This window comes from Alloalcanivorax xenomutans (genome assembly GCF_900217905.1).
GTDB lineage: Bacteria > Pseudomonadota > Gammaproteobacteria > Pseudomonadales > Alcanivoracaceae > Alloalcanivorax > Alloalcanivorax xenomutans.
In genome coordinates, this window is sequence record NZ_OBMO01000009.1 from 57051 (window position 1) to 113945 (window position 56895).

Genomic DNA, 56895 nt, shown 5'->3' on the forward strand with positions numbered 1-56895 from the left:
TTCAAGGCGATCAGGATGAGACGGTGGACTGGCGCTACAACCTGGATATTATCCGCCGCAAGTTCCAGGAGCCCCGCATTCATATCCTGGAGGGTGCCCGCCATCAGTTGGCCAATGAGCAGGCGGATTATCGGGAGCGCATCTTTCGTATCATTGACGATTGTCTGAACGTGCCGGAGCACACTGCCCGGCCGTAAGCCTGAAGGCCTGGGATTTTACCTTGTGTTACTTGCTTGTCTCGGTGGGAAATCTGGGACAATGGTGCTAACCGGATACAAGTACTGTCCGGATACAAGTACTGTCCGGATACAAGTACTGTCCGGATACAAGTGCCGCCCGGACACGGTGCCCGGGCGCGAGCAGGAGGTAACGCCATGAAGTTCAAACCAGTATGGATGGCCATGGGCGTGATGCTGGTGACGATGGCAGCGCCGGCGCTGGCTCAGTTGGATAACCGGGCTATGCCATCCGCGGACCCCGCCACCCAGGCGGAACAGCGGCGGCAGGATTTGCAGAACCGCCTGGACAGTCAGCGCCGCGCCGCGGAAGAGCGGCGGAAAACCCAGCAGCAGCGAGCGGATGAACGGATGGAGGCCGCCGAGCAGCGCCGTAAGGAAATGGAACAGGAAGCGTTGCGTCGTCGCGAGGCGTTGACGCGATAGCGCAAAAGCCCCGGGGTGACCGGGGCTTTTCGTTTCGGGAAACGGTTTACTCTTTCGGTTTGATCGCGCCTTCCTTCATTTCCTGCAGACGCTCCTTGATCTGGTCCGGGTTATCCAGGTTTTCCCGATCCTTGGCGTAGTCCGGGCTTTGCATGTCCTTACCCATTTCCTTGGCTTCCTGGCGGGCCTTGTCCCGGGCTGCCCGGCCTTCCTCAAGCCGCTCCTCGATATTCTTGTCGATCTTGCTGCGGTCCTCACCGTAGTTTCTGGCCTTGTCCGAAACGCCTTCGGCGGCACGCCGCTTGGACTCGGTTTCGGCTTCGATTGCCTTTTTGTATTCCTTGGAGATGTGTTCCGGGCTGTCCAGATTGCGGCGTTCGGTGGAGTAATCCCGCCCGGACGTGTCGTCAGCCATCGCGAGCGGCGCCGCCACGACACCGAGAGTAGCGAAGAGAAGGGGAATGAATGCTGACCGTTGCATGAGTCGTCTCCTTGTAGATCAATGGTTACTCCCTGAACATTCCGTGGAGTAGCGCTTTTTTGGATTCATTGTTTTAGTTCACCGCGGAGGCCGGCATGGGGCGGTCCGTACCGGCGACACGGTGATATGTTCAAGATGCGCGAACTGTACAAAAATTCAAGTCATACATTAGTAAAAAAGAATATCGAGGCTGGTGGAGCGCTGCCGTGGGCGGCTTGCCGTGGCAGTGAATCAGCGTGCCAGCATCGCCGGCCTTCAGCACGTGTACCGCGGGGTGGTGACACTCACGGGGGGCGTATTGGCGCAATATTCAGGTTAAACTGGGCGATCGTCGTGGAATTAATCGGTTTGAGGTAGGAAATGGATCAGAATGCGTTGAAGCGGAGGGTGGCGGAAGCCGCCTTGCGTCATGTGCCTGAAGGCGAGGTCATCGGTGTGGGTACCGGCTCCACGGCAAACTGTTTTATCGATGCCCTGGCGACCATGAAGGATCGCCTGGCCGGCGCCGTGGCCAGTTCCGAAGCCACCGCCGAGCGGTTGCGTGGACACGGTATCGAGGTGTTGGAGCTGAATCAGGTGGACAGTCTGCCGCTGTACGTGGACGGTGCCGACGAAGTCAACGATCACCGGGAGATGATCAAGGGTGGTGGCGGCGCCCTGACCCGCGAGAAAATCGTGGCGGCGGTGGCCGAGCGGTTTATCTGTATTGTCGACGGTTCCAAGCAGGTCAAACGCCTGGGCGGCTTCCCGTTGCCGGTGGAGGTGATCCCCATGGCCCGTTCCTACGTAGCGCGCCGGCTCGCCGCGCTCGGCGGGCAGCCCCAGTACCGGGAGGGTTTTGTCACCGATAACGGCAATCTGATTCTCGATGTGCGCAATCTGGATATCCTCAACCCCATCGAGCTCGAAGAGAAAATCAATAATATTACCGGGGTCGTCACCAATGGCCTGTTCGCCCGCCGTCCCGCCGACCTGGTGCTGGTTGGCCGTGGCGACGAGGTGATCTCGATTTGAGTTGAAAACGGAGCATCGCGGTTCATGGCCGCGATGCCCGTAATCGTTTTAATCCCACCCTCACCATTGCGCCTGAAAACGGCAATCAGGCTGCCTCAATTCTTTCTTCCGACCCCCGTCACAGAGCGACACGGTCTGTTACAGCTGCTAACCATCCGCCATCCCTGAGTACGGTTTTCCACCTTTTTTCATACGCCAATGTCTGTGCACATTTGTTTTACTGAGATTGCATAGAAAGGAAGTTCTGAATATCGCCTTGTCCCCATTATTCGGAGCTTTCTAAAAAAGGGGGCCGGTAATCGCTCCGCGCCCGACCTGGATTACACAACAACAATGATCCGTACCGGAGGCAGTGTATGTTCGGACTTTCCCCCCTGCGTCGCGGTGGCATCGCGGCCCTGTCCCTTTCGGTCGCCGCTTCGATTGCTGCCCCGGCCTTCGCCGCCATGGGTAACACCGCCAGCAGCTATGGCCTTTTTCCTGGTGATGTGGCATCCGCTCAGGCCCTTTCCATGTTCAATCCGCAGGCGTCGTCGCTGTACTACAACCCGTCCTATCTGATCAAGGATCCCCGTGGTGAGCTGACCATCGGCTTCCTGCACGCCGAGCAGGAACTCGATGGCAAGAGTTTGGGGGGCGCCGCTCCGGCCACACGCGACGGCAACCTGCTCGATGACAGCCGCAGCCAGCAGCAATTGATCGCGCTGAAAACCGATCTGTCCAGCATCACCAAATTCGAGCATCCGATTTACTTCGCCATCATCGCCGGCGTGGAAAAATACGGGAAAGAAATGCTTTCCTTCAATTCCAGCACGTCCATGGGCGGGCAATACATGGAGTACGGTCGTCAACCGTTATTCCTGAATATCGGCGGTGGTACCGAGTTGCTGCACGGGATCGCCGTCGGCGCCTCCGCGCACGTCTCCCTGCGTTCCGACGCGAAGCTGGTGGCCAGCTCCAATCTGGCCGGTGAAACCCAGTACGAAACGCTCGAGGTCAACGCCAAACCGGTGATCCGGCCGGTGCTCGGCGTCACCCTGGACTGGGGCAAGCTGATCTGCGGCAAGGGCGACTGCATCACCAATGGCCTGGAAACCGCGTTTGCTTTTCGTGGCCATACCGAGGCACGCACTTCGGTGGACTCGCGCATCACCATTCCCGGCACCGTGCCGTCTCCGGGTATCGCGTTGCTGATCGATACCGTGGATTCCTACCAACCGGATATTTACAGCGCCGGGGTGCAGTACCGTTTCAATGACCGGCTGCGTGCCGGGGTGACGGTGGAACGGCAGAACTGGTCGGACCTGATGGAAGTGCTGGAGGACGACACCGTCAAGGATCAGGCGGACATTCACTTCAAGGACATCACCGTGCCCCGGGTGGGGGTTGAGTGGAGCGCGCTCAAGAACGTGAGCCTGACCGCCGGCGTGGCGTTCCGGGAATCACCGATGGAAAGCGACCGCAGCCTGGACGTCAATTATCTGGACGCGGACAAGACCATCTATGGCGTCGGCGGTTCCTGGACCATCGAGCAGCCCCCGGTTCTCGCGTACCCCATGCGGGTGGATTTCGGTTACCAGTTCCACGATATCGACCAGCGCAAGTTTGATCTGACCAGCGACCGGGCTCCGGTGAATCCCTACGAAACCATCGAAACCGGCGGCGAAGTCCATGTATTCAGCGGTTCCGTCACCCTGAAGTTCTGAGGAGTGGTGTCATGCGAAGTAAACTGATCATTGCCGCCTGCGCCGGTATCCTGGCCGGCTGCGGGGGCGGCGGTAGCAGCAATCCGAGTTTTGACGGGCCCCAGTACAATCCCAAGGCGTTGTATTTCAACTATCCTTTCGACGGGCAGGCCTATGTGGCGCCGTCCGCTCCGGTGGTGCTGGAATTCAGCGATCCCCTGGAGGTCACCGAGGACAACTTCCGCTTTACCGGGCCTGATGGCGAGGCGGTGCCTTTTGCAATGAAGGTCATGAACGGCGGCCGCAACGTGGTGTTGCAGCCGACCGCGCCGCTGGCGCCGATCAGTGATTACAAGGTCGCCATCATCGACCTGGCCCCGGATGGCCGGGTGGTTAATTTCCGCGACGGCGAATTGAACTTCTCCACCCGTCCCGCCCTGGAAGGGCCGCTGTCGCAACAACGTGCTTCGGACACCTTCGAGATCAGCGAAATTTTCCCGGACGATGATCAGTTTCCCACCGTGGATTTCTCCACCTTCCGGCTGCGTACCTCCCAGCCGCTGGATCCGTCTTCCGTGGCGTATGGGGACACCGTCAGCCTGACGCGGAGTGGTGAACTGGTGCCGGCCCTGGTCCTGAGCGGCCGCGATACGCTTACCGTGGATCCGCTGGAGGACATGACCCCGGGGCAGGAATACGTGTTGACGGTGAGCGGGCTCACCAGCGCCTCAGGGGAAACCCTGGCGCCATTCGAGCGCACCGTGACACCGTTGAATACCAAGTCCAGCACCGGTGAACGGGAAGTGCTGGTGACCGAGGCGCCGGCCACTCACGACACCCTTGGCTGTCTTGAGGAGGGCGATCTGCGAACCTCCGAACTGACCGGCGATCCGATCAACTGTGTGCCGTTGATCAGCACCCTGCTGGCCAATGGCACCGCGTCCAAGCAATCCGGTGATATCTACGCCGAACTGGCGTTCCCGCCCAGCTTTCCGGACGTGACGCCGCTGCGCATCAAACGGGGCGGCATCCTGGTGGGTGAACCGCTGGATGTGTTGATCGGCGGGGAAGTGCCGGTGGGCTTCGACTCCGGCGCGGTGACCATCCAGGTGATGTCGGACGCCACCGGTTACCTGTTTCCCAATCCCAACTCCGATTCCCCCGACGCCGCCAAGAACGTGCGTCTGTTCATGGATCTCGCCGCCAACACCAAGGATGCCCGTGCCAACGGCGCCTTCACGCAGAACCTGATGCACGTGGAGTTGGTGGGCAAGGCGATCGTCGAGGACGGCAAACTGGTCACCGACGCGCTCACCGTGGTGGAGCCAAGGGTGTTGGGCGTGGAAAACAGTCACGGCGTGCTGAGCTTCCATATGGAGTCCTATCGCGACCAGGAAAACGCGCCGCCGCAGCCAGCGGATACGGTGCCGCCCACCTTGCTGGTGATGGACGACAATGGTGAGCAGCGGCTGTCCTGGACGCCGGGAGACGTGGCCGACCGTGCCGTGCCCGGTGAACCGATCACCCTGCTGTTTAGCGAGGCGCTGGACCCGCTCAGCGTTCGACCCGGCGAGACCGTCCGGTTGACCAAGGGCGGTGCGGCGGAGTCGTTCTCCTGGAGCCTGGACGGCAACGCCCTGGTGATCCAGCCGGCATCGCCGCTGGCTTTCGGCGTTCCCTATGAAATCAGTGTCACCAACGGCCTGACCGATTTGGCCGGCAATGGGCTGCAGGTGCTGGATCCGCTGACCGGCCTCAACACCATTGGATTCACCATGCCGGAATACGTGGTGGAGCAGGACGGCGAGGATGTGCGCCGCGCTCCGTTCGCCATGGTGGTCTATCCGGGCTTCCCCTGCGCCAGCAGCCCCGCCACGGCATCCGATATCGCCGCCGGTGTGCAGGGCGTGTGCCTGTCATCGAGTTCCGAAGCCGAGCAGGTGGAAGTGGACGAGCTGCCGATCGTCGGCATGCCGTCGAACCGGCCGATCCGGGTACGGTTTTCCCAGAACATGGACGCCGACAGCCTGACTTTGGGCACCGCCTGCGGTCAGGGCGCTTTCCGTGTCGAGCGGCTCGGCGAGGATGGCACCTGCCAGAGCGTGGTGGACGGCGAACTGCGGGTGGAGACTCGCGCTCTGACCTTCGTACCGGAATTGCCCTGGGAAGAGGGCGCCTTGTACCGCTATACCCTGGCTTCGCAAAGCGCCGGCTGTAGCGGTGAGGTGATCTGTTCCAGCGACGGGCTGCCTCTGCAGACCGCCCTGCTGGAAGGCAGTGATGCCAAGGCCGGCGGTCCCAACATGGACATTCTGTTCCGCGGCGCCGGCGCCGTGACCACGGTGTTCCAGGAATTGAGCAACCTGCCGAGTGTCGACGCCAACAGTAACTTTGCCGTTGACGAAGGCGAACCGAGGGTGCCGGCGGGTACTCCGAATCCGGCGACGCCGGCCAACGCCACGCTGATCCGCCCCAACGGCGATGGCGGCGGCGGCTTGGTCAGCACCGCCAACACCGGTTGCGGATTCGAGGGCACGCCGCCCTATACCGAGGAAAATCAGATCGATTGCGACAGCGAGCGGATTCTGTACCTCACCGGTGACCTGAACACGGAGATCCTCAATTACGATGCCGAGGCGGGCGGTGTCCCGGTGGTGATTTATCCGACCACCGTGGCGCTGAGCAACCTGGATGCCACCGCGGTGATCGGGTTGGATCTGGACACCTCCGACGGTGACAACTCGCTGACGGACCTGCCGATTATCGGCGGCCTGCTTGGCGGGCTGGTGCAAACGCTCGGGGATGTCCTCGATATCCTGGGGCTGGAAGAGGCCGTGCTCGGTCAGGTGGGTAACCTGGGGCTGGTGCCGATCGAGACCCACACCGGCCCGAACATCATGCGGGTGCGCTACAATGAGGATGCCGACGGCAATCGCACCACGCCGCCAGTGGGGCACATCATCGCTACCCCGGACGGGCCGGTGTTCCGGATCACCTTTGATCTGCTGTTCGACGCGCCGGAGCTGAGTCTGCCGCTGGGTCTGCAGCACAACGTGAAAAGCCTGCCGATCGATAACGTGCAATTGGAGGGGCCACTGGACTTCCTGCCCGATGGCCGGCTGTTCATCGGACTGGAAAATCTGGAACCGCTGAACGTGGACCTGGAAATCACCCTGGCCGGTTTGCCCGGCGGCCAGGTGAATCTGACCATTCCCACCCGCGGCATCAATCTGAGCTACCAGAGCGGCTCGATCAAATAGGTCAGTGAAGACGAGAAGGTTCGCGGCGCAAGGCCGCGAACCTCTTTGCCGGTGGACGACTTCCCCGCTCAAACCGTAAACTAGCCCCTTTCCGCCGTCCGGCGGTCTCGCGCTGATTTTCGGAACCTCCATGCTTGAAAAGTACGTCAAACGGATCCTGCAATCCCGCGTCTATGACGTGGCCCATGAGACACCCATCCACGCCGCGCCGCTGATTTCCCGGCGAATTGGCAACCGGGTGCTGCTCAAGCGCGAGGATCTGCAACCGGTATTCTCGTTCAAGCTGCGCGGCGCCTATAACAAAGTGGCCCAGCTCTCCGAAGCCCAGCGCGAACGGGGCGTGATCTGTGCCTCCGCCGGTAACCACGCTCAGGGGCTGGCGCTGGCGGCCACTTCCATGAACGTGCGCTCGGTGATCGTGATGCCGCGCACCACGCCGGACATCAAGGTCAAATCCGTGCGTCAGCTCGGCGGCAAGGCGGTGCTGGTGGGCGATAGCTTCGACGAGGCGCTGGCCCATGCCCGCAAGCTGGAAGAGAAGGAAGGCCTGACCTTCGTCCATCCCTACGATGACCCGGACGTGATCGCCGGCCAGGGCACCGTGGGCATGGAAATACTGCGCCAGCAAAGCCGGGACCTGGACGCCATCTTTATCCCGGTGGGCGGCGGCGGCCTGGCCGCGGGTATCGCCGCCTACGTCAAATACGTGCGCCCGGACGTGAAGATCATCGCCGTGGAGCCGGAAGACGCCGCTTGTCTGAAGGCCGCCCTGGAACGCAAACGGCGGGTAACGCTGCCTGAAGTGGGCTTGTTCGCCGACGGCGTGGCGGTGAAGCAGATCGGCAAGGAAACCTTCCGGGTGTTGAAGGACACGGTGGATGAGGTGATCACCGCCACCACCGACGAGATCTGCGCGGCCATCAAGGACACCTTCGAGGATACCCGTACCGTGTGCGAGCCCGCCGGCGCCCTGGCCCTGGCGGGTCTGAAAAAGTGGGTGGCGCGCACCAAAGCGGAGAACAAAACGCTGGTGGCGATCCAGAGTGGCGCCAACGTCAACTTCGATCGCCTGCGCCATATTTCCGAGCGGGCGGAGTTGGGCGAGCAACGCGAGGCGATCCTGGCGGTGACCATTCCCGAGAAGCCGGGCGCCTACCGTAATTTCCTGCAGGTGGTGGGGCGTCGCGCCATCACCGAGTTCAATTACCGGTACGCCGGGGAACACGAAGCGAATATCTTTGTCGGTATTCAGACCAGCTCCGGTGGCGCGGATCTTGCTCCGTTGCTGGAAGAGCTGCGAGCCGCCGGTTATCCGGTGGTGGACATGACCGGCAACGAGATGGCCAAGCTGCACATCCGCCATATGGTGGGTGGGCACACCTCGCGCCAGGACCTGGACGAAATGCTGTTCCGGGTGGAATTTCCCGAGCGCCCCGGGGCGCTGCTGAAGTTCCTCATGTCGCTAGGCCACAAGTGGAATATCAGCTTGTTCCACTATAGAAACCACGGCGCCGCCTATGGACGGGTGCTGGTGGGCTTCCAGGTGCCCTTCGGAGAAAGGGGCAACCTGCGCAAGGACCTCAAGAAAGTCCCCTATCCGATGGTGGAAGAGAGTGACAATCCAGCGTACCGGCTGTTTTTGAACTAGTCCGGACGTGAGCGATCACACACCTCGTAAACCACGGATCACGCCAGGTGAAAGTTGAGCGGTACTTTTGTTAAGAAAGGTGAGCAGATTGATGTAACCGCTTGACTTTTAAGAGGCAAGTGATCATTTTTCGATCCAGTTCTCGTTTTGTTACATAAATTTTGCATTAGTATTCCATGCTTCGGCATGGACAGCCTTTTGAGAGTGATGACTTTTTCTTGGGGATTGAAAACACAATGAAGAAAAGACCAGATGCACTGGTTGTCCTGGCGATCATTTTTGCCACCGGCGTTTTGGTGAGCACCCTCACCCACGGCGGCAATCAGCCGGATCTGGAGCGTTATGCCCAGTCCGCCGGCGTCAGCATCAAGGCCGACCAGTCACGCTAATCAGTTGCGAGAATCCGTTACGACCGTCCGTTACGATAAGGTCCAGCGGCTGATCCCAGGGGGCTTCCGGCACCCTGGACAGCCGTTGACACTCAAAAGCGACGCCCACCAGCCGGGGGCGGCGTGGCCGTCGCGCGAAATTCGCCAAAGTCCGATCATAAAAGCCCCCACCCATGCCCAGGCGATGGCCGCGATCATCGAATCCCACCAACGGAATCAACAGAACATCCAGCGCCCAGTCCGCCCGTGCCCGCTCCAGGCGCCGTGGTTCGCCGATGCCGAAACGGTTGGCGCGCAATCGTTTTTCCCGGCGCCAGAGATGAAAGCGCAGACGGCCGCGATAAACCGGATCCAGCACCGGTAGATACAGGCGGGTGCCCTGGAAGCGGCGTTGCGCCAGCCCCGGCAGCGGCGATAATTCGCCGTCGGCGACATGGTAGACCGCCACATGGCGAGCCCGCCGCGGTCCCAGTTCCCGCCGCAAATTACGCGCGAACCGCCTCTCCGCCAGACGCCGCTCACCCGCACCCAAAGCCCGCCGCCGCGCCCGTAACTGACGGCGCAACTGTTTGCGATCAACTTGCTCGGACGGATTCATGAATTAAAGGAGGAGCTTTAGAAGGAAGGCCGATCCGAATAGCAGCATGCCTCTCTCACCGGCGCCCCGCTATTCACTGTTCACTATTAACTCTTAACTGTTCTTGAGAAAGCGTGCCCCCCGGGCCGCCGCTGCGGGTGTGGCCCTTGAACCGTCAGGTTCAAGGCGGAAACCGCAGACCGGACCATCAGGCTTTCCGCTCGATGGCGGACATGCGCACAGGCCGGTCAATATTGGTTCCCTTTTGGTACAACATCGGCTCAGGGACATAACCCGGCTGGCGAACGGACCAGGGGACACTTGAGCGTAGTATATCAGGGCGGGGGCAACCGGTCAGGGCTTGACAGAAGAGCGGTTCTGGGGGGCGAGATCCTCAAGCGCGCGCAGCTCTCCCTCCAGCCGATCGATCAGTGCCTGCATACGGGCACTGCCGGTCTCATCGGAAGAGGCTTTGGAGCGGGCTTCCAGTAATTCGTGGCTGATATTCAAGGCCGCCATGATGGCGATGCGTTCCAGGCCAATCACATTGGCCTGCTTGACTTCACGCATCTGAGTGTCGAGATAGCGGGCGGCGCGCAGCAGATTGTCCTGCTCGCCGACCGGGCAGGCCACGCGGTATTCCTTGCCCAGCAAGTGAATCACCAGCGAACTGCTATCGTTCATGAGTCCTCCTGCTCCAGGGATTGCAGGCGCGTTATGATCGCCTCCACCCGGGCGCGGGCCAAGTCGTTTTTACGGATGAGCTGGGCCCGTTCATCGAGAAGACGGTGTTCCCGCTCACGCAGCAGGCGATTCTCTTCGCGCAAACGGTTGGACTGACGCAGCAGGGAGTCCACCTGGGCTTCCAGTTGCCGCAGTTGTTGTTCCGTCGTCATGGCAAATCGGTCGCTGTTCGCCTAAGGTTAAGCCCCCGTGTCCCACTGCCGCGTACAGCGCGTGTAGACGGAATCGAGAGCCAGCCGCCGGGAATGACGGCTTTTTGTACTATAGGTAGGGCCCTGGAAAGGGTCAATGGAATTCAAGACTTAGCGCCTGTTCATAAACCGTAACGTGAAGAACCCCATGTCTGACACCTACGATTTCGAAAGCTGCGCGCGGGCCTTCGCCGGCGCCGGTGTCGCCCACTCCCCGAGCGAAGTGCAGGGCGTGATCTGCGGACTGTTGGCCACCGGCCACGGCCGCCGCGACGATGAACTGCTGGGTGTGCTCGCCGCCCATGTGGAGCTGCCTTCCGGCTTTGATAATGACGTCTCGGCCCTGCTGCTGGCCTGTCGCGACCAAGCCTTGTCCGCCTTCGCCGACACCGGACTCGACCTCACTTTATTGCTGCCGGAAGATGAAGAAGACCTGGGCCTGAGAGTGGCGGCCCTGGGACAATGGAGCGAAGGCTTCCTGGTGGGCTTCGGCACTGGTGCCGCCGGTACCAGTGACAGCGCCTTGTCCATGGGCATCCAGGAAGCCCTGTCCGATCTGGCGGCGATCAGCCAGGTAGCGACGCCGGAGGACGATGATCCGGAAGGCGAGGAGATGTATGAGCAGGTGGCGGAGCATTGCCGCATGGCCGCGCTGATGATCTACACCGAGCTGGTGATGAAGGCGGAACGCAAAGGGCAGCCCGAACCGAAACCGGAAACCCCGCCCCGGCAGCATTGATACCCGGCGGCGACACCGCCAGTTAATGACGTTTTAAAAGGCTCATGAGGAGGCCGCGTTCATGTCTATTTCCGCGCAGGAATTCCAGCGCCGCCGGCGCGAGCTGATGGAACAGATGGAACCCAACAGCATCGCCATTCTGCCGGCGGCGCCTGAGCGCACCCGCAACCGGGATGTGGAACACCCCTATCGCCAGGACAGTGATTTCTGGTATCTGAGCGGCTTCCCGGAACCGGAAGCGGTGATGGTGCTGTTGCCGGGGCGCGAGCATGGCGAATTCGTTCTGTTCTGCCGCGAGCGGGACCGCGCCATGGAAATCTGGAACGGCTATCGCGCCGGCCCGGAAGGGGCGGTGGCCAATTACCAGGCCGACGACGCCTTCCCGATCAACGACATCGACGACATCCTGCCGGGCCTGATCGAAGGCCGTAACCGGGTCTATTACGACATTGGCCGCGACGACGATTTTGACCGGCAATTGATGAGCTGGGTCAACGCTATCCGTGAGCGTGTGCGCACCGGCGCGCAGCCGCCGGGGGAGTTCGTCGCGCTGTCTCATTTGTTGCATGACATGCGTCTGTTCAAGAGCAAGGAAGAGCAGGCCGTGATGCGCCGCGCCGCTTCCATTTCCGCCGGCGCCCATGTGCGCGCCATGCAGTCGGTGCGGCCGGGGATGCATGAGTACCAGCTGGAAGCGGAATATCTGCACGAATTCATGCGCCACGGCGCCCGCAGCCCGGCCTACCCGAGTATCGTCGGCGGCGGCGCCAACGGCTGTATTCTTCATTACGTGGAAAACAGCGACCAACTGAAAGAGGGCGATCTGGTCTTGGTGGACGCCGGCTGTGAGCTGGACTGTTACGCCTCCGATATCACCCGCACCTTCCCGGTGAGCGGTACTTTCTCCGCCGAGCAGCGGGCGCTTTACGAGGTGGTGTTGAAAGCTCAACTGGCGGCCATCGACGTCACCCACCCGGACCACCACTGGAATTATCCCCACGAGGAAGCCGTGCGGGTGCTCACCGAAGGGTTGCTGGAACTCGGCCTGCTGAAAGGGGATCCGGCGGAACTGGTGGAAACCGAAGCCTATCGCCGCTTCTACATGCACCGCACCGGCCACTGGCTCGGCCTTGATGTGCATGATGTCGGCGATTACCGCATCGGCGGCGCCTGGCGGCAACTGGAACCGGGCATGGTGCTCACGGTGGAGCCGGGGCTTTATGTGGCGCCGGATGACGACACCGTGGAGGCGCGCTGGCGCGGCATTGGCATCCGCATCGAGGACGATGTCCTGGTGACCGCGGACGGCTGCGAAGTGCTGACCCACGAGGTGCCGAAGGCCGTCGAGGACATCGAGGCTTTGATGCGAGAGGCACGGGCATGACCCCGGACGGGCCGCTGATCGTCGGCGGCGGCATGGCCGGCGCCTTGCTGGCATTGCTGCTGCGCCATCACGGCTGCCCTTCGGTGACGCTGGTGGAAAGCCATCCGCTGCCCACCGAGGCGCCACCGGAAACGCCCAGTTTCGACGCCCGCAGTACCGCGCTGTCCGCCGGCAGCCTGCGGGTGCTGGAACAACTGGGGTTGCTGGCGCCCTTGCTGCAGCGGGCGGCCTCCATCAACGAGGTTCATGTGTCCCGCCAGGGGCGTCTTGGCCTGACCCGCATGCTCGCCGAAGAACATCGCCTGCCGCGCCTGGGCGCGGTGGTGGAGAACCGCTGGCTGGGCTATTTGCTGGTGAACGCGCTGTACCGGGATGACGCCATCGAAGTACGGGCGCCGGATGGTGTCGAGGCCGCCTGCCGGGTGTCCGACGGCTATATCGCCAAGTTCAACGACGGCGGCGAGCGTCACACGCCCTTGCTGATCGCCGCCGACGGTGCCAACTCGCGCACCCGGGACTGGCTCGGCATCACGGCACGGCAACAGGACATTGGCCATGACGCGCTGATCGCCAACGTGGCGGTGGCGGAGCCGCATAAGGGCAGGGCCTTCGAACGTTTTCTCGATGACGGACCCATGGCGTTGCTGCCGTTGCCGGATCAACGCATGGCGCTGGTGTGGACCGGCCCCCGTGATCAAGTGGACGCCTGGATGGCCATGGACGACGAACAGGCTCTGGGCGCCCTGCATCAACGCATGGGCGCGGCACCGCCGGCGCTGACCGCCATCGGCGAGCGTCACCGTTATCCGCTGGTGCTCACCGAGGCCTGTGCCCAGGCGGTGCCGTTCGGCGCCGTGGTGGGCAATGCCGCCCATACTTTGCATCCGGTGGCGGGCCAGGGCTTCAATCTGAGCGTGCGCGACCTGGCGGCGCTGGCCGAAGCGGTGGGCGGCGCCGCGCAGCCGGGCGAACTGGCGCGCTTGTCGCAATGGCAGCAAGCGCGGCGTGCCGATCAGGCCTGGGTCACCCAGGCCTCGCGCCAATTGCCGGAATGGTTCCGGGTGCGCCACCCGCTGTTCGCCCACAGCCGCCAACTGGGTCTGCTGGCCCTGGATCTGCTGCCCGGCCCGCGCCGGGATTTCGCCCGCCGTGCCATGGGACTGCAATGACCAAGACTCCCTCTCTTCACAGTGACGTTCTGATTGTTGGCGGTGGCATGGCCGGGGGCCTGCTGGCGCTGCTGCTGGCCGATCAGGGATTGACGGTGCGGGTGCTGGATGGCGCCGCCGAACCGGTCTGGCCCGAAGGCGCGCCGGCCCTGCGCGTCTCCACGTTGAACGAAGCCAGCTACTGGCTGCTCAGGCACGCCGGCGCCTGGCAATACCTGAATCAGCGAAGGGTGCAGCCATATCGTCACATGCGGGTGTGGGACCATGACGGCACCGGCGAAGTGAATTTCGATGTGACCGAGGCCGGAGCGGAAGCGCTGGGCTGGTTGCTGGAGAACGACCATATCGTCGCCGCTCTGTATCGCGCCGGTACCGACCGCGAGCGCCTGGATTGGCAATGCTGCGCGCGGGTCGCCGCCGTCCGGCGTACCCCTGAGGGCTGGCGGGTGAGTGCCGGAGACGGGGACTACAGCGCTGACCTGGTGGTGGGCGCCGACGGTGCCCGCTCGCTGGTGCGCGAGGCGGCGGGCATTCCCGGCGGCCCCCGTGATACCGGGCACCATGCCCTGGTGGCCACTATTGAAACCGAGCGGCCGCATGGTGGTTGCGCCCGGCAGGTGTTCCTGGAGTCCGGCCCTCTGGCTCTGCTGCCGTTGTTCAACACCGCCGCGAATATAGAAGAAGGGGCCGGTGATGGCCGGCACTGCTCCATTGTCTGGTCCGGCTGGCCCGGGTTTATCGAAGAGCGCCTGGCGGAAGACGATGACGCCTTCGCCCGTGCCCTGAACCAGGCCACCGCCGAAGTGCTCGGCCCGGCCCGGCCGGTGAGCCCGCGGCGGGTGTTTCCGATTCAGGAGCGGCACGCCAGCAGCTATCGGGCGCCGGGTCTGGCGCTAGTCGGCGACGCCGCCCATGTGATTCACCCGCTGGCCGGGCAGGGTATCAATCTGGGCTTCCTGGATGTTGGTGTGCTGGCGGAAGAGCTGGCCCGGGTTCGGCAGGCCGGATTGCCGCTGGCCGATCCCGCCGCGCTGGCCCGTTACGAGCGCCGCCGGCGCGCCGATAACCTGCTTATGCAGCAGGCCATGCGCGGCTTCAAGATGCTGTTCGAACGGCGGGAGCCAGCGTTGCGCTGGCTGCGCAATACCGGCCTTGGCATGGTGGACAAACTGCCGCCGGCACGGCGTCTGTTCATTGAGCATGCCCTGGGCCGGGCCGGGGATTTGCCACAATTGGCACGTCCTTGCCAATCGATTATGGAGCCTTGATAATCGCGAATCATTTTCGTTTATGGAGCCATGCCCCATGACTGTCCTGCGCCGTTTGGCCCTGCCTGCGCTCGCCCTTCTCGTCGCCGCCTGTTCCGAGCAACCCGAGCCGAAAGACGAGGTGGTGGTCTACACCTCTCGTAACGACGAGCTGATCAAGCCGGTCTTCGACGCTTACACCGCGCAAACCGGTGTTTCCATTCGCTATATCACCGACAACGCCGGTGCTCTGGCGGCCCGCCTCAAAGCCGAGGGAGAACAGTCCCCGGCGGATCTGCTGGTCACCGTGGACGCCGGCAACCTGTGGCAGGCAACCCAGGAGAACTTGCTGCAACCGGTGGAATCCACCGTACTGGAAGGCAATGTGCCGGAACATCTGCGCGACGAGCAGGGCCGCTGGTTCGGTCTGACCCAGCGTGCGCGCACCATCGTTTACTCCACCGAACGGGTGCGGCCGTCGGAACTGTCCAGCTATGAAGCGCTGGCCGATGAGCAATGGAAGGGCCGTTTGTGTCTGCGCACCTCCAAGAAGGTCTACAACCAGTCCCTGGTCGCCACCATGATCGAGCGGCTTGGTGAAGAGGAAGCGGAGCGCGTGGTGCGCGGCTGGGTCGATAACCTGGCCACCGACGTGTTCGCCAACGACAACGCGGTGATGGAAGCCATCATTGCCGGCCAGTGTGACGTCGGCATCGTCAACACTTACTACTTCGGCCGTTTGCAGCGTGACAATCCCCAACTGCCACTGAAATTGTTCTGGGCCAACCAGGACAGCAGCGGCACCCATGTGAATATTTCCGGTGGCGGCGTCACCAAGAACGCGCCCAACCGGGAAGCCGCCGTGGCGTTGCTGGAGTGGATGAGCAAGCCGGAAGCGCAGAAGCTGCTCGCCGACGGCAACCTGGAGTACCCGGCCAGCTCCGGCGTGGAAGCGGCGGAGCAGGTCAAAGCCTGGGGAGACTTCAAGGCCGACGACCTCAATGTCAGTGTGGCGGGCAGCCGCCAGGTGGAAGCCGTGAAGCTGATGGACCGTGCCGGTTACCGCTGATCGCCGTCCGGATCGCTATCTGATTATCGCCGGGGCGCTGGCCCTGGCGGTGCTGTTACCGGTTTCCGTGCTGTTGTCCGCATGGCGCGGCGACGAATCGGAAACCTGGCGCCATCTGGTGGATACCGTGCTCTGGCGTTTGCTGGGGCATACCGCTTTGCTGGTGATCGGCGTGGGTCTCGGGGTGCTGCTGCTGGGCGTCAGTCTGGCCTGGCTGGTGGCCACCCAGGATTTTCCCGGTCGCCGTGTGCTCGATTGGGCTTTGCTGTTACCGCTGGCCATGCCGGCCTATGTGCTGGCCTTCGTCGTGGTGCAGGGGCTGGACTATTCCGGTCCGGTGCAATCGGCGTTACGTCAGTGGTGGCCGGGGTTTTCCGGCTTCAGCGCACGTCATCCGTTCTGGGTGATCGCCACCCTGTCCCTGGTGTTCTACCCCTATGTTTACATGCTGGCGCGGCTGGCCTTTCTGACTCAGGGCCGTGCCGTGATGGAACAGGCCCGGCTGCTTGGCCGTGGTCCCTGGGCGGCGTTCTTCCAGGTGGCGTTGCCGATGGCCCGTCCAGCCATCGCCGCCGGCCTGGCGCTGGCGTTGATGGAAACGCTGGCGGACTTCGGCGCCGTTTCCGTCTTCAATTTCGACACCTTTACCACCGCCATTTATAAGAGCTGGTATGGCCTGTTCAAACTGGCCGCCGCCGCTCAGCTGGCCTCGTTGCTGCTGTTGTTTGTGCTGTTGGCGCTATGGCTGGAACGGCGTGGCCGGGGGCGGGCCCGCTATGGGGACCGAGGTGGCCGCCCGATGGCGGCGGCGCGCTCACGGTGGGCCTGGCTGATGACCGGCTACGCCGGGCTGGTGGTGACGCTGGCCTTCCTGTTGCCGGCGGGACGCTTGCTGTACTGGGCCCTGGACGAAGTGGCTCGCGGCCTGGACGCGCGATTCGTGTCCATGGCGCTGCGCACTCTGACACTGGGTATCAGCGCCGGCGTGCTGGTGGTGGTGCTGGCCTCGGTGCTGGCCTGGCTACAGCGCCTGCGGCCACACCGGTTGATGCGCGCGCTGGTGCGCACGGCGACGATGGGGTATGCGCTGCCTGGCTCGGTGCTGGCGGTGGGGATCGTCATCGGCTTCGCCGCCATCGACCGCCAGTTGGGGCAATGGTTCGGTTGGAGGCAACTGCTGGTGGGCAGTCTCGGGGCGCTGTTCCTGGCCTATGTGATCCGCTTCATGGCGGTGGCCTTTGGTCCGGTGGAAAGCGCCCTGGAACGGGTTCGCCCGGCTTTGCTGGAAGCCGCCCGGACTCTTGGTGCGCCGCCGCTGGAAGCGGCACGGCGGGTGTTGCTGCCGATGGTGGCGCCGGGGCTGATCACGGCTTTGTTGCTGGTGGGCATCGACATAATGAAGGAAATGCCGGCCACGCTTCTGCTTCGTCCCTTCGGCTGGGACACCCTGGCCGTGCGCATCTATGAACTCACCGCGGAAGGGGAGTGGCAACGCGCCGCTCTACCGTCTCTCGCCCTGGTGGCGGTGGGCCTGCTGCCGGTCTATCTGCTGGTCCGCCGGCTACGCCATTCCTGACCGCAATCCACGGGTTGCCACGAAGCCTCTATGGGAGCTTGCCCTGCAAGCGAATTTCCCTACGCCGGAGGCCCCGTAATTCGCCAGCAAGCTAGCTCCCACAGTTTTTGCTACGAAGCCGCTGTGGGAAGCTTGCTTGCAAGCGAATATGGCAATGCCGGGGACGCATCCGCGTTGCAGACACCATGGAGCCTCCTCCTGTACTGCCAGTAACCAACATGTAACTTTCGGTAACGAATGTGCGCAAAATGTATAGCTGGGACAGTCGGAAAATTTGGTGAACACATGGTGACTATTTAAACTTTCATATAAAAATAATGAGTAACGAATGCATCACTTTTCCCGAAAATTTCCGAAATTTTCCTGCTTTTTCTAATTATAAATAATTAGATGGCCTTATATGACCGGATCCAAAGTATTAAATTTATGGATCAGTTAACAAATGGAAACTAAAGGTCGCCAAGAGCTTCTTTCGCTCGTTATCCTGTAGACGATACTTGGCAGATTGTTACCCCCTCCAGGTATCCCTTTACCTCGAATAACAAGCGTCTTGCCGTTTCCCGAACGGCTGTATGGAGATGTACCCATGAAAAAGAACAAGGTGCTTCAGGGAGCTGCCCTGGTGGCTTCCATGGGCGTGCTCGGTGGTCAGGCCATGGCGAGCATGGGCAACATCGGAACGACCTATGGCGTGCTGCCGTCCGACATCGCTTCCGCTCAAGGGCTTTCCCTGTTCAATACCCAGGTTTCCGCCGTCTACTACAACCCGGCTTATCTCGCCAAGGATCCCCGTGGTGAATTGACCTTCGGCTTGCTGCACGCGGAGCACGAGCTGCGCGCCAACAGCCTGGGTGGCGCCGCGCCGCCGATCCGCAACGGGGATGTGCTGCAGGATTCCCCGTCCCAGCACGTTCTGGTGGGGATGAAAACCGATCTGAGTTCCATGACCCGTTTCAAACACCCGATCTACATGGGTGTGATGCTGGGTGTGGAAAAATACGGTGAGGAGATGATGGCGTTTGAGTCCGCCACCTCCAACGAAGGGCAGTACTTCGAATATGGCCGTCAGCCGCTGTTTCTGGTGCTCGGCGGTGCCACTCAGATCTGGCGTGGTCTGGACGCCGGCGCCTCCGCCCGTCTGACCCTGCATTCCGATGCGGAACTGCGCGCCACCACCACCCTGGGTGGCGAGACCAGCTATGAATCCCTGAACGTTTCCGCCAAACCCTCGATCCGCCCGATTCTCAGCATGAACATGGACTGGAGTGAGAGCTTCTGCCCCGATGGCGGGTGCTGGTACAACGGCCTGGAAACCGCGTTCTCCTATCGCGGCTACTCCAACACCAAGACCACCGTCGACGCCAACACCGTGATTCCCGGCACCATCGGCGAACCCGGCCTGTCCCTGGCGGTAACCACCCTGGATTCCTACCAGCCGGATATCTTTGCGTTGGGCATGCTGTACGGTAAGGAACGCTTCCGCGTCGGCGTTGGCGTGGAACTGCAGCGCTGGTCCGATCTGGAAGAGGAATTCGAAGGCGACACCATCAAGGATCAGGCCGTTGAGGACGGCATTGGCGTGCTCGAATTCAAGGACATTGTTATTCCGCGCATCGGCGCCGAGTTCAAGGTATCGCCGAACTACACCCTCACCGGCGGGGTCGCCTACAGCAAATCGCCGCTGGACTCCGACGCCTCACTGGACGTGAATTACCTGGATGCCGACAAGCTGATCGTCGGTCTCGGGCTCACCGCCCAGTTCGATGATCCCCACTTCTTCGCCTTCCCGGTGCGCTTCGACCTGGCCTACCAGTATCAGAAGTTGCGGCCGCGGGACTTCGACCTGTACGCCACCAATTCGCCCAGCTACCCGCAGTCCTACGAGCGGGTGGAAGCGGAAGGTGACGTTCATGTCTTTGCCGGTTCGGTAACCCTGAAGTTCTAACGGAGGCCTCCCATGAGCATGCGTATCGTGTTGGCGCTGTGTGGCGCCACGTTGCTGGCCGCCTGCGGCGGCGGTGGCGGCAGCAGTCAGTCCGTGGACTTCAGTCCCTGGGAACAGATCACGCTGTACTACAGCTACCCCTATAACGCTCAGGCCGGTGTGTCCCCGAATGCACCGCTGGTACTGGCGTTTTCCGAAGCCGTGCCGCAACTGAGCGCGGATCAGTTTTCCCTGCGGGGCCCGGATGGCGCCGTCCAACTGACCCTGGAACAGGTCAATGGCAACAAGAGCGTGGTGCTGACGCCGGCCGCGCCGTTGGCGGTGAACAGTGAATACACCCTGACCCTGAACGGGATCGGCGAGGACGGTGATAAGGAACTGCTGCCCGGCGGCCAACTGGCTTTCTCCACCCGGCCGGCATTGGAAGGGGCAAAGGAAGAGCGCAGTAGCGCGGCGGCTTTCCAGTTGGAACGCATCATTCCCAATGGTGACGATCTGCCGTTCCTGGATTTCTCCTCGGTGCAACTGACCCTGTCCCAGCCCATTGATCCGACCACGGTGAAGTATGGCGAGACCGTGCGCCTGACCCAGGGCGGCGAACTGGTGCCGGCCACCGTGCTGGCCAATGGACGCTTCCTGACCGTGGACCCCACCGACAGCGAGGACGCCGACGGCAATACCGTGGACGCCCTGAAAGCCGGTGAGGAGGTCACCCTGGAGGTCACCGGCGGCGTGCAAAGCCTGTTCGGTGAACAACTGACCGCCATTAACCGCAGCTTCACTCCGCTGGATACCAAGCCCCGTTCGGTAATGGTGCAGGAAGCGGCCCAGGCGGGTGACCCCGCGGCGGGTTGCCTGGCGGACGGCACCATCCGGTCGCCGCTTAACAATGAGAGCATCAACTGCGTGCCGGTGAAGTCAAATTTGCTGGGTGACACCACCGTTTCCATGCTCTCCGGCGATGTTTTCGCCGAACTGGCGTTCGCGCCCAACTTCCCGGACACCACGCCGCTGCGTTTGCCGCGCGGTTCATTGCTGCACGGTGAGCCTTTGGACGTGCTGATCGGCGGCCAGGTGCCGGCGGGTTTCGATTCCGGTGACGTCACCGTGACCATCCTGTCGGACGCCAATGGGTACTTGATGAACGCCCCTTACAGCACGGACCCCAATGCGCCCCGGCGCCTGGTGCTGACCATGGACGTGGCGTTCGATACCGCCGACTCCCGCGCCAACGGCGCCTTCAACCAGGACCTGATGCAAGTGGAACTGGTGGGCACCGCCATCGTCGAGGGCGACCGCCTGGTGGTCGATGCCATCGGCGTGGTGGAGCCGCGCGTGCTGGGTGTGGAAAACGCCTACGGCGTGCTCAGCTTCCATATGGAGTCCTACTCCGACCAGACCATTCCGCGCAAACCGGAACCGGATATGGATGGGCCGGTGCTGAGCTCCTGGGTGCCTGGTGACCACACCAACAAACACCGCCCCGGTGACCCGGTGATCCTGACATTTGATCATCCGCTGGATCCTCAGTCCGTTGAGAAGGACGTGAGCTTGCAATTACTCGGTGCGAATACGCCGGTGGCGTTCGATTATGTGGTGGACGGTTCCTCCATCGTGATCCGACCGGAAACGCCGTTGCAGCACAACACCGATTACCAGGTGCTGTTTGACGACCGCCTCACCGACGTGGCCGGCAACCCGGCGCAACCGCAAACCCTGGATTTCCGGCTGCCGGAATATGTGCTGGATGATGGCGATCCGGAGACCCCTCCCGTGCCGGAACAATCCCCGGTGGTGCTGACCGCCTACCCGGGTTTCCCCTGCGTCACCACCGACCGCAATCTGGCCGCCAACGATGCCGGTCGTTGTGCCGGTGGCAAGGACGATGACGACCACCTGCCGGTATTGCCCCTGGCCGCCAATCGCCCCATCGCGGTGACCTTTTCCCAGGAAATGGATGAACAGTCCGTTCGCGACCATTTCATTGTGGAAAGCGTGGATGATGCCGGCAGTACCTTGGAGGTTGTCGAGGGCAAGCTGACCTATATGGGCCGCAAGATCGTTTTCGAACCCGACCAGCCCTGGGAAGAGGGTGTGCTGTACCGGTATACGCTGCCCTCCCAGGAAGGCAGCGTGGACGCCGCCAGCTGCGCGGGGGTTGCGATTTGTGACGTCCGTGGCCTGCCACTGCAAACACAACTCCTGGCGCAAAACGCGGATGACGCCCCGGCGGCCACCGACGGCGGCCCCAACCTGGAAATCTTTTTCCGTGGCGCGCCCAACACCACCGCGACCCTGCAGCCGCTGCGTAACCTACCCACCTCGGATGTGAACGCGAACTTTGTTTGGGACAGTGGTGAAGTGCCGCCGTCCCAGGATGCGGAGGCGAAACGGAACAGCGCGCGAATCGTGCGCGATCCGGAGTCCAACAAAGACGGTGATGGTTCCGCCGGCTCCGGGGCGGTGACCGATGCTGAAGTGGGCTGTGCCGTCGGGGAGAGTTGTCCGGACGACAAGTTCAGCTACATCAGCGGCAATTTGGATGTGGAGGTGGTAGGTTTCAGAACCGCCGATGAAGTTAAGGCCATGGATGATGGCAGCACACCGCAGGAAGCCTTGGATAATGGCGGGGTGCTGGTCTATATCATGCCGACTCAGCTGGTCGTGTCGAGCGCTACGGTATATTCCGAGCCGGTATTGGGCGATGCGCCGCCGGCCGCCACTGGGCCGCAATTCATGCGTATCCGCTACACCTGTGATGCGACCAGTACGGACAACCCCTGCTCGGAGCCGGATATGGGGCGGGTACGAGGCTGGATTGTGAAAGGGGAGAATAACCCTCGTTTCCTGACCAATCTGGACCTGTATCTGGACGCGCCGAAATTGTCGCCAACCGTCAGCATCCCTCTGCTCGGGACCTTCACCTTGACGCACAATCTGCATAGTTATCTGCTGGATGGCTTGCAACTAGCCGGTGACGTTACCTTCCTGGATGATGGCCGCCTGCAAATCGAGCAGATCAGCCAGAATAAGCTTGCTCTTGGCGTTGAGCTGGGAGGGTTGCCCCTGAACTTGCCTGCTTCCATTTATGTGGGCATCCCCGCCGGCGACACTTTCCTCAACTACCTCAGTGAGCCCATCAAGCAATAACCCTTCCTTATGTGCATCACCTCTGTGCACCCTCCGCCGGCCCCTCGGGGCCGGCTTTTTTATGGTCGTGGCCCCGCCATTCGATGCGTCTGTCTGTTCGAAGCCGCTGTGGGAACGGGCCTGCCCGCGAATGGCTGTTACTCCCGGCCTTCGGAATGCTCTCGATAGCTCAAAAAACAACCACTCCCGGGCGCCGCCGTCCTAGGCGCCACCGGCCAGGTTCGTTATCCTTCACTTTCCCTTACTGAGTGGCTTCAACATGGGTCATCGCACACCGCTTTATGACGAACACGTCGCCGTTGGCGGCAAAATGGTGGATTTCGGCGGCTGGGACATGCCCATCCACTACGGCTCCCAGATCGAGGAGCACCACGCCGTGCGTCAGGACGCCGGCATGTTCGACGTCTCCCACATGACCGTGGTGGATGTCTCCGGCACCGGCGCCCGCGATTACCTGCGCCGCCTGCTCGCCAACGACGTCGATAGCATCGAGACCGGCCGCGCCCTGTACTCCGGCATGCTCAACGAAGGCGGCGGCGTGATCGATGATCTGATCGTCTACAAGGGCGACAAGGATTACCGGCTGGTGGTAAATTGCGCCACCCGCGACACCGACCTGGAATGGATGGAGCAGCAGGCCGGCGGCTTCGCCGTGGACATCCGCGAGCGCCCGGAACTGGCCATGATCGCCGTGCAGGGCCCTGAGGCCCGGGCCAAACTGGCCGCCCTGCTGGACGGTGAACGCCGCGACGCGGTGGAGAATCTGGGCGTGTTCGCCTTCGCCGATTGCGGCGACTGGACCATCGCCCGCACCGGTTATACCGGCGAAGACGGCGTGGAGATCATCCTGCCCGGCCACCACGCGGTGGCGCTGTGGAAGCAATTGGCGGACGCCGGCGTGCGCCCGGCCGGCCTCGGCGCCCGGGACACCCTGCGTCTGGAAGCGGGCATGAACCTCTACGGTAACGACATGGACGGCACGGTTTCGCCGCTGGAAGCCGCCATGGGCTGGACCGTGAAGTTCAACGAAGGCCGTGATTTCATCGGCCGGGACGCGCTGGAGCGCCAGAAGGAAAAAGGCCACCACCGGCTGGTGGGTCTGGTGCTGGAAGGCAAGGGCGTGCTGCGCGCCCACCAGAAAGTCATCACCGGGGACGGCGAAGGAGCGGAATTCGAGGGTGAAATTACCAGCGGTACTTTTTCACCGACCCTGGGCAAATCCATTGCCCTGGCCCGGGTGCCCGCCGGCACCAAAGGCCAGGTGCGGGTGGAAATCCGCAAGAAGCACCTGCCCGCGCAGGTGGTACGGCCGCCGTTCGTGCGCAACGGCAAAACGGTTTATAAATCGATCGACTGACCGATCTGTGAAATAGGGGAACATCAATGAGCGAGATTCCTGCCGAGTTGCGCTATCGCACCAGCCACGAATGGGTACGCGTGGAAGACGACGTGGCCGTGGTGGGCATCACCGACCACGCCCAGGACGCCATGGGCGACCTGGTCTACGTGGAACTGCCGGAAGTGGGCCAGGTACTGGCCACCGGCGAAGAAGCCGGCGTGGTGGAATCGGTGAAAGCCGCCTCTGACATCTACGCCCCGGTATCCGGTGAAATCGTGGCCGTCAACGACGCCCTGGAAGACGAGCCGGAGCTGGTGAACAACGAGCCTTACGGAAACGGCTGGCTGTTCAAGATCAAAATGGCCGACAGCGGAGAGCTCAAGGAAATGCTCACCGCCGACCAATACCAGGAACAGCTCGACAGCGAGTAACCCTGGTCCGTGGGAGTTTGCCTGCAAGCGAATACTCGCCTGCAGGCAAACTTTTACGTGTAATAATCCCCGCAAACACCCACCCGGTAACGCCCAATGCCCTACATCCCCCATACCCCGGACGATGTCTCCGCCATGCTCGACGCCATCGGCGCCGAGCGCATCGAGGATCTGTTCGACGAAATCCCCGCCCACCTGAAAGCCGGCAGCAGCCTCGACGCCCTGCCCGAAGGCCGCGGCGAGATGGAAGTGACCCGGCTGATGGCCGAGCGCGCCGAACAGGACCGCTACGCCCTGAGCTTCCTCGGCGGCGGTGCCTACCAGCACCACATTCCGGCGGCGGTATGGGAAATCGCCACCCGCGGGGAGTTCTACACCGCCTATACCCCGTACCAGGCGGAAGCCAGCCAGGGCACCCTGCAGGTGATCTACGAATACCAGACCCTGATCGCCCGGCTCACCGGCATGGACGTGGCCAACGCCTCCGTCTACGACGGCGCCTCCGGCCTCGCCGAAGCGGTGCTCATGGCCCTGCGCGCCAACCGCAAATCCAAGAGCAACCGGGTGCTGGTGCCCGAGGCCCTGAACCCGCGTTACCGCAGCGCCTGCGACGCCATCGTCCGCAACCAGGACGTGGCCCTGGACACCGTGCCGTTCTGCGGTCAGGCCGGCCAGACCCTGGCGGACAGCCTGAGCCAATACGAAGGCCAGGACTACGCCGCCCTGGTGATCAGCCAGCCCAACTACTTCGGCAGCCTGGAAGACGTGGACGCCCTCACCGATTGGGCCCACGCCAACAGCATGCTGGTGATCGCCGTGGTCAACCCGACCTCTCTGGCTCTGCTCACGCCTCCCGGCGAGTGGGGCTCTGAAGGCGCCGACATCGTCGTCGGCGAAGGCCAACCTCTGGGCATCCCGCTCAGCTCCGGCGGCCCTTACTTCGGCTTCATGGCCTGTAAACAGAAACACGTGCGGCAAATGCCCGGCCGTATCATCGGCCGCACCGTGGACCTGGAAGGTAAGCAGGGCTTCACCCTCACTCTGCAAGCCCGCGAGCAGCACATTCGCCGCTCCAAGGCCACCAGCAACATCTGCACCAACCAGGGCCTGGCGATGACCGCCGCCACCATCTATATGTCCCTGATCGGCCCGGACGGCCTGGCCAGCGTCGCCGGCCACTGCCACGCCAACACCCAGAAACTGGCGGACAAACTCACCGCCATCGACGGTGTGGAACGCGCCTTCACCGCGCCCACCTTCCACGAAGTGGTGCTGTTCCTGCCCCAGGACGCGGACACCGTGCTCGCGAAACTGGCGGAGAAGGACATCCTCGGCGGCCTCAGCTTGGCCAAGGACTACGGCATGCAGAACGCAATCCTGGTGAACGCCACCGAAGTACACACCGAGGGCGACCTCGACCTGTTCGTGGCCGCTATGAAAGAGGTGCTGGCATGAGCAACGAAACCAAATTGATCTTCCAACATTCCCGGCCCGGTCGCGGCGCCAACGCCCAAGCCCCCAAGCCGGTGAGTGAGGACCAGCTCTCGGCGATTCCCGCCAGCCTGCGCCGCAAGCAGAAACCCGGCCTGCCGGAAGTCAGCGAACTGGACGTGGTGCGCCACTACACCAACCTCTCCAGCAAGAACTTCGCCATCGACAAGCAGTTCTATCCGCTGGGCTCCTGCACCATGAAGTACAACCCGCGCGGCGCCAACCGCGCCGCCATGCTGCCCGGCTTCCTGGCCCGCCATCCGCTGGCCCCGGCCAGCCACAGCCAGGGCTACCTGGCCTGCCTGTACGACCTGCAGAACTTCCTCAAGGAAGTCACTGGCATGAAAGGCGTCTCCCTTGCCCCCATGGCCGGCGCCCAGGGTGAATTCGCCGGCGTCGCCATGATCCGCGCCTACCACGACGCCCGTAACGACGACGGCCGCACCGAGATCCTGATCCCGGAAGCCGCCCACGGCACCAACCCGGCCACCGCCGTCATGTGCGGCTATAAGGTCCGCGAAGTGCCCGTCGGCAAGGACGGCGACGTGGACCTGGAAGCCCTGAAACAAGCCTGCGGCCCGCAAACCGCAGGCCTGATGATGACCAACCCCTCGACGTGCGGCGTGTTCGAACGGCAAATCGAAGCCATCGCCAAAACCGTCCACGACGCCGGCGGCCTGCTCTACTACGACGGCGCCAACCTCAACGCCATCCTCGGCAAGGTGCGCCCCGGCGACATGGGCTTCGACGTCATCCACATGAACCTGCACAAAACCTTCGCCACCCCCCACGGCGGCGGCGGCCCCGGCGCCGGCCCGGTGGGCGTCTCCCAGCGCCTGCTGCCGTACCTGCCCACCCCCATGGCGGGCTTGGACGAAGACTCTGGCGAGTACAGCTGGATCGACACCGACACCCTGCCCACCAGCATCGGCCACCTGAGCGCCTTCATGGGCAACGCCGGCGTCCTCCTGCGCGCCTACTTCTACGCCATGGTGCTCGGCCGCGAAGGCATGATCCGCGTCGGCGAATACTCCACCCTCGCCGCCAACTACCTGCTCAAGCGCCTCCAGCAGGTCGGCTACACCGCCGCCTACCCGGAACGCCGCGCCAGCCACGAGTTCATCCTCACCCTGGCCAAGGAAGCCAAAGAGCTCAACGTCACCGCCATGGACGTGGCCAAGCGCCTGCTCGACTACAACCAGCACGCCCCCACCACCTACTTCCCCCTGCTGGTGCCGGAGTGCCTGCTCATCGAGCCCACCGAAACCGAAAGCAAGGAAGCCATGGACGACTTCATCGCCGCCATGGAAGCCATCCTCCACGAAGCCAAGACCGACCCGGACATGGTCAAGGAAGCGCCGTTCACCCAACCGGTCCGCCGCCTCGACGACGTCAAAGCCGCCCGGGAACTCGACCTCACCTGGAGCGAGTAACCTCGCAACAGAGCCCCTCCCCCTGTGGGAGCGGGCTCGCCCGCGAATTCTTTTCCTTCAACAGCTACACCCTCCCCCTTTCAAGCGCTGCCTCACCCCACTCCCAAACCCAATCTGTCCCCTTTTGTTCTTCCGCGACACGAGTGCTGCTCGGCTCTAACGAGTCTTGACTTGTGATGTGCGTCACGTTTATTTATTGAACGTGCGTCCCGAAAAGGCGCGTTTGGGGAAATAACATCAAAGATAAACAGGGAGCCTGCTATGTCCACAACAGGAGAAAAACCTGGGAAGGACGTATATACCTGCAGCCATTGTGGCGAGAAGGTTCGTCTTGATGATGACACCGATACTTTGCCGCCATGCCCCCGTTGTTATCGGACGGAATATACGCCATAGAACCTCAATATCAATAGGCGTTAGACGGCAAAAAAGTGTGCGGATACCTCATGAACGGGAAAAGTAAGATCCGCCTCTCAAGTCTCTGCATGCAGGTATGCCTATCCCGCTCAGCAACTCTAGATCTTTGGTTTGGTACTCGGAAAAGAGGAACAATGAACATGGGAAAAGCTCTTGTACTAGGGCGGCCAGTCGACGAAGTCATTAAGGAGATCGGTGAAGCCTTTCCGGTATGGTTTGAGAAGCTAAATTTAATTGTAGGACTTACCTCGCTGACTTTTGCAGTGCTGGCGTATAAGAGTGCTCGCCCTGAGTTATTCGGATGGCTACTCCTCATTGTGATTATGGGCGTGGTTTATTCAATTAGACATTATTTCCCAAAATTACACCGAGAACTGAGAAAGAAAAAAAATAAAAGTGAACTGGAAGTTGTTGTGCTTAAAAGCCTTGAAGCCCGCTACTTGAGTATGAGTCGGACATTCATAGATGGCCCAATATATTGGGTGGGAATTGGCGCTCTGTTTGCGGTTGCAAATGGGTTCAAGGTTTTTGCCACACAGAAACTTCTTCCGTTGCTCGGGATGTAGCCTTGCTTTAATTAAATTATGGGTATTATAAAGAGTAGCGGTAAAAAGATGACGATCTACGATGCGGGGTCAGGTCTTGCGTTTTGCCTTCTCGGCAACCAGATCTAAATAAGCAAAACGCAAGACCTGACCCCAAAGTTCCTCGCTGTTAGAACTCACAAGGAAGATCGCAGAACGTGAAGCTTTCAGAAAAAACTCTGGAATTGAATATATGCGCACAGGCCTCTCAAAAAGTAAGCGCCACACAGCAGCTGTTTTGGTTTGGCCTTACTCAAAAGCAAGAGGCGAAGGCCGGATTTGACGCTTGTGCGAAGCTTGGTGGACGCTTATTGATTTTCCAATTTAAGGCATCAAATCGTGTTCTTAAATCAAAGAGGCGTGTGTTTATGGCCCCTCACTATCAGCTTGATGCCCTACGAAATCAAGTTAATTCATTTCAGCGGTCTGTCTTTTACGCATTCCCACTTGTTGGCAACACTCTTGAGCTTAAGAAAAATCCAGATCTGCTCTCGCATACGTGGCTCGTGGACGTCGCATCATTGAAGTCGGTAGGCCCTCCCACAAAGAGTGATGGCAGCTTGCGTAAGAACGGATGTCACAACGTCTATGTCACGCCAGGGAAGGCTGTATTTCATTCTGAGCCAGTAGAGATTGGCGCCATTAGCTTTAGTAGTTTAGTAGAACAACGATTCTCGGAGAGCGATGGGATAAATTGGGTAAGCAATCAGCGCTTCGAAGGATTCTGGGAATTTGCACAACGCTTTTCGTCTGGGGCTAGGGGGCTTGTGGTGTGGTAAGTTCTAACAAATTCTTACAGTCGGACCAAGTCGTACTGTCATGTCTTTTGCAAAAAGCGCAAAAGACACGCCAGCACGACTTGGCCGCTGAAGAAAAGCGTTACATGAGATGGGAAGGGGTTTGTGATGTTGAGAATTCTGTGGTTTGTTTCGGTTTTGGCCATGCTTTCCGGATGCATGAGTCATAGCTTGAATATGTATGGAGAAATTGATGTAAATGAAAAGTCGGTTACGGTTCCGCCTGGGGCCAAGGGTCTAAAAGGTGAGCTCAAGTCTTACTTAGCAAAGGAAGGGTGGCAGCTCGCCGTTTATCGTGGTCCATCTATCAGCGAAGGCTCTCTGGGGGAGCAGACCAAAATAGAAAGCTACGATACCTTTAATACAAGGTACCGCCTAATGGTTGCTTCTTCCCAGTATGATATCTGCTTCAATCTTTCTCCTGCGATAAACTATGAAATTTCGTTTATCGACAATAAGAATGGATCTGAGGTTTTCACCATCGCTGGTCGCGGCTGTGAATCTGGTGTCATCCAAAAATTCAAGGAAGCATTGAGTGGTGAGGGCAGCATGTAACAATGCCAAGCACGCGACGCGCGCGTGAAGTAAGTGGGCGGGGTCAGGTCTTGCGTTTTGCCTTCTCGGCAAACCAGCGCCCAAAAAGCGAAACGCAAGGCTTGACCCCAAAGTCCCCCAAAAGCGAACCTCTTTTGGTCCCATTCGCTGCGCTCCGGCGCCGGTTACCACCAGCGTTACATGAAATAGGAAGGGGTTTTGTGATGTTAAGAACTTGTGGGTTGCTTCGGTTTTGACCATGCTTTCCGGTTGCATGAGTCATAGCTTGAATATGTATGGAGAAATTGACGTAAATGAAAAGTCGGTTACGGTTTCGCCTGGGGCCAACGAAGAATGGGGTCAGGTTTTTTGCCTTTTGCCTTCTCGGTAAACCAAGCCTAGATAAGCAAAACGCAAGACCAGCCCCCCGTTGTACACACGACAAATGTCGGTGAATACGCTGTTAAGAATTTCAGGAGGTATGCGATCGACTCCAATTTAAATGACGAGCTGTCGGCAGTATATGAAGAGATCATGTGGCTTGCTGCTCGCCCAAATGTGACTCCAAGCGTGGCTCGCTCCTGGTATACCCATGCAACTGTAGAACGGCTTAAAAAGAGAGTTCGAATGTTCACGGGGTGCGTCTCTAAAAAAGCCTCCGTTTTCGAGGAAGAGTTGCGGCTAGAGCACTTTTTACGAATTCAGACCACGCTGACGAAACTTGTTGAAAGGCATTTAAGAGACGATTACCTAAACGCCCGAGAATTTATCGAAACTATCAAACGCTGCGAGCAAGTTCACATCGTAACTAGAACTGAGAACTACGCGGCGATGAAAGCAAAAGGCGACTATCAAGACGCTGGTATAGAGCTCGTTGACTGGTCTTCGCTGGACTACGAAACTCAATCTAAGCTTTGGAAGAAAATGCTGAGGGGCAAGGTGGCTAATCACGATGAGTACCAGCCTCGAAATCATTCTTAACAAGGCGCATCAGTACGCGGCCGATGACCGCCGGACGCCACTGTGCTTGGTGTTAGGTTTCCGAGGAGAGTATGAGCTCCATAAAATTAACGGATTATCAACTAAAAAAGCTCAAACCTCTGGAAATCGAGCTAAAGAATGCGGTGCGCTCTGGCGATACTGACAGGGCGATTGAAATTGCTGCGCAGCTCCAACAGCTTTTTCCAAAGGAATGGAGAAGACATCACCGTCTTTTGAGGGCTAAGTTGTGGGCATTTGAGTCTTGCTTGGATGCGAATAGGATTTCTTATGCGCAAAGAGGGTTCATTGGTATAAGGAAGCTTTCTGCCCCAAACACCCGTCTTTATCTAGAGGCTTCTAGCCTATTGGCTGTTTGCCACCTCAGATCGAAGGATACTTCATCGGCAAAATCCTTGATTAAGGAAGTTATTGAAAAGATCAACAATATTAGCTCCGAGAGGACAAGGCACCAGTTCCAGAAGCGCTTAATCGAACGAATCGAAGAGGAGTGCATCCTTACTGAACTGATTGGAACCAATTACGCCGAAATGAATGTTGATGAGATCCAGGCCAAAGCTGTACTTCTTATCCAAAGAAATTCTGATGACGAGATTTTCAAACTCATCGGTAACTCCGTTCCAACAGCCAGTATCAGTCTTTTGCGAGATGTGCGCACTTATTCATTAGATCAGTTGCCGCCTCCCGATCGAAAGCTGTTGCCCTCACCAGAAAAATCAGAGCAACCAAAAAAGATAGGAAAAATCACTTTCGCAATAATCAAACGCATCGCTTGGAAGACGTTCTGCAATCCAGATAGTTCAATTTATAAACTATGGAAAAATCGGATACCTAAGGTTTTTAACGAAGGCTATTTTTCTGCAGCAGTGGTTACAACGATGGGCGATTTCAGAATTGGAATCCCTCTGCTTGCGAGTGGCATTTCAGCGCTAGTCATGAATTATACAGCGGAAGAGTTTTGTGAGCTATCCAAGCCAAAGGGGCTCATGATTCACCGTGGAAAAGAGTAAACCTAACCAGTAGTTGCAGTACGTTCCGGCCCTGACGGGCCTCCACCGGACTGATTTTCCAGGGAAGAATGTGGGGTCAGGTCTTGCGTTTTGCCTTTTCGGAAAATCAGGCCTAGTTAAACAAAACGCAAGGTTCGGCCCTTAATGTCCACGGCGTGATAACCTTGGCGGGTTTCCTTCCCTCTGGGTGGCAATGCTCTGGAAATCCAGTTGGTTGCCGTCCTGGGGCGGAGGCTTGCTGTTGGCGCTTCTGGGAGCGGGAATCCCACTTACCGTAACGTGAAAGGTTGGGTCCATGGACGATGAAATCTAAAGCCTCTTCGGGGAAGCGATCATCCATTGCCCGTGTGAACCGATTCCTGCTTGCCTTACTGGTCGTGGTGGCGTTTTTCGTCGGGTTGGCCATTCTCGCTCCTGAGTCTGAACGGCGATGGTTCGTCGGTTTCTACGCGCTGATGAGCGTGCTGAGCTTTTCACTTTATGGCTTGGATAAGCGGGCTTCGGTGCGTGGTGGTTGGCGCACGCCCGAGGCGCGGCTGCATCTGGTCGAGCTGCTGGGGGGCTGGCCCGGTGCTTTGCTGGCGCAGCGGGTGTTCCGCCACAAGACCCGCAAGACGTCGTTCCAGGTGGTGTTCTACCTGGCGGTGGCAGCCAATCTGGGGGCGCTGGGGTGGTTGCTCTTTGCGGATGGCGGACCGGGTTGGCCGCTGCTTTCCGGGCTGGGGGAAGGCCTCCGGGACGGCTTTTAGCGAGGGGCGTGTTGCGTTGTCAGGTCCGGCCCCGGGCCGCGCGGCCAAGGCGTGCCGGTGGGGTTGGTGACATAGTCCGGGCTTGGTTGATGAACTGAGGGCGCTATGACGGCGAGCACATGGGCATTGTGGAGTTGCGGGCTGTTCTTTCTGGTCGGCCTGCTGACCGGGGTGTGGAAGTACGTTCAGATCAGGGGCAGTGATAAAGCCCGGGCGCATTACTATGTGGACATCGCCCACCGGGCAAGCCTGATGTACGCCTTCGCTTGTCTGGTGCTGGAGCGCTTCGCGGTGCTCAGTGTCTGGCCGGAGTGGGTTAACGTGCTGGCGGTGTTGGCGTCGGTGCTGTTTTTCGCGTTGGCGGTGGGCAGCTATATTCTGCACGGCGCGCTCAAGGACACGCGTAACCAGCTGCAGAAGCCGCACGCCTTCGGCGCTGGGTCTTTACCGGCGTGGTTGATAAGCGGTTTCATGTGGGTGTTGGTGATCGCCGAGATCGGTGGTTTCCTGGTACTGTTCGCGGGGTTTGCCGCCGCGCCTTGAGCCCGCCGGTTCGCTGCGGCTCTAGCTCTCGTGCTGGCTGACGTGGGCGCCCATGCTTGCCATTGGGAGGAAGTCTGTGAAGATCGCGCCTATAGACCCAGGGTTACCCGAGGTTGCGACATTGCTGGAGCAATCTGACCGGTATATGGCTGCGTTATACCCAGCGGAGAGCAATCATCTGGAGAGCGTAACGGATCTGAGCCAGCCAAACGTTACCTTGTTTGGGTGCTTTGTAGATGGCGCCCTGGCGGGCTGTAGCGCGGTGAAGTTGCTTGAAGATGAAGAGATGCGTTATGGAGAAATCAAGCGGCTTTTTGTCGCATCGGCCTATCGGCGGCGTGGAATTTCGAATGCTTTGATGGAGAAGGTCGAGCAATATCTTGTTGAACGTGGTGTCCAAGCCGCCAGGCTTGAGGTGGGCATAAGTCAGCAAGAGGCCCTATCGCTTTATCGAAATCGTGGATATGTTAAGTGTACTCCGTTTGGCCGCTACCACCATGACCCACTGAGCGCATTTATGGAGAAAAAGCTTCTACCTGGCCCAGTCACAAGATAGCAGCTTTGAGACAGCCTTTGTCTTGCGTCCATCTCAGCAGAGTATGTCGAGAAGTAAAGGTATGAATTTTTACTCGATATGCCATTTTTGAAAATCATTACTGGCCACCTCGGGGTATATGGAGTGAAGTGACCTTGATTTGGGGACTGGAAAAGAAATGGACGGAATTATCTCGCTTGGATGGCTTTCTTGGTCATAGTATCGGTTATTACTGCTGCTAAATTTCTAAGGGATTGGCGCAGAGATGAACCGGAATCGTATCGTCGATGGGGAAGTCCAGATTTATTCTATAACCTCGGAATGTATTTGACAGCTGTTTATGGTTCGGCGCTAGACGGGACAAAGAGCGTGACCCTTTTGAGAGCGCGACGCAATCTGCGTATAGCGCTTCTGTTTCTGCTGGCGTCTTTAGTCTTCGCATTTTTTGGAGCTGGAACTTCCTAGGGAGTGACAGTCGGCTTTCCCGTCTTTGGGGTGGCTAGGGGGGGGCTTGCGTTTTGCCTTTTCGACATGCCGGGCCTAGATCAGGTAAGCAAAATGCAAGACCTGACCCCGTTGCCGCTTTCCGGCCGTGCCTACCTGCAAGCTCGATATTCTTGCAGGACGTCTGAATGCCATGGTACCGGATTTGGTGGCCAAGAAGGTATTCGAGTAATGGGTGTGTACCTGCGGGTACGCCGATGCTAGCTGTCTTCCGTCCCGAACTCTGGCGAACTCCAGTACACGGGATATTTGTAATGGCCGTGACAGTTGGTACGTTACACCTGTAAAAGCGGCAATGTCTGATACGGCATGTCCCTTCCCTTACTCCGTGGATGATCCCGTGACTTCATGCTCCTGACGGCCGACAGCGATGTTGGTGCGTATTTTGCTGGATATCGTTAACAAAAACGTAAGGAGCACAATAATGAAGGCAGCACGTTTTTATGACCGTGGTGATATCCGCATCGAGGACATTCCGGAGCCCGTGGTGGAGCCCGGCACGGTCGGTATCGAGGTGGCATGGTGTGGTATCTGTGGTACGGATTTACATGAGTTCATGGAAGGGCCGATCTTTATTCCTCCCTGTGGGCATCCGCATCCCATCTCCAAGGAGTCAGCCCCCGTTACCATGGGCCATGAGTTTTCTGGTGTGGTGTATGCCGTGGGCGAGGGAGTGCGCGACATCGAAGTCGGTCAGCATGTGGTGGTGGAGCCTTACATCGTGGCGGATGACGTGCCCACTGGGCCCGGCGATAAATATCATCTTTCCAAGAACATGAATTTCATCGGCCTGGGTGGTCGGGGCGGCGGCCTGTCCGAGAAAATCGCAGTTAAACGTCGTTGGGTGCACCCGATCTCCAAAGACATTCCGCTGGACCAGGCTGCCTTGATCGAGCCCCTGTCGGTGGGCCATCACGCCTTCACTCGCAGCGGTGCCAAGGCTGGCGATGTGGCGTTGGTCGGCGGGGCAGGGCCTATCGGCTTACTGCTGTCAGCGATTTTGAAAGCCAAGGGGCTGAGCGTTATCGTCACGGAGCTGAGCAGCGCACGGAAGCAAAAAGCCTCCGAGTCCGGTGTCGCCGACCATATTCTGGATCCCTCCGAAGTGGATGTGGTCGAGGAAGTGATGAAGATCACCGATGGCAGGGGCGTGGATGTGGCGTTTGAATGCTCCAGTGTGAACAAGGTTTTGGATACCCTGGTGGCGGCGACCACCTCCGCCGGCGTGGTGGTGATTGTGTCCATCTGGAGTCACCCGGCCACCGTCAATGTACATAGTGTGGTAATGAAGGAGCTCGACGTGCGCGGAACCATTGCGTACTGCAATGACCACCAGGAAACGATCAGACTGGTGGAAGAGGGCAAGATCGACCTGGAGCCGTTCATTACCCAGCGCATTCAATTGGATGATTTGGTTTCAAAGGGATTCGATACCCTGATTCATAACAATGAATCGGCGGTGAAAATCATTGTTCAGCCTCGAAGCAGCTGAGAATAGGTGGCGATCCGGGCAGATCTCGCCTTTCCCTGTCAATGCTGGACGTGCCCTGGCGAAAGGCCAGGGCTTCAAGTCTCCCTGACTGCCGTCACGCACAATAGATCACCTTCCTCCCTCCCCTTTACTACTTCGCCGGATCCAGATGTACCTGGATGCGCTGGCTATTTCGATTTGCCGGAACACGGTAAGCTATCGGATTCGGCAAAAGGGATCCCTATTGCCCCTTTTTATATAGTGTGAAGAAATAATTATGATCGTGGTTTATGGAATAAAGGAAAGGCTTAATCCGATAAAGAGCCAGCTATCGGATGTTATTCATGGTTGTATGCAATCCGTTCTGGGCATGCCGGAGGATAAACGCGCGCACCGCTTTGTGCCCTTGGAGCGGGACGACTTCTATTATCCCGGAGGCCGAAGTGATGCCTACACCGTCATAGAGATCAATATGATGGCGGGCCGCAAGCCGGAGACCCAGAAGGCGCTGATCAAGGCCATCTTTCGGGAACTGGAAAGCCAACTGGGGCTTCCTCCCGTGGATGTCGAGATTACCCTCAAGGAACAACAACCCTATCAGTGGGGCTTTCGAGGCATGACCGGGGACGAGGCAAAGGATCTGAAGTATAACGTGAATGTGTAATGCCAACCTGTATTGGCGATGGCGAAGGAAAGCGCCTGTCGTGGAGCTGCGTCAAAGGGGAGTTTCGCTGGCGGTGTTCAACAGCCATTGAGCGGCGGAAATTTTGAGAGCCACAGCGCCGTGGCTCACGCAGCGGGACGAACCTGTGTCCATTCCGGAGTAAGAGACATTGTGGTGTCCGCCTACAAGAATCTGGAGAGAGCGCAACCGGAGAAGGGCTACAAGTACGCTGAGAGAGGAAGGGATGGTGCTCTACCTCAAGGATGGTCATATAATCCATGGGCTTTCCACGCATGCTGGTGATCAAGATTTGCCATTGCGCTATTGGTAAGTCTGAAAGCGTTCCTTGGCTCAGAGTTGGGCTGCATTGGTCATGAAGCATCACCGGATGTGGGCGATCCGCAGGAGTTCATGCGAGCAATGAAGAGCCATCAGCGTTAGTGAGGCTGTTAAACGCATCATTAAAGATTGGGGCGGCCCCCGGGGGCTTGCACCGATGGGATGTTACACTGCATCAGGGCCAGCCATGCCGTTAACAATCAACCGCACCATTCTCTTTGGAGACTGCGATCCCGGCGGGGTCGTCTACACACCCAGGATCAGCCATTTCGTGGTTGAAGCCGGGCTGGAGTTCTTGTCGTCCCTGCTTGAAGGCCCCGCGGCGCGGCGCATCTTCTCAATGGGTGTTCTTCCTCCCGCCCGGGCGCTGTCCATCGAGTTCTTGCATCCGATGACCTGGGATCAGAAGATCGACATAGAGGTGTCGATCAAGGAGATCGGCGCCCATTCTTTCTCGTTGCTGTTCGTCGCGCAGAACGCCGAGCAGACCGAGACCTTCCGTGCTTCCCTGACGCAGGTCTGTGTATCGCCTGACACCAAGCGCCCGGTTCCGCTGCCTGACGAGTTGCGAATGGCCTTGGAGCGGGACTTGATTGATAGGTAGGGAACCCAGGCGCTTTGCTTCGTGGATGGAGCGAATATGAATAGAAACACCGCCAGCCAGAATCCAGAACTGCTACGCCGCCTGCTGCGTGCCAAGGACCGGATGGATGCGGCCTCGAACGAGGATTGGCCTGTTTCCCGTCTGGCCAGTGTGAGTTGTGTCTCCGAGGCCCATTTTGCCAGATCCTTCAAGGAGGCCTTCGGCGTTCCGCCGCACCGTTACCTGCTGACACGGCGTATTGAGCGCGCGACGGCGCAGCTGCGCGACACCGATCTGCCTATCACCGATATCGCCTTCCGTACCGGCTGGAGGAGCCTGGGGACGTTCGGGCGTACCTTTCGCGATATCACGGGTAGGAGCCCTGGGGAGGTTCGGGTTCAGGAAAGGGCTGCTCGGCGCGGGCTCGAGAATGTGCCCGCCTGCATCCTGGGAGCCGCCCACCGCCCGGACCTCAGAACCGCAGTTTTGGAGAAGCGGCGCCGTCTGGCTGACGGTACAAAAGGGGCCCAACCAAAGGAGGTCCTATGACTCAAGGCGTTCAGGTAGCCGCTGTATACGTGCGAGACCAGGATGAGGCGCTCGCCTTCTATGTCGATAAGCTCGGATTTCAGGTCCACACCGATGTGCGCAATGGTGATTATCGTTGGCTCACCGTGCGGCACCCGGATCAGCCGTCGTTCCAGCTTGGGCTGATCTTGCCGGGGCCGCCGGTACACGATGAGGCAACGGCGCAGGCGCTGCACGCGATGGTGGCCAAAGGCGCGATGCCGGCCCTGGTACTGGAGGTGGACGATTGCCGTGCCGCCTATGAGCGGATGCGTGCGCTGGGCGTGGAATTCACGCAGGAACCCGTGGACCGCTACGGCACCGTGGACGCCGGTTTTCGCGATCCGTCGGGTAATGGCTGGAAGATGATACAGACGCGGGGTTGAGGAGGGAGGCCGCCGTCCAATCCGTCCGGGCTGGGCGTTGCTCGGCTGTCTGTCGCCGATGGGCGCGTTCAGGTTACGTAATTTTGGGGGCTGATGTTTCCGGTCATCTGCCGCCGGGCTACCTGATCTCGATCTTAATTGGAATGAAAGGAACCATGATGGATAACCTGCGTGAAGTCGACGGCGTGCCGATTCGTCCCAAACACAAGGCGACATGCCATTGCGGTTCGGTGGAGCTTGAATTTGATCTCCCCGATGGGCTGGTTGAGGTGCGCAGGTGTGATTGCTCTCTATGCCGGCGAAGGGGGGCGATAGTGGCCTCGGTGCCCCTGTCTGGTATCCGGATATTGAAAGGCGATGATGTTCTCAGGCTGTATCAGTTCAACACGATGACGGCGAAGCATTTCTTTTGCGGTCGTTGCGGGATTTATACTCACCATCAAAGACGCTCCAATCCTTCACAGTATGGTTTCAATGTCGCCTGTCTGGAAGGCATTAATCCATTGAAGATAGAGGGCGTGCCGACCAATGACGGCGTCAATCACCCCGCTGACAGGAGAGACCTCTAGCTGGTGCCGGTGTGTTAGGGCGCTATACTGTGGGGCGTACCAAGGGCCGTTTGGGCAAAGTTGAAGCTGAGTCTCTGAATGAACTTCGAAATTCGAGCGGAAGCCGCGTCCGATATTGCGGCCATCCATGATGTAACGGCGGCCGCGTTCCTGAATGCGCCGCACACGGATCATACTGAGCAGTTCATCGTTGACGCCTTGCGAGAGGCGGGAGCTCTCACCGTATCGCTGGTGGCGGTGGAAATGGGCAGGGTGATCGGCCAGGTTTCGCTATCACCGGTTTCAATTTCGGATGGCGCTTCGGGGTGGTATGGGCTGGGGCCCATCTCGGTCAGCCCGGAGCGCCAGGGGCGCGGTGTCGGTAGCGCGCTTATGAGGGCGGCGTTGAATGCGCTGAAAGAAATTGACGCGGCAGGCTGTGTGCTCCTCGGGGATCCCGCCTACTACTCCCGTTTTGGCTTCAAGCCGGAGGCGGGCCTGGTGTTGCCTGGCGTTCCCGCTGAATACTTTCAGGTTCTGCCATTGGGGCCGTCGTTGCCGCGTGGGGTAGTTACTTATCACGCGGCTTTCAATGCCCAGAGCTAACCGCTCAATAAGGGGGATTGACTCTCTGCTCCATGGGGCCTCCCGGGAACTGACTGAATGCCTGGGGGGAGGGCGGCCAGGCTCTTCCTTTCTCCACTTTGCCCCATCTTCAAAATCGTCCTATCCTGAACCTCGTCTTGCCGCCGCTTCCTCTCCGCGGTGACGCTACAGTGTGGACCATCAGCTCCTTCGCGGAGCCCCTGAGCCCGTCCGGACATCGGAAACGCACCATGAGCGACACTCTTCCCCCCGCCGACCGTCTGCGCTTCAAGCCGTACAAGGGCCCGGCCGCTGGCTGGGGCGCCCTGCGCGCCGTCACCGACCATTGGTTCGAGAGCAAGCAGCCGTTCAAGAACCTCTATGCCATGGTCAAGACCAACCAGAGCAACGGTTTCGATTGTCCGGGCTGCGCCTGGGGCGAATCCCCCGAAAGCGGCATGATCAACTTCTGTGAGAACGGCGCCAAGGCGGTTAACTGGGAAGCCACCAGCCGTCGCGTGGACGCCGCCTTTTTCGAGAAATACAGCGTTACCGAATTGTTGCAACAGGATGACTACTGGCTGGAGTTCCAGGGCCGGATCACCGAGCCGATGGTGTATGACCGGCGGACCGATCACTACAAGCCGATGGGTTGGGAGGACGCCTTCGCGTTGATCGCGCGCCATCTCAATGGTCTGGAAAGCCCCAACGAGGCCAGCTTCTATACCTCCGGGCGTGCCAGTAACGAGGCGGCCTATTTGTACCAGTTGTTCGTGCGTGCGTTTGGTACCAATAACTTCCCGGATTGCTCGAATATGTGCCACGAGGCCAGCGGCGTGGCCCTGATCGAAAGTATTGGTACCGGCAAGGGCACCGTCACCTTCGCTGATTTCGACAAAGCCGACGCGTTGTTCCTGTTTGGTCAGAACCCGGGCACCAATCATCCGCGCATGCTCGAGCCGATCCGCGATGCGGTGAAACGCGGGGCCCAGGTGGCGGTGTTCAATCCGCTGAAAGAGCGGGGCCTGGAGCGGTTCCAGGCACCCCAGGATCCGCTGGAAATGCTGACTCAGTCCTCATCGCCGCTGAACACCGCGTACTTTCGCCCGGCTCTGGGCGGTGACATGGCGGCGGTGCGCGGCATGGTGAAGTGGTTGCTGCAGTGGGATCGGGAAGCCCTGGCCAGCGGCGGCGAAGCGGTGTTCGATCATGACTTCATCGCCCAACACACCGACGGCATGGAGCAGTACCTGGCGATGGTGGACGCCACCAGCTGGGAACGGATCGAGGCTCAATCAGGGATCAGCCGCGACGTTCTGGAACAGGCCGCGCGCATTCATCGCGACAGTAAAAGGGTGATTATCTGCTGGGCCATGGGCATTACCCAGCATAAGCATTCCGTGGCCACGGTCCAGGAGATCGCCAATCTGCAGTTGTTGCGTGGCCAGTTCGGCGAGGGCGCCGGCTTATGTCCGGTGCGCGGCCATTCCAATGTGCAAGGGGATCGTACCGTGGGCATTGCCGACGAACCACCGGCGGCCTTGCTCGATGCTCTGGAAAAACGGTTCGGTTTTACTCCGCCGCGTGAGCCCGGATACAACGTGATCACCACGCTGCAGGCGATGGTGGCGGGCAAGATCAAGGTGTTTCTGGCGCTGGGCGGCAATTTCGCCCAGGCCACGCCGGATACGGCGCGCACGCATGAGGCGCTGGGGAGCTGCGAACTGACCGTCCAGATCAGTACCAAGCTCAACCGCAGTCATCTGATATGCGGCAACGAGGCGTTGATCCTGCCATGCCTGGGGCGCACCGACATTGATGAGCAAGCGGACGGCCCGCAGGGCGTCACCGTGGAGGACTCGTTCAGCATGGTGCACCTGTCCCATGGGCAGCTGCGGCCTTTGTCGAAGCAGATGCGGTCCGAGCCGGCGATCATCGCCGGTATCGCCGAAGCCACTCTGGGCAAAACGCCGGTGGATTGGAGCGCCCTGGTGGAGAACTACGACCGTATTCGCGATCTTATCCAGGACACCATTCCCGGTTTTGACGACTTCAACGCGCGGCTCAAGACGCCGGGCGGCTTCTACCTGGGCAATCCCGCCCGCGACCGCCAATGGCACACCGAATCCGGCCGTGCCCAATTGGTTAGCCGCGCGCTACCGGCCACCCTGGTGGATGCGGAGACGCTGGCTTCTGGCGCCAAACCGGATCTGGTGCTGCAGACGCTGCGCTCCCATGACCAGTACAACACCACCATTTACGGCCTGCACGACCGCTACCGGGGCGTGCACGGAGGCCGCAAGGTGGTGTTCGTCAATCGTGCCGATCTCGAACGTTTGGGATTCCAGCATGGCGACAAGGTCGATGTTGTTTCTCTATGGCGTGATGGCGTGGAACGGCGGGTCAGCGATTTCATGCTGCTGGAGTACGATGTCCCCGCCGGCCAGGCCGCCGCCTATTACCCGGAAACCAACCCGCTGGTGCCCATGGACAGCTATGGTGACGGCAGCTTTACACCCACCTCCAAGCTGATCGCCATCCGCCTGGAGAAAAGCAGCGCCCCAAAGCGGATAGCTTGATAGGAGCTGATGACGCGGGAATGTTTATCTTCGCGCCTTCCGTTTCCGCCACCAGATCATCACCCCGGTGACGCTGAGCATGACGATCACCAGGCCGAGGAGGGTTACGGCTATCCGGTAAGGCAGCCCACCCAAAGCGGCGATGTGCAGGGTGGTCAGCCAGGTGGTGAGGGTGTCCCCCGAGGCTTCACCGGTTGGCAGGTAATGCCCGAGCGGCGCACCGGTGGTGGCGTCCACGTAGACCCAGGTTTCTCCAAATCGCTGATTGATGTCGCTGCCGGTACGGGCCATCAGTTTGAGAGCGTTCTTGTCCGGGTGGTAGGCGAAGCGTTCTACGGCCTTGATGGAAAAGCCACGGTCCGCCGCCAAGGTCTCCAATCTTTGCCGCGCGATTCGGAAGCCCTGCTCCCAACCGATTTGGGGATGACGGGAGGGGGACTCCTGTGTCGGGACGTCAATGAGCGGGTCTTCCTGGAAAGCCAGGAACATCTCGGTGGTGGGGCGATAGATCTCCGCATGGAGGTTCATGGCCACGCTGCTCCAGGCGAACACCAGCAGCAGAGCCCAGGGCCACAGGCCGCCGGCGCGATGGAGATCGAAGTGGCGTTTGTGGGGGGTAGCGTGCCAGCGAACTTTCCAAGCCGGAATCCAGCGCTTCCAGAAACGGCGAGGGCGTGGTGGGCCGTTACGGCTTTGCCGAGGCGGGAAGGTGAGCCAGGCACCAATGAAGCAATCCAGGATCCACAGCAGACTGACAATGCCGAACGCCCAGGTGCCGAGGGTACCCAGCGCCAGTGAGTGATGCAGGCGGTGGACGAAGGGCATGAGATTGGTGACGCCCTGGGTAATGTCACCCCACAGGCGGCCTCCCAGTATGTTGCCGCTGTACGGGTCGACGAACACTTCATCGATGGGGAGAGCCGCGGTGCCGGGTTCCGGGGCGATAAAAAAGCGTACCGGACTGTGGGCATCCGGTGGCGTCAGCATCATCCAGTTTACCGCGGCGGTGGGAAAGGCCTCGTCGACCTTCTCCCTCAGCACGAAAGGCGAGAGCGGTTCACTATGCGTCGCCGGAGGCTCGACCCGCAGCCACTGAGGGTTGATCAGGGCATCCAGTTCGTAATACCACACCAGCAGAGCGCCGGTCAGGCCAGCGATGATCAGGAAACCCGACATCACCAGCCCGATATAGCGGTGCAGGACAACGAACCGCCGACGGACCGTCATCTAAAAGAGATACTTCACGCGAGCCAGCCAGGTACGGCCTTCCTCGCGGATCACGCCGTCGAAGGAACCGGGAGAAAAGATCTCCTCGTCGAGGGCGTTGTTCACCAGCAGGTCCAGTTGCAGGGCGTCGGTGACGGCGTAGTAAGCGCCCAGGTCCACGCGGGTATGGCTGGGCAGGGTGAAGGTGTTTTCGCTGTCGCCGGGGCGCTGGTCCACATAGCTGACGGTGCCGCCGAGGCTCAGGCCGGTGACGGCATCAAGGAAGTAGCGTCCCTGTAATGAGGCGGTGTGCAGCGGAACGTTGATAAAGCGGTTGCCTTCCAGGGCTTCGTCATCACTGCGCAACACTTCGGTATCGGTGTAGCCGTAGCCGGCGCTCAGGTACAGGTTGGCACTGGCGTAGCCGTCGATGGTCAGTTCCGCGCCTTTGGAGCGGGCGCGGCCCCTGGCCACCTCGAAGTCGTCGTCGAGCGGATCGGCGATGGCGATGTTGTCTTTCTCGATGATGAAGCCGGCGGCATTGATGTTCAGGCGCCCGGCAGTGAAGCGCATGCCGGTTTCGTATTGCACACTTTCCTCGGCATCCAGCGGCTGTTTTCCCGATGTGGTGCCCTGTTGCGGGACGAAGGCTTCATTGCGGCTGGCATAGAGCGAGGCGGTGTCGGTCAGGTCGTAGACCAGGCCGAACTGGGTGGTCCAGGCGGATTCACCGAGTTCGGCGCGGGTGACGCTGTTGTTGTCCAGGAAGTCGATGGTTTTTTGCGATTGCTCCGCGTCGGTGTAACGCAGCCCGGCGAGGACGTGCCACTTGTCGGCGACGGTAATGCGGTCCTGCACGAAGCCGGCCAGGATCCTGTCGCTCTGATCGAAACCCCGGTCCCGGATCAGGTTGTCGGCGCTCAGGTCGGCCGGGCCGTAGACCGGGGAGTAGAGATCGATGGCATCGGCGAGATAAATGCGCGTGGGGCGCGAGGCATCCGATTCCCGGTAGTTCACACCGGCAATGAACTTGTGCGTAAGCGGGCCACTGCTGAACTCGCCGCTGAGGTCGAGGATGATCTCGTGATCCTTCTTATAAGTATCGTCTCCGGCGAAGATGATACGGTTCAGGGTCCGCTCATCGGCATTCAGGCCGAAAGGCGCGTATTCCTGCCAGTCGGCGTCATTGCGGGTATAGGCATAGCTGATACGGGCATCGATGGTATCGGTGATGGCCTGGGTGAGGCGGCTGTTGATGTAGAAGGAATCCCGTTCGGTGAAGCTGTCCTTCCAGGCGGTGTTGAAGTCATCGGCGTAGTGGCCGTTGGGATTGGGCAGGAAAGCGCCTTCCGCCGGCGCGCCGCCGGGAATGGCGGTCCACTCATTGCCGGAATAGCTGCCTTCGACGGTCAGGTTGGTGGTGTCCGTCAGGTCCACGGTGACGTTGGGGGCGACGAACACGCGCTCGTACTCCCAGAAGTCCATGGAGGCATCGCTGTCCTGGTAGGCCAGGTTGAGGCGAGCCCGTACCCGGTCGTTGAGCGGGCCGGTCACGTCCAGGGTCGTGCGGCGGTAATCGTAGCGGCCGTATTCCGCCGTGGCTTCCGCCTGGTAGTAAGACAGCGGTTGTTTGGTCACCACGTTGATGGTGCCACCCGGCTCCATTTGTCCGTAGAGGACCGAGGCCGGTCCTTTCAGTACTTCCAGGCGCTCCACGTTGGCCAGGTCGGTGGGGTGGTCGGTCTGCCGGAAGCCCAGGCCGTTGACGGATTGCTCGGCGTTGAAGCCACGGATCAGGAAGTCATCGGCGAACATATCCCGGCCTGATCCCGAGCGGTTGGCACTGGGGGTAAGGCGGATCACCTCGCCCACGGTTTGAGCCCCCGCCAGCTCGAAGTTTTCCCGGGTGTAGACGTTTACGCTCTGCGGGATGGCCGCCACGGTATCGTTCTTCTGGCGGCCATAGACGGACACCGCCTCCAGCGTATTTTCCTGCTGGGGGATTCTTTCCAGTTTGTAGCCGCTGGCACCGCGAGTCACGGTGACGCCGCTGCCGGCCAGCAGCGCATGCAACGCCTCTTCCGGAGTGTACTCACCGCTGAGCGCGGGAGCCTGTTTGCCCTGAAGCAGGGAGGCGTCGCCGCCGATGCTCAGGCCGGTCTGGCGGGCCAGCTCGATGATCGCCTGATCCAGTGGCTGGGCGGGCAAATGGATGGAGAGCGGCTGTTGGGCCCACGCGGCGCCCGGGTGAGTGATCAGCAGGGGGGCCAGCAAGCCGAGCAGCAGCAGCGCCTTGGGGGATGTCGTTCCGGTCTTCAGGATCATTATTGGCTCCAGCGTTATTTTCGCGGTGTCTCTACTGATGAAGACAAAGCTGGAAGCCAATCGGGCAATTCTTATTTCCGGCTCAAGATCACGTACCAGGGAGTGAAGTGCTTTACCTCCAGGTCCAGGGCGTCGCTCAGTAGCGCCAGGGCCGCGTCGCTGTCGTCGGCGGGCAGCACGCCGGTAAAGTGGGGTGGGGGCTGGCTGGCGCCCAGGGCTTCGTCCAGCGCCACAATGCCGGCACGGTGGTGGCCCAGGCGCTCGATCACCCGCGGCAGGGGGGTGCTGTTGAAGACCAATTGACCGTTCGCCCAATCCGGCCGATGGGTGGGGGCGGTACTCTGGGTGATCAATCCATCGCGGTTCAGATCGGCTTGTTGCCCGGACGTCAGGCGGAGGGCGCCGCCGCCGTTGTGGGAGGTCACGACCACGGTGGATTCCTGCACCGCCACCCGGCTGTAGGTGTCCGCCAGTTTCACCGTGTATTGGGTGCCCAAGGCGGTGGCGCTGATGTCCCGCGTCTCTACCTGGAAAGGCGCATCCCGCCCCTTGGCCACGGTGGCGAGCAGTTCGCCGCGCACCAGTTTCACGATGCGGGCCCCTTCGGTGTAGTCCAGATCCATGGCGCTGTTGCTGTTAAGCACGATCTGGCTGCCGTCGGGCAGGGGCACGGTGCGGATCTCGCCGGCGGCGGTGCGATAGTCCGCGCCCCAATAGGCCCAGGGAAGCTGGGTGCCGGACCAGGCCAGCAGTAGCAGCGAGCCCAGGCCGGTCAGTTGACGCCGGCGTTTGCGGCGTCGTTCGAGGGCTGGTTCGGGAGCCTGCCATATTCGCTGGATCTGCTCGAGAACCTGGCGTCGCCGAGGATCCTCCGCCTGCCAGATTTCGCACTCGGCTTGCAGCCGCGCGCGCTCATCGGAACCGGCCTCCTGCAAGGCCACCACCCATTCGGCGGCTTGCTGGCGGATACGGTTCAAGTCCGACACGGCGGGTCCAGGCTGTCATAGAGCCGGGCGTGGCAATGGGCCAGCGCCCGGGCCAGGTATTGTTTGACGCTGCTTTCGGAGACCGACAGCCGGCGTCCGATCTGCCGGTAACTGAGTCCTTCAAGGCGTGCCATGAGGAAGGCGCGGCGGGGCTTTTCCGGTAACTCGTCAACCAGCAGCTTGATGACACTGACCAACAGATCCCGGGCCGCCGCGATCTCCGCCGGGCCCCGGTTGTCCTGGGTTTCCAGCAAGGTGGCGACCTGGCGCAGGGCTTCCTCCTCCACCTGTTTGCGGTGGTGGCGGTTGATCAGCAGGCGGCTGGCGATGACCAGAAGATAAGCACGCGGCTCGCGTAGCGCCTCCAGGGGTTGATCGCCGACAATCAGGCGCAGAAAGGTGTCGTGACTCAGATCCGCGGCGTCCTGGGGGCAGCGCAGGCGACGATGCAGCCAGTGGGTCAGCCAGCCGTGATGCGCCTCATACAAAGCGCCGATCTCGCCTTGGGAGCGAGGAGGCAAGGGCTGTGGGTTGGTGGCTGTCCCGGTCATGCGTTCCGATACTGCGCCTATAAGTTGAGAGTGATTATCAATTAAAGGAAAAACGGCTGCAACCGGCGTGCTTTTGCACACCCTCGAGCCCGCCAAGACGAACCCCTGCAAAATCAGGATAATGGCGCCCAGCCATGCCCCTGCGCGCCAAACTCTCCAACCCGGACTCTCTCCATGGAAATCAAGGTCAACTTCCTCGACAACCTTCGCCTGGAAGCCAAGTTCGACGACTTCACCGTCGTCACGGATCAGCCGATCCGCTACAAGGGTGACGGCTCGGCGCCGAGCCCGTTCGACTACTTCCTGGCATCGTCGGCACTGTGCGCGGCTTACTTCGTCAAGGTGTACTGCAAGGCGCGGGATATCCCCACGGACAATATCCGCTTGTCGCAGAACAACATCGTCGACCCGGAGAACCGCTATAACCAGATCTTCCGTATTCAGGTGGAGCTGCCGGAGGACATCTCCGACAAGGACCGGCAGGGTATTCTGCGCTCCATCGACCGCTGTACGGTGAAGAAGGTGGTACAGACCGGGCCGGAGTTCCAGATCGAGATGGTGGAGAATCTGGACGAGGATGCCCAGGCGTTGCTGATGGGCGCGCCCGAAGGGGAGGCGCGCACTTATATCGAGGGCAAGGACCGGCCATTGGAGGAGACCATTGCCACCATGACCGGCATCCTCGAGACGCTGGGCATGAAGATCGAGATCGCCTCGTGGCGCAATATCGTGCCCCATGTGTGGTCGCTGCACATCCGTGACGCGGCCTCGCCGATGTGTTTCACCAACGGCAAGGGCGCCACCAAGGAGAGCGCCTTGTGCTCCGCCCTGGGGGAGTTCATCGAGCGGCTGAACTGCAACTTTTTCTACAATGATCAGTTCTTCGGTGAGGAGATCGCCAACAGCGCCTTCGTGCATTATCCGAACGAGCGCTGGTTCCAGCCCGGGCCTGATGACGAACTGCCCGAAGGCATTCTGGATGAGCACTGCCTGGCCATCTATGACCCCGAGGGCGAGCTGCGCGGCTCCAATCTGATTGACACCAATTCCGGCAAGGTGGAGCGGGGAATTTGTTCGCTGCCATTTCAGCGCCGTTCGGATGGCGAGACGGTCTGGTTCCCCTCCAATCTGATCGAGAACTTGTTTCTCAGTAACGGCATGAGCGCCGGCAATACCTTGCCCGAAGCGCAGGTGCAGTGTTTGTCGGAGATCTTCGAGCGGGCGGTGAAGAAGCAGATCATCGAGGAAGAGCTGGCCCTGCCGGACGTGCCGCCAGAGGTACTGGCGAAGTATCCGAATCTGGTGGAGGGTGTCGAGGCATTGGAAGCCCAGGGCTTCCCGGTGCTGGTCAAGGACGCTTCCCTGGGCGGCCAATTCCCGGTGGCCTGCGTGGCGCTGATGAATCCACGCACCGGCGGCGTATTCGTTTCTTTCGGCGCGCATCCGAGCATGGCGGTGGCACTGGAGCGCAGTCTTACCGAATTACTGCAAGGCCGCAGTTTCGAGGGGCTCAACGATGTGCCGCCACCCACGTTCAACAGTCTGGCGGTAACCGAGCCCAACAATTACGTGGAGCACTTCATCGATTCCACTGGTGTGGTGTCCTGGCGTTTCTTCAGCGCCAAGGCGGATTACGACTTCCACGAATGGGACTTTTCCGGCAGCGCTTCAAACAACAATGAAGAAGAGGCGACTGGCCTGTTCCGGATTCTCGAAGATATGGGTCATGAAGTGTACACGGCGGTATACGAAGACCTGGGCGCGCCGGTTTGCCGGATTCTGGTGCCCGGTTACTCCGAGGTGTACCCGGTGGACGATTTGATCTGGGACAACACCAACAAGGCCCTGGACTATCGGGAAGATATCCTGAATCTGCATAGCCTGAATGACGATCAACTGGCCGATCTGGTGTGGCGCCTGGAAGAAAGTCAGATCGACGACTACACCGACATCATCACCTTGATCGGCATCGAGTTTGACGAAAATACCGTCTGGGGACAGCTTACGGTTCTGGAACTGAAGTTGCTGATCAACCTGGCGCTGGGACAGCACGAGGATGCCCTGGAGCGAGTGGAGGCGTTCCTGCAGTACAACGACAATACGGTGGAGCGCAATCTGTTCTACCGAGCAGTTAGTGCCGTGCTGGAGATCACTCTGGACGAGGAGCTGGAATTGGACCACTTCCTGGTGAGCCTGCGGCGTATGTATGGCGAGGACACCATGAGTACCGTGGTCGGCGCCGTGGATGGTTCCGTGCGCTTCCCTGGCTTGACGCCCACCAACATGCAGCTGGATGGCCTGGACAAACACCTGCGCCTGATCGAGAGCTATAAAAAACTGCATGCGGCGCGGGCGGCCAGATGGGAGAGCGCGCTGTCGCAGGCCACCTGAGTGTGGGGGCCAAGGGGGGAATATGCCTTTGGCCCATGAATCGATGCCTGGCTGACGGCATGTCGAACTCCATCAGCGCCATTCGACTCACCTGGACAACAGGTTGTGCGAATCGATGGAGATGACAATGATCAAGCTGTACGGAACACCCCCGACCCGTGCTCTGCGTGTTATCTGGTTGCTCAATGAACTGGGCCTGGAGTACCAGATGCTTCCGGTGGATATTCTGAAGGGCGAGACCCGGGAAGCGGGCTTTCTCGCCCTTAACCCCGCCGGCAAAGTCCCTGTTCTGGTGGATGGCGATCTGGTGATCACCGAGTCGTGCGCAATCCAGCTTTACCTCGCTGACAAACACTCCCAGGCCGGTTTTATCCCGGAGGCCGTGGAAGACAGGGCGAAGATGTACCGTTGGATCTTTTTCCTGGCTACCGAAATCGAACAGCCGCTATGGCGCATCGCGCGTCATACCTTCCTGTACCCCAAAGAGAAGCAGCTGCCCCAGGACGTGGATCTGGCCAGGCAGGAGTGCCTGGAGATGCTGGCCGTGCTCGAACAGCACATGAAGATGCGTGATTTCATGGTTGCCGACCGGCTCAGCGTGGCCGACTTTAACGCCGCTTACACGCTGGACTGGGCCAACGAAGAGAAGATGCTTAAGGACTTCCCGGCGTTGTCGGCGTATCTGACGTCCATGTACTCACGGCCCACGGCTCCCCCGTCCACTTCCGGAGTGGTTAGGGCTCCGGCAAGCTAGACCAGTGTTGCTCTGCCTGTGGGTATGATTTTCGCGACTCCGGATCTGGAATATTGTCCGGCTGGAAGACACCGCTCTGCCGCTGAAACGGCGCACAATGATGGGCCTGGCTTGTTAAGCTGTTTCAAGGTGATGTTGAGGGAGCATCGACATGAAGGCGGTGGTGATTACAGGTTGGGGACGTAACCCTCGCTTGGTGGTCCGGGAGATGCCGGAGCCCGGTGAGCCGGGGCCGGATGACGTGGTGGTACAAGTGCGGGCGGCTTCCGTTAATCCCAAGGACTGGAAGCTCAATTATCACCTCGCCCTGCTGGCGACTCCCATGCTGAGCCGGCGACTCCCGCCACTGTTTGGCGATGACCTGGCGGGGACGGTGATCGCCACCGGGCGCAATGTCTCCGACTTTGAAGTTGGTGACGCGGTTTATGGCATGGACATGAATCTGCGTACCGCGTCCCTGGCGGAGCGGACACGTATCAAGCAGACGTGTATTGCCAGGAAACCGGCCTCGTTGTCGTTTCGTCAAGCCGCGGCCATGCCGTTGGCGGCGCTTACCGCATTGCAAGGATTACGCAAGGGGCGGGCACGGGCTGGCGGTAAAGTGCTGATCATCGGCGCCTCCGGCGGGGTGGGAACTTTCGCGGTACAGATTGCCCGGGCGCTCGGTGTCCGGGTGACCGGGGTGTGTAGCGGAAGAAATACGGATTTCGTTCGTAACCTTGGCGCCGATGAGGTGATCGATTATACCCTTGGAGATTACCGCCACGGCGCCGGGACCTTCGATCTGGTCTTTGATGTGGCCGCCAATGAATCCCCTCGCGGTTGCGTTGATCTGATCGCGCCCGGCGGCTGGTTCATTTCCACCGGAGGTCATGCCCGGTCGATGCTGGGGACATCGATATACCGTATGTTGGGCCGGAACGCGGCGAACATCATGGTGGCTCCCCGGCGCAAGGATCTGGAAATCCTGTCGGCCCTGGTTGATGAAGGAAAACTCAGGCCGGTGATCGACAGTGAATTTGATCTTGCCGATATCGAGCAGGCCTACCAGCGTAGCCGCACCGGGCGCTGTCGGGGTAAGGTGGTGATTGGCGTCGCCGAAGAAGGGCCGTCCGGGCCAGTCTCTGATGGGCTCTGATGAAGACTACCTTCAAACTTTGAACGCCTGGTTTCAGGGAGAGAACATTGGTTGATTCTGTTTGCATAAACACAGACTCCGTTGAAATCAGCATTTCCGGAAACATCATGTCCGTTGCTTTTGATGATGTGGTGGGCATTCACGCCTATGTCCTGGAAATCCCGGCTTCCTCGCTGACCTTTGTTGTTCTTGCCACTGAGTCGGGCTACAACCTGGAAGTTCGAAGTGATATGGCGGGATGGAGCCCCTTCCTGCGTGAGCTTGGTGAGCATCTTCCTCTGAAAGTACGGGACCTGCCCGGCCTGATTGGCCAGCTGACCGCCGATACCCCAGTGGCGGAGCTGTATCCATAGACGAAGCCGTTAGGGGAACTGGCTATTAGACAGGCGCCATCGTAAGGAAAAGACGGATGCCGATAAGTACAATGAAAAAGACCACGGACGAAAGAGGCGACCTCTGGCGGGATATCTTCACCGCTCTGGGCTTATCCACCGGTGCCGCGGTTGCCTTGGGATTGTCTCGATTCGCCTACGGTTTGCTGCTGCCTCCGATGCAAGCGGATCTGCAATGGACCTACGTTGAAGCCGGTGCACTGAATACCGCGAATGGGGCGGGTTATATCTTCGGCGCGCTGGTGGCGGCCTGGTTGGCGCGGCGATGGGGAACGGCGCGAGCGTTCCTGGCGGGTTTCTCGGTGAGTGTTCTGGTCCTGCTTTTAACGGCAATGACGGCCAGCCTGTCTGCTCTCATCCTGTTACGAACCGTCGGTGGCGTTTCCACGGCGATTACTTTCATTCTCGGCGCTGGTTTGGTTTCCGCGATCTGTCCGTTGGAAAACCCTCGTCGCCGTGGGGCCCTGGTGGGTGTGTATGTGGCGGGAGTCAGTATCGGCGTTATTCTCTCCGGGGTGGCTTTACCGATCATCCTGCAGGGTGGCGTGCAGCGGTGGCCGGAGGGTTGGATCGTGTTGGGTCTGCTCGGCGCCGCCGGCTTGCCTGCCGCCTGGTTGGCTGCCCGCCGGGTGCATCAGCCGGCGGGTGGCACCATGGCGTTGTTGAGTGCCCGGGAGTGCCGGCGGATCGCACCGACGTTGATCGGCTACGGTGTTTTCGGGGCCGGTTATGTCGGTTACATGACCTTCATTATGGCGCTGCTGCGGGAGCAGGGGGGCAGCAGCGAGCAGATGATCTGGTTCTGGTTCACGCTGGGGCTGGTGTCCGCCGTTACCAATCTTCTGTGGGGACGGGTGCTGGGTGCTTTCAGTGATGGTCGCGGGCCGGCCCTGGTTTTCGCAACGGCCATGCTGGGCACCTTGCCGGTGCTTCTCTATCCGGGGCCGGTGGCGATGTTGCTGTCGGCGATCCTGTTCGGTGGCAGCTTTATGGCGGGCCCCACCTCGATTACCATCGTTGCCCAGCGTCAGTTGTCGCCCGCGTCCTGGACCGCCGCCATTTCATTGCTGACCGTGGGTTTCGCGTTTGGCCAGACCATCGGCCCGATCCTGGCTGGCGCCATATCCGATATGACGGGCAGCATCGAAGCCGGCTTTTGGGTATCTCCGTTACTATTGGCTATTGCCGCCTGTGTGAATCTGTTGCAACGTCCCCCTGTACCGGCTGAGTCTCCGGCGCTTGCCGGTAAGTCCAGTTAGACACCTGTCAGGAGTTGCGAGGATGAAAAGCGCGAAAGTCTTCTGGGACAAGGCGGCGCCTCGTTACGCCAAGAGCCCGGTCAAGGACGAAGAAACCTACCGGAAGAAGCTGTCGATAACCCAGAGCTATCTCCAACGCGATTGGTCGGTGTTGGAGTTTGGCTGTGGTACCGGCAGTACCGCCATCCAACATGCCGCTCATGTGGGCCGGATTCTGGCCACGGATGTTTCTCCCAGAATGCTGGAGATCGCGGAAGGGAAGGTTCGTGAGGCGGGAATTACCAATATCCGCTTTCAGGAGGGCAGCCTGGAAGCCCTGAAGCTGGCGTCATCCAGTTTCGATGCGGTGTTGGGACTGAATATCCTGCATTTGCTGGAGGACGTTCCGGGTACGGTCCGTTGTGTTCATACTCTGCTCAAACCGGGAGGCATTTTTGTTTCCAGCACCGCGCTGGTTGCCGAGATGGCGTTCTATTGGCGATGGGTCATTCCGGTAATGCAGCGTCTGGGATTGGCTCCCTATGTGAGCCCGTTGAGTGAGAAGGGACTGGTGACCCAACTGACCGATGCGGGATTCCACATCGATCACGAATGGCGGGTAACCAGGGAGTCGGTTTTTATCATCGCCAGGAAGCCGTTGATATGAACTATGAGGAATTCAATGCGTTCTGCCGCTCTCTGCCGGCGACTTCCCATGTCGTCCAGTGGGGCGGTTCCCATGTCTGGAAGGTGGGAGGCAAGGTTTTCGCTATCGGAGGGTGGCAAAAGGACGGCCAGCCGGCCTTTACTTTCAAGGCTTCGGAGCTGAACTTCCATATCCTGAGCGAGGAGCCCGGGTTCCGGCCGGCGCCCTATCTGGCTTCCCGCGGCATGAAGTGGATACAGCAATACGATGCTCCCGCCGAGTCGGATGAGCAGCTCAGGTACTACATCAAGGAATCCCACCGTATTGTTGCCTCGGGACTAACCAAGAAGAAGCAGAGGGAGCTGGGCCTAGTGGAGTAAAAAGAGCGGAGTCCTTCACCCGCCCTGTCGCTCCGATAGCCGTTCTTCCAGCGTGCCCAGGCGTTTTTCCATTGTTCTCAGAAGGTCCAGCATCTCCTGCCGTTCATCATGAGCGCGCTGGTTCTCCCGCTCCCTTTCCTCCCGCAGTTCCATGTCGTGCACCTCCTGGGTGGCGTTGACAATGATGGCGATGAACAGGTTCAGCACCATGAAACTGGAGATAAGAATGAAGGGGACAAAGAAGATCCAGGCATGGGGGAATTGCTCGATCACCGGACGGGCGATCCCCATGGACCAGCTTTCCAGGGTCATGATCTGAAACAGGGTATAGATACTGGCGCCCAGAGTGCCAAACCATTCCGGGAATGCCTCGCCGAACAGTTCCGTACCCATTACTCCGAAGATGTAGAACATCATCAGCAGCAAGGCCGCGGTCCAGCCGATGCCGGGCAGGGAGTGCATAAGGGATTCCACCAGCATGCGCAGCCGTTTTACCGTGGACAGGAGCCGCAGTACCCGGAGGATGCGAAGGCTGCGCAGGATCGCCAACTGACCGGAGGTGGGAGCCAGGGAGAGGCCAACGATGAGAAAATCGAAAAAATTCCAGCCGGAGCGGAAGAAGCGGGGGCCGAAGGCGGTCAGCTTGATCAGAATCTCCGCCACGAACACTGCCAGGATGACGCTGTTGAGCAGTGCCAGTAACCCGCCGGCGGCTTCTTCCGCGGCGGCGGAAGTCTCCACCCCCAGAACGATGGCATTGAGGAGGATCAGGGCGGTAATGAAGTGCCGCACTGGCGCTGATTCGATCCACTCTCCCAGCCGTTGGCGCCAACTGTTCAAGACAAGCGTTGTCATACCTTCTCCATCCGTTCAATAGCCTTCGTCACCGGCCCGGGTTCTCCCGGCCGATGGGTCCGGCGTGAAGTATACATTGTGTGATTTAGGAGTCCGACAGCTGGGAACCTGGCAGTTAGTACAGAGTGATAAGAGGAAAGAACGACGGAGTCTTTGCCGAATACCGGCGTGGCTTAGATGGTTACTGCCGGCAGGCGGTCGAAGAGTCGTTCGGGCCGTACTTGTCGCTCTGGCGGGAGCGGGCGATCAAACGGCTGATTGGACCACCTCCTGAATTTCTGGCATTACCCAACGAGGTTTCAAAAGGATGACGGTTCCGAAGGGGCGTTGAGAAGTGATAGGGTGAGTTCTTTCCTGCAAGAGTGAAGGATATGGCCAATGAAAAGGATTTTAAGGAAGTTGTTCGGTTTGAAATCAGGCACGAGAAGCCCTGATGAAGCCTTTCCCGCCAGGAAAACCCCGGAAGAATGGGCATCCTGAAGCGGCTGGAGGATCACAACGGTCTCACGGTTCAGGAAGTTCAGGTCGCCGAAGATGACTTTGTCATGGTGCTGATCAGCGAGGCACGGCAGCCTCTGCCTTTGGGAGTCGACCTGCCCAACGGGCGAATGGATCTTCTTGGCGCCACCGTTATAACCGATGACGAGATGGAATGGTTCATGGGGAACGGTCGGGGTGCGCTGCTGGACAAGTTGATCGCCGCGGGAGTGGGGCAAGTCAGCGAGCGGGACGGAAAATCAATCCTGCAGGGATAATGACACGATGCTTGATGAATCAGAGATGAATCCGGAGCGCTGGGCCCGACTTATGACGCTGTGGGACTTCGGCGACAATACCGAGACGTATCGCTCCTTGGTGTCTTCCTACTCAGGGAAGGGCCGTTACTACCATTCGCGAGAACATGTTTCCGCTTGTCTTCGACATCTGGATAGATGCGTTTCGGAGATACAGTCCCCCCGTGAAGTAGAATTGGCCTTATGGTTTCATGATGCCATCTATGAGCCGCTTTCAGGAAAGAACGAGAAGAAGAGTGCTGACTGGGCACAATCTTTCGTGCTGGAGAATGGAGCATCCAGAGATATCGCCGATAGGCTGCACCGTCTCATTATGGTGACCGAGCACAATGCTCCTGCGAAGACGAGTGATGAATCGCTGCTAGTGGATATCGATCTGGCTGTATTGGGCGCGGAACCCGCAATTTACCAGATCTTCGAAGAAGGCGTGCGCAGCGAATACAAGATGGTGCCATGGCCTTTATATAAAAAGAAGAGAGTGGAGGTGCTCAAGGGCTTTCTTGATCGCCCCAGGATCTTTCAGAACGAGCCTTTCCTGACGGAGCGCGAGCAGCAGGCCAGGAAAAATCTGGCGGCTGCAATATCGAAACTGGACGGATAGTCAGAAGAGATCCGGGATAACAGAGTCAGTAAGGGAGTTTGGCGGTGTCGAAAGTGATATTGAAAGGGTACATCGTGGTACCCGGGCCTGATCTTGAAGCCGTCAAGGCCGAGCTGGCTAAGCATATTGATTCCACTTTGAGAGAGCCCGGCTGCCTCTTGTTTGAGGTGTCCCAGGATGTGTCCAATCCGTACAGATTCAATGTCCATGAGGTATTTTCGGATAATGACGCTTTTGAAGCTCACCAGACGCGAGTGCGGCAATCAAAGTGGGGGAAGGTTTCCGCAAGAGCGGAGCGGCATTACAAGGTTAGTCACCGATAGATGAAGATATATACAGGAAACCTGCTTCGCCGCTGAGTTATAAGGAGATTGTGAACTTTGGACGCCAAAGAATTTGCAGCACGCTGGAAATCCGAGAAGGACTCGACTCTGAGGCTGCTTCGAGAAGGGCAAGGGCTGGCCGCGCAGCGAATCAGGGAAATAGGGCTTTCTACCGACCAGCAAGCGAAACTTTGGGCAGCTATGGATGTGGCGTTGACGGACGTCTTCTACACGCTGCTTCTTGGCTTGGATGGTAGTGCTGGCATCGGGGGTATCCAGGAGGCGTATACGATCCGG

Annotated in this window: 56 protein-coding genes and 1 other RNA gene (2 of these 57 running past the window's edge); 47 read left to right on the forward strand and 10 right to left on the reverse strand. The window is 59.9% G+C overall.

The genetic code is table 11. The features are described from left to right. Both CRO06_RS08580 and CRO06_RS08585 read left to right on the forward strand, forming a co-directional pair. On the forward strand, window positions 1-197 hold the 3' portion of the coding sequence (locus CRO06_RS08580; RefSeq protein ID WP_097058229.1) for an alpha/beta hydrolase. The gene continues 781 nt to the left of window position 1, outside the view; only the last 197 of its 978 coding nucleotides appear in the window; the start codon falls outside the window, past its left edge; it ends in the stop codon at window positions 195-197. Window positions 198-374: 177 nt separating this feature from the next. After that, a complete protein-coding gene (locus CRO06_RS08585) occupies window positions 375-662 on the forward strand; it encodes a hypothetical protein (protein ID WP_022997048.1) in 288 nt (95 codons plus the stop codon). Between the two features lie 46 nt (window positions 663-708). Here CRO06_RS08585 and CRO06_RS08590 read toward each other — a convergent pair whose 3' ends face one another. Then, complete coding sequence (locus CRO06_RS08590) at window positions 709-1143, reverse strand: hypothetical protein (RefSeq protein WP_022997047.1); 435 nt, start codon at window positions 1141-1143, stop codon at window positions 709-711. Between the two features lie 360 nt (window positions 1144-1503). Here CRO06_RS08590 and rpiA point away from each other — a divergent pair, with 360 nt between their 5' ends. The 5 genes from rpiA (at window position 1504) to CRO06_RS20050 (ending at window position 9139) form a co-directional block, all read left to right on the forward strand. Beyond that, entirely contained in the window at window positions 1504-2157 is a 654-nt protein-coding gene (gene rpiA / locus CRO06_RS08595; protein WP_022997046.1) for a ribose-5-phosphate isomerase RpiA, read from the forward strand. 356 nt (window positions 2158-2513) lie between these two features. After that, the gene (locus CRO06_RS08600) at window positions 2514-3863 is read left to right on the forward strand and encodes an outer membrane protein transport protein (RefSeq protein WP_022997045.1); all 1350 of its coding nucleotides are present in this window, start codon (window positions 2514-2516) and stop codon (window positions 3861-3863) included. An 11-nt stretch (window positions 3864-3874) separates the two neighbouring features. Next, window positions 3875-7102: an Ig-like domain-containing domain gene (locus CRO06_RS08605; protein WP_097058230.1), complete on the forward strand. Its 3228-nt coding sequence runs from the start codon at window positions 3875-3877 to the stop codon at window positions 7100-7102. A gap of 130 nt (window positions 7103-7232) precedes the next feature. After that, a complete protein-coding gene (gene ilvA, locus CRO06_RS08610) occupies window positions 7233-8750 on the forward strand; it encodes a threonine ammonia-lyase, biosynthetic (protein ID WP_022997043.1) in 1518 nt (505 codons plus the stop codon). A gap of 236 nt (window positions 8751-8986) precedes the next feature. After that, entirely contained in the window at window positions 8987-9139 is a 153-nt protein-coding gene (locus CRO06_RS20050; RefSeq protein ID WP_022997042.1) for a hypothetical protein, read from the forward strand. Here CRO06_RS20050 and CRO06_RS08615 read toward each other — a convergent pair. The 4 genes from CRO06_RS08615 to CRO06_RS08630 form a co-directional block, all read right to left on the reverse strand. Next, window positions 9117-9737, reverse strand: a complete 621-nt coding sequence (locus tag CRO06_RS08615; RefSeq protein WP_097058231.1) for a 5-formyltetrahydrofolate cyclo-ligase — start codon at window positions 9735-9737, stop codon at window positions 9117-9119. The two genes, CRO06_RS20050 and CRO06_RS08615, sit on opposite strands and share 23 nt — an antisense overlap. A 113-nt stretch (window positions 9738-9850) precedes the next feature. Continuing rightward, window positions 9851-10036: non-coding RNA, 6S RNA (gene ssrS, locus CRO06_RS08620), on the reverse strand. Between the two features lie 34 nt (window positions 10037-10070). Continuing rightward, on the reverse strand, window positions 10071-10400 hold the full coding sequence (locus CRO06_RS08625) for a cell division protein ZapA (protein ID WP_014992650.1): 330 nt from the start codon (window positions 10398-10400) through the stop codon (window positions 10071-10073). Further along, the gene (locus CRO06_RS08630) at window positions 10397-10612 is read right to left on the reverse strand and encodes a TIGR02449 family protein (RefSeq protein WP_097058232.1); all 216 of its coding nucleotides are present in this window, start codon (window positions 10610-10612) and stop codon (window positions 10397-10399) included. Before CRO06_RS08630 ends, CRO06_RS08625 begins: the two co-directional genes overlap by 4 nt. 187 nt (window positions 10613-10799) lie before the next feature. Here CRO06_RS08630 and CRO06_RS08635 point away from each other — a divergent pair, with 187 nt between their 5' ends. The 29 genes from CRO06_RS08635 to CRO06_RS08770 all read left to right on the forward strand — a co-directional run bounded on the left by CRO06_RS08635 (window position 10800) and on the right by CRO06_RS08770 (window position 42018). After that, entirely contained in the window at window positions 10800-11390 is a 591-nt protein-coding gene (locus CRO06_RS08635; RefSeq protein ID WP_022997039.1) for a UPF0149 family protein, read from the forward strand. A 61-nt stretch (window positions 11391-11451) separates the two neighbouring features. Beyond that, complete coding sequence (pepP, locus tag CRO06_RS08640) at window positions 11452-12774, forward strand: Xaa-Pro aminopeptidase (protein ID WP_022997038.1); 1323 nt, start codon at window positions 11452-11454, stop codon at window positions 12772-12774. Continuing rightward, window positions 12771-13943, forward strand: a complete 1173-nt coding sequence (locus CRO06_RS08645; protein ID WP_097058233.1) for an FAD-dependent monooxygenase — start codon at window positions 12771-12773, stop codon at window positions 13941-13943. The genes pepP and CRO06_RS08645 overlap by 4 nt, the downstream gene beginning before the upstream one ends. Further along, window positions 13940-15211, forward strand: coding sequence for an FAD-dependent monooxygenase (locus CRO06_RS08650; protein WP_097058234.1), 1272 nt, complete (start codon window positions 13940-13942; stop codon window positions 15209-15211). Before CRO06_RS08645 ends, CRO06_RS08650 begins: the two co-directional genes overlap by 4 nt. A gap of 37 nt (window positions 15212-15248) precedes the next feature. Beyond that, window positions 15249-16259 carry an extracellular solute-binding protein gene (locus CRO06_RS08655; protein WP_026948389.1) on the forward strand — a complete coding sequence of 337 codons (1011 nt, stop codon included), beginning with the start codon at window positions 15249-15251 and terminating at the stop codon, window positions 16257-16259. Continuing rightward, window positions 16243-17835, forward strand: a complete 1593-nt coding sequence (locus CRO06_RS08660) for an ABC transporter permease (protein WP_097058235.1) — start codon at window positions 16243-16245, stop codon at window positions 17833-17835. Before CRO06_RS08655 ends, CRO06_RS08660 begins: the two co-directional genes overlap by 17 nt. 586 nt (window positions 17836-18421) lie before the next feature. Next, window positions 18422-19780 carry an OmpP1/FadL family transporter gene (locus CRO06_RS08665; RefSeq protein ID WP_097058236.1) on the forward strand — a complete coding sequence of 453 codons (1359 nt, stop codon included), beginning with the start codon at window positions 18422-18424 and terminating at the stop codon, window positions 19778-19780. 12 nt (window positions 19781-19792) lie between these two features. Continuing rightward, complete coding sequence (locus CRO06_RS08670; RefSeq protein ID WP_244902796.1) at window positions 19793-22930, forward strand: Ig-like domain-containing domain; 3138 nt, start codon at window positions 19793-19795, stop codon at window positions 22928-22930. Between the two features lie 259 nt (window positions 22931-23189). Next, the gene (gcvT, locus tag CRO06_RS08675; protein ID WP_097058237.1) at window positions 23190-24287 is read left to right on the forward strand and encodes a glycine cleavage system aminomethyltransferase GcvT; all 1098 of its coding nucleotides are present in this window, start codon (window positions 23190-23192) and stop codon (window positions 24285-24287) included. Between the two features lie 26 nt (window positions 24288-24313). Beyond that, window positions 24314-24700: a glycine cleavage system protein GcvH gene (gene gcvH, locus CRO06_RS08680; RefSeq protein ID WP_022997026.1), complete on the forward strand. Its 387-nt coding sequence runs from the start codon at window positions 24314-24316 to the stop codon at window positions 24698-24700. 96 nt (window positions 24701-24796) lie between these two features. Continuing rightward, window positions 24797-26155, forward strand: a complete 1359-nt coding sequence (gcvPA, locus tag CRO06_RS08685; RefSeq protein ID WP_097058238.1) for an aminomethyl-transferring glycine dehydrogenase subunit GcvPA — start codon at window positions 24797-24799, stop codon at window positions 26153-26155. Beyond that, window positions 26152-27624 carry an aminomethyl-transferring glycine dehydrogenase subunit GcvPB gene (gene gcvPB / locus CRO06_RS08690; protein WP_097058239.1) on the forward strand — a complete coding sequence of 491 codons (1473 nt, stop codon included), beginning with the start codon at window positions 26152-26154 and terminating at the stop codon, window positions 27622-27624. Before gcvPA ends, gcvPB begins: the two co-directional genes overlap by 4 nt. Before the next feature lie 261 nt (window positions 27625-27885). After that, window positions 27886-28020: a zinc ribbon-containing protein gene (locus CRO06_RS20390; RefSeq protein ID WP_097058240.1), complete on the forward strand. Its 135-nt coding sequence runs from the start codon at window positions 27886-27888 to the stop codon at window positions 28018-28020. 161 nt (window positions 28021-28181) lie between these two features. Continuing rightward, window positions 28182-28607 (forward strand): hypothetical protein, encoded by a 426-nt coding sequence (locus CRO06_RS08700; RefSeq protein ID WP_143247732.1) that lies wholly within the window; start codon window positions 28182-28184, stop codon window positions 28605-28607. A gap of 176 nt (window positions 28608-28783) precedes the next feature. Further along, window positions 28784-29404 (forward strand): hypothetical protein, encoded by a 621-nt coding sequence (locus tag CRO06_RS19940; protein WP_143247733.1) that lies wholly within the window; start codon window positions 28784-28786, stop codon window positions 29402-29404. A gap of 126 nt (window positions 29405-29530) precedes the next feature. Further along, a complete protein-coding gene (locus CRO06_RS08705) occupies window positions 29531-29977 on the forward strand; it encodes a hypothetical protein (RefSeq protein ID WP_097058242.1) in 447 nt (148 codons plus the stop codon). 513 nt (window positions 29978-30490) lie between these two features. After that, window positions 30491-30937: a hypothetical protein gene (locus CRO06_RS08710; protein WP_143247734.1), complete on the forward strand. Its 447-nt coding sequence runs from the start codon at window positions 30491-30493 to the stop codon at window positions 30935-30937. A 71-nt stretch (window positions 30938-31008) separates the two neighbouring features. Then, window positions 31009-31965, forward strand: a complete 957-nt coding sequence (locus CRO06_RS08715) for a tetratricopeptide repeat protein (RefSeq protein ID WP_097058244.1) — start codon at window positions 31009-31011, stop codon at window positions 31963-31965. 347 nt (window positions 31966-32312) lie between these two features. Beyond that, window positions 32313-32714 (forward strand): DUF1294 domain-containing protein, encoded by a 402-nt coding sequence (locus tag CRO06_RS08720; protein WP_244902797.1) that lies wholly within the window; start codon window positions 32313-32315, stop codon window positions 32712-32714. A 105-nt stretch (window positions 32715-32819) separates the two neighbouring features. Then, window positions 32820-33257, forward strand: a complete 438-nt coding sequence (locus tag CRO06_RS08725) for a hypothetical protein (protein WP_097058246.1) — start codon at window positions 32820-32822, stop codon at window positions 33255-33257. A 76-nt stretch (window positions 33258-33333) separates the two neighbouring features. Continuing rightward, the gene (locus CRO06_RS08730) at window positions 33334-33813 is read left to right on the forward strand and encodes a GNAT family N-acetyltransferase (protein WP_097058296.1); all 480 of its coding nucleotides are present in this window, start codon (window positions 33334-33336) and stop codon (window positions 33811-33813) included. An 853-nt stretch (window positions 33814-34666) separates the two neighbouring features. Continuing rightward, entirely contained in the window at window positions 34667-35788 is a 1122-nt protein-coding gene (locus tag CRO06_RS08735; protein WP_244902798.1) for a 2,3-butanediol dehydrogenase, read from the forward strand. A 256-nt stretch (window positions 35789-36044) separates the two neighbouring features. Then, window positions 36045-36431, forward strand: coding sequence for a tautomerase family protein (locus tag CRO06_RS08740; RefSeq protein ID WP_055099022.1), 387 nt, complete (start codon window positions 36045-36047; stop codon window positions 36429-36431). A gap of 526 nt (window positions 36432-36957) precedes the next feature. Further along, on the forward strand, window positions 36958-37374 hold the full coding sequence (locus CRO06_RS08745) for an acyl-CoA thioesterase (protein ID WP_097058247.1): 417 nt from the start codon (window positions 36958-36960) through the stop codon (window positions 37372-37374). A gap of 36 nt (window positions 37375-37410) precedes the next feature. Further along, window positions 37411-37902 (forward strand): helix-turn-helix domain-containing protein, encoded by a 492-nt coding sequence (locus CRO06_RS08750; protein WP_097058248.1) that lies wholly within the window; start codon window positions 37411-37413, stop codon window positions 37900-37902. Beyond that, the gene (locus CRO06_RS08755) at window positions 37899-38306 is read left to right on the forward strand and encodes a VOC family protein (protein ID WP_097058249.1); all 408 of its coding nucleotides are present in this window, start codon (window positions 37899-37901) and stop codon (window positions 38304-38306) included. Before CRO06_RS08750 ends, CRO06_RS08755 begins: the two co-directional genes overlap by 4 nt. 155 nt (window positions 38307-38461) lie before the next feature. Next, window positions 38462-38875: a GFA family protein gene (locus CRO06_RS08760; protein ID WP_097058250.1), complete on the forward strand. Its 414-nt coding sequence runs from the start codon at window positions 38462-38464 to the stop codon at window positions 38873-38875. Window positions 38876-38953: 78 nt separating this feature from the next. Next, window positions 38954-39460 carry a GNAT family N-acetyltransferase gene (locus tag CRO06_RS08765; RefSeq protein ID WP_097058251.1) on the forward strand — a complete coding sequence of 169 codons (507 nt, stop codon included), beginning with the start codon at window positions 38954-38956 and terminating at the stop codon, window positions 39458-39460. 230 nt (window positions 39461-39690) lie between these two features. Next, a complete protein-coding gene (locus CRO06_RS08770; RefSeq protein ID WP_097058252.1) occupies window positions 39691-42018 on the forward strand; it encodes an FdhF/YdeP family oxidoreductase in 2328 nt (775 codons plus the stop codon). 24 nt (window positions 42019-42042) lie between these two features. Here the strand turns inward: CRO06_RS08770 and CRO06_RS08775 are convergent, their stop codons facing one another. The 4 genes from CRO06_RS08775 to CRO06_RS08790 all read right to left on the reverse strand — a co-directional run bounded on the left by CRO06_RS08775 (window position 42043) and on the right by CRO06_RS08790 (window position 47086). After that, window positions 42043-43245 (reverse strand): PepSY-associated TM helix domain-containing protein, encoded by a 1203-nt coding sequence (locus CRO06_RS08775; RefSeq protein ID WP_097058253.1) that lies wholly within the window; start codon window positions 43243-43245, stop codon window positions 42043-42045. Beyond that, window positions 43246-45549: a TonB-dependent siderophore receptor gene (locus CRO06_RS08780; protein ID WP_097058254.1), complete on the reverse strand. Its 2304-nt coding sequence runs from the start codon at window positions 45547-45549 to the stop codon at window positions 43246-43248. A 71-nt stretch (window positions 45550-45620) separates the two neighbouring features. After that, complete coding sequence (locus CRO06_RS08785) at window positions 45621-46535, reverse strand: FecR family protein (protein ID WP_097058255.1); 915 nt, start codon at window positions 46533-46535, stop codon at window positions 45621-45623. After that, entirely contained in the window at window positions 46523-47086 is a 564-nt protein-coding gene (locus CRO06_RS08790) for a sigma-70 family RNA polymerase sigma factor (protein ID WP_244902799.1), read from the reverse strand. The genes CRO06_RS08785 and CRO06_RS08790 overlap by 13 nt, the downstream gene beginning before the upstream one ends. A 174-nt stretch (window positions 47087-47260) precedes the next feature. Here CRO06_RS08790 and CRO06_RS08795 point away from each other — a divergent pair, with 174 nt between their 5' ends. The 7 genes from CRO06_RS08795 (at window position 47261) to CRO06_RS08825 (ending at window position 54025) form a co-directional block, all read left to right on the forward strand. Further along, a complete protein-coding gene (locus tag CRO06_RS08795; RefSeq protein ID WP_097058256.1) occupies window positions 47261-49477 on the forward strand; it encodes an OsmC domain/YcaO domain-containing protein in 2217 nt (738 codons plus the stop codon). Window positions 49478-49604: 127 nt separating this feature from the next. Continuing rightward, on the forward strand, window positions 49605-50231 hold the full coding sequence (locus CRO06_RS08800; RefSeq protein ID WP_097058257.1) for a glutathione S-transferase family protein: 627 nt from the start codon (window positions 49605-49607) through the stop codon (window positions 50229-50231). 151 nt (window positions 50232-50382) lie between these two features. Then, entirely contained in the window at window positions 50383-51369 is a 987-nt protein-coding gene (locus CRO06_RS08805; RefSeq protein WP_097058258.1) for an NAD(P)-dependent alcohol dehydrogenase, read from the forward strand. Between the two features lie 107 nt (window positions 51370-51476). Next, on the forward strand, window positions 51477-51722 hold the full coding sequence (locus tag CRO06_RS08810; RefSeq protein ID WP_097058259.1) for a hypothetical protein: 246 nt from the start codon (window positions 51477-51479) through the stop codon (window positions 51720-51722). Between the two features lie 56 nt (window positions 51723-51778). Beyond that, window positions 51779-53020: a YbfB/YjiJ family MFS transporter gene (locus CRO06_RS08815; RefSeq protein WP_097058260.1), complete on the forward strand. Its 1242-nt coding sequence runs from the start codon at window positions 51779-51781 to the stop codon at window positions 53018-53020. A gap of 22 nt (window positions 53021-53042) precedes the next feature. Continuing rightward, complete coding sequence (locus CRO06_RS08820) at window positions 53043-53666, forward strand: class I SAM-dependent methyltransferase (protein WP_097058261.1); 624 nt, start codon at window positions 53043-53045, stop codon at window positions 53664-53666. Further along, a complete protein-coding gene (locus tag CRO06_RS08825; protein ID WP_022996994.1) occupies window positions 53663-54025 on the forward strand; it encodes an MmcQ/YjbR family DNA-binding protein in 363 nt (120 codons plus the stop codon). The genes CRO06_RS08820 and CRO06_RS08825 overlap by 4 nt, the downstream gene beginning before the upstream one ends. Before the next feature lie 15 nt (window positions 54026-54040). Here the strand turns inward: CRO06_RS08825 and CRO06_RS08830 are convergent, their stop codons facing one another. Further along, a complete protein-coding gene (locus tag CRO06_RS08830; protein ID WP_097058262.1) occupies window positions 54041-54880 on the reverse strand; it encodes an ion transporter in 840 nt (279 codons plus the stop codon). Window positions 54881-55347: 467 nt separating this feature from the next. Here CRO06_RS08830 and CRO06_RS08835 point away from each other — a divergent pair, with 467 nt between their 5' ends. From CRO06_RS08835 to CRO06_RS08850, 4 genes are all read left to right on the forward strand, one after another. Beyond that, a complete protein-coding gene (locus CRO06_RS08835; RefSeq protein ID WP_179746540.1) occupies window positions 55348-55635 on the forward strand; it encodes a suppressor of fused domain protein in 288 nt (95 codons plus the stop codon). A 7-nt stretch (window positions 55636-55642) separates the two neighbouring features. Further along, a complete protein-coding gene (locus CRO06_RS08840; protein ID WP_097058263.1) occupies window positions 55643-56275 on the forward strand; it encodes an HD domain-containing protein in 633 nt (210 codons plus the stop codon). Between the two features lie 74 nt (window positions 56276-56349). Continuing rightward, entirely contained in the window at window positions 56350-56598 is a 249-nt protein-coding gene (locus tag CRO06_RS08845; protein ID WP_244902806.1) for a putative quinol monooxygenase, read from the forward strand. Window positions 56599-56655: 57 nt separating this feature from the next. Further along, on the forward strand, window positions 56656-56895 hold the 5' portion of the coding sequence (locus CRO06_RS08850; RefSeq protein ID WP_022996989.1) for a hypothetical protein. It continues 99 nt past the right edge of the window; 240 of the gene's 339 nt are visible here — the first part of the coding sequence; its start codon is at window positions 56656-56658; its stop codon lies beyond the right edge, outside the window.

Coding starts and splice junctions, on each gene's coding strand:
- CRO06_RS08585 (WP_022997048.1), top strand. CDS start 375: ATGAAGTTCAAACCAGTATGGATGGCCATGGGCGTGATGCTGGTGACG.
- CRO06_RS08590 (WP_022997047.1), bottom strand. CDS start 1,143: ATGCAACGGTCAGCATTCATTCCCCTTCTCTTCGCTACTCTCGGTGTC.
- rpiA (WP_022997046.1), top strand. CDS start 1,504: ATGGATCAGAATGCGTTGAAGCGGAGGGTGGCGGAAGCCGCCTTGCGT.
- CRO06_RS08600 (WP_022997045.1), top strand. CDS start 2,514: ATGTTCGGACTTTCCCCCCTGCGTCGCGGTGGCATCGCGGCCCTGTCC.
- CRO06_RS08605 (WP_097058230.1), top strand. CDS start 3,875: ATGCGAAGTAAACTGATCATTGCCGCCTGCGCCGGTATCCTGGCCGGC.
- ilvA (WP_022997043.1), top strand. CDS start 7,233: ATGCTTGAAAAGTACGTCAAACGGATCCTGCAATCCCGCGTCTATGAC.
- CRO06_RS20050 (WP_022997042.1), top strand. CDS start 8,987: ATGAAGAAAAGACCAGATGCACTGGTTGTCCTGGCGATCATTTTTGCC.
- CRO06_RS08615 (WP_097058231.1), bottom strand. CDS start 9,737: ATGAATCCGTCCGAGCAAGTTGATCGCAAACAGTTGCGCCGTCAGTTA.
- CRO06_RS08625 (WP_014992650.1), bottom strand. CDS start 10,400: ATGAACGATAGCAGTTCGCTGGTGATTCACTTGCTGGGCAAGGAATAC.
- CRO06_RS08630 (WP_097058232.1), bottom strand. CDS start 10,612: ATGACGACGGAACAACAACTGCGGCAACTGGAAGCCCAGGTGGACTCC.
- CRO06_RS08635 (WP_022997039.1), top strand. CDS start 10,800: ATGTCTGACACCTACGATTTCGAAAGCTGCGCGCGGGCCTTCGCCGGC.
- pepP (WP_022997038.1), top strand. CDS start 11,452: ATGTCTATTTCCGCGCAGGAATTCCAGCGCCGCCGGCGCGAGCTGATG.
- CRO06_RS08645 (WP_097058233.1), top strand. CDS start 12,771: ATGACCCCGGACGGGCCGCTGATCGTCGGCGGCGGCATGGCCGGCGCC.
- CRO06_RS08650 (WP_097058234.1), top strand. CDS start 13,940: ATGACCAAGACTCCCTCTCTTCACAGTGACGTTCTGATTGTTGGCGGT.
- CRO06_RS08655 (WP_026948389.1), top strand. CDS start 15,249: ATGACTGTCCTGCGCCGTTTGGCCCTGCCTGCGCTCGCCCTTCTCGTC.
- CRO06_RS08665 (WP_097058236.1), top strand. CDS start 18,422: ATGAAAAAGAACAAGGTGCTTCAGGGAGCTGCCCTGGTGGCTTCCATG.
- CRO06_RS08670 (WP_244902796.1), top strand. CDS start 19,793: ATGAGCATGCGTATCGTGTTGGCGCTGTGTGGCGCCACGTTGCTGGCC.
- gcvT (WP_097058237.1), top strand. CDS start 23,190: ATGGGTCATCGCACACCGCTTTATGACGAACACGTCGCCGTTGGCGGC.
- gcvH (WP_022997026.1), top strand. CDS start 24,314: ATGAGCGAGATTCCTGCCGAGTTGCGCTATCGCACCAGCCACGAATGG.
- gcvPA (WP_097058238.1), top strand. CDS start 24,797: ATGCCCTACATCCCCCATACCCCGGACGATGTCTCCGCCATGCTCGAC.
- gcvPB (WP_097058239.1), top strand. CDS start 26,152: ATGAGCAACGAAACCAAATTGATCTTCCAACATTCCCGGCCCGGTCGC.
- CRO06_RS20390 (WP_097058240.1), top strand. CDS start 27,886: ATGTCCACAACAGGAGAAAAACCTGGGAAGGACGTATATACCTGCAGC.
- CRO06_RS08700 (WP_143247732.1), top strand. CDS start 28,182: ATGGGAAAAGCTCTTGTACTAGGGCGGCCAGTCGACGAAGTCATTAAG.
- CRO06_RS08705 (WP_097058242.1), top strand. CDS start 29,531: ATGTTGAGAATTCTGTGGTTTGTTTCGGTTTTGGCCATGCTTTCCGGA.
- CRO06_RS08710 (WP_143247734.1), top strand. CDS start 30,491: ATGTGGCTTGCTGCTCGCCCAAATGTGACTCCAAGCGTGGCTCGCTCC.
- CRO06_RS08715 (WP_097058244.1), top strand. CDS start 31,009: ATGAGCTCCATAAAATTAACGGATTATCAACTAAAAAAGCTCAAACCT.
- CRO06_RS08725 (WP_097058246.1), top strand. CDS start 32,820: ATGACGGCGAGCACATGGGCATTGTGGAGTTGCGGGCTGTTCTTTCTG.
- CRO06_RS08735 (WP_244902798.1), top strand. CDS start 34,667: ATGTTGGTGCGTATTTTGCTGGATATCGTTAACAAAAACGTAAGGAGC.
- CRO06_RS08740 (WP_055099022.1), top strand. CDS start 36,045: ATGATCGTGGTTTATGGAATAAAGGAAAGGCTTAATCCGATAAAGAGC.
- CRO06_RS08745 (WP_097058247.1), top strand. CDS start 36,958: ATGCCGTTAACAATCAACCGCACCATTCTCTTTGGAGACTGCGATCCC.
- CRO06_RS08750 (WP_097058248.1), top strand. CDS start 37,411: ATGAATAGAAACACCGCCAGCCAGAATCCAGAACTGCTACGCCGCCTG.
- CRO06_RS08755 (WP_097058249.1), top strand. CDS start 37,899: ATGACTCAAGGCGTTCAGGTAGCCGCTGTATACGTGCGAGACCAGGAT.
- CRO06_RS08760 (WP_097058250.1), top strand. CDS start 38,462: ATGATGGATAACCTGCGTGAAGTCGACGGCGTGCCGATTCGTCCCAAA.
- CRO06_RS08765 (WP_097058251.1), top strand. CDS start 38,954: ATGAACTTCGAAATTCGAGCGGAAGCCGCGTCCGATATTGCGGCCATC.
- CRO06_RS08770 (WP_097058252.1), top strand. CDS start 39,691: ATGAGCGACACTCTTCCCCCCGCCGACCGTCTGCGCTTCAAGCCGTAC.
- CRO06_RS08775 (WP_097058253.1), bottom strand. CDS start 43,245: ATGACGGTCCGTCGGCGGTTCGTTGTCCTGCACCGCTATATCGGGCTG.
- CRO06_RS08780 (WP_097058254.1), bottom strand. CDS start 45,549: ATGATCCTGAAGACCGGAACGACATCCCCCAAGGCGCTGCTGCTGCTC.
- CRO06_RS08790 (WP_244902799.1), bottom strand. CDS start 47,086: ATGACCGGGACAGCCACCAACCCACAGCCCTTGCCTCCTCGCTCCCAA.
- CRO06_RS08795 (WP_097058256.1), top strand. CDS start 47,261: ATGGAAATCAAGGTCAACTTCCTCGACAACCTTCGCCTGGAAGCCAAG.
- CRO06_RS08800 (WP_097058257.1), top strand. CDS start 49,605: ATGATCAAGCTGTACGGAACACCCCCGACCCGTGCTCTGCGTGTTATC.
- CRO06_RS08805 (WP_097058258.1), top strand. CDS start 50,383: ATGAAGGCGGTGGTGATTACAGGTTGGGGACGTAACCCTCGCTTGGTG.
- CRO06_RS08810 (WP_097058259.1), top strand. CDS start 51,477: ATGTCCGTTGCTTTTGATGATGTGGTGGGCATTCACGCCTATGTCCTG.
- CRO06_RS08815 (WP_097058260.1), top strand. CDS start 51,779: ATGCCGATAAGTACAATGAAAAAGACCACGGACGAAAGAGGCGACCTC.
- CRO06_RS08820 (WP_097058261.1), top strand. CDS start 53,043: ATGAAAAGCGCGAAAGTCTTCTGGGACAAGGCGGCGCCTCGTTACGCC.
- CRO06_RS08825 (WP_022996994.1), top strand. CDS start 53,663: ATGAACTATGAGGAATTCAATGCGTTCTGCCGCTCTCTGCCGGCGACT.
- CRO06_RS08830 (WP_097058262.1), bottom strand. CDS start 54,880: ATGACAACGCTTGTCTTGAACAGTTGGCGCCAACGGCTGGGAGAGTGG.
- CRO06_RS08835 (WP_179746540.1), top strand. CDS start 55,348: ATGGGCATCCTGAAGCGGCTGGAGGATCACAACGGTCTCACGGTTCAG.
- CRO06_RS08840 (WP_097058263.1), top strand. CDS start 55,643: ATGCTTGATGAATCAGAGATGAATCCGGAGCGCTGGGCCCGACTTATG.